Source organism: Alitiscatomonas sp. (assembly GCF_037242085.1).
Classification (GTDB): Bacteria; Bacillota; Clostridia; order Lachnospirales; family Lachnospiraceae; genus Alitiscatomonas; species Alitiscatomonas aceti.
Genome location: NZ_JAXXBR010000068.1, coordinates 1 through 55,515, shown reverse-complemented (window position 1 = coordinate 55,515; position 55,515 = coordinate 1). Strand labels below are relative to the sequence as shown.

The following is a 55,515-nucleotide window of genomic DNA, read 5'->3' as shown; positions in this document are numbered from 1 at the left end:
TCCCAGGCATTGATGGTTCTCTGGAGCGTTAAGCTGGAATCCTTCAGACCACGGTCATATACGGCTCTTACGGATTCTGCGTTGAACGGCTCGCCGTCGTGGAACTTGATGCCCTCGTTTAATACGAAGGTATAGGACTTACCATCCTCGGATACGGACCACTCTTTTGCAAGCAGCGGAACCACGTTGGTATCCTCGTCGAAGGTAAGCAGTGTCTCGTACATTTCGTTGGTGACCTGGTTGGAAACACCATTACTGGAAACGTGCGGATCCAGGTGGGTCGCGTCCGCCTGGAGTGCGATCACAATGTCATTGTCCGGAGACTTGGCTGTGGACGCTTCCTGTTTGGCTGCCTTGGATTCTTTTACTGCGGCTGCATCTGCAGTCGTTGTTTCTCCTGCGGCCTTGGCTGTGGTAGACTCTGCTGCCTTATCGCCGCCTCCACATGCGGCAAGGCTGAGCACCATAGCGCCCGCAAGAGCGATGGATACGATTTTCTTTCTCATCTTTTCTGAGCTCTCCCTTCTCATTGTATAATCCTAATACTGCCGGGCGTGCCATTACACCCGTCGGAATTACAGATTTTATTATAACGTATTTTGTTATTTTATACAAGTATTTTTAAAATTAATCCGTTCCATTCCTTATTTTTAAATGTTTTTACCAAAAATTTTTTATCATTTTTGTCTATTCTGCCTTTTCTTTTTTTTAGAATCTCAGGCCGGTTTTATTTACAAAGACGCAGTACAGTGGTAAAATAAACGCGGTGGTTTGAATATAAAACCTTCAGCCCCTTATTATCAAAAAATTTATACAGGAGAGGTATCAGAATGAAACGAGTCTTAGTTGCAGCCATGCATCATGAATCCAACTCCTTCAACCCCATCGTTGCGGGAGAGAACGAATTCCGTGTACTCCGCGGACAGGAATTTTTTGAGAACTTCCGCGATAACGATTCCCTGACCGGCGTTGTAAAGACCTTAATGGACGCAGGCTATGAAGTGGTCCCGGCTGTTTCCTGCCGTGCTGTCCCCAACGGAGAGGTGGACTACGACTTCTACCAGGGCATAAAAAATGAAATTCTTGAGGTGGCCAGAAAGGAAAACGAGAAAAAACCGTTGGATGCCATCACCCTTTCCCTCCACGGCTCCATGCGGATCAAAAAGATCGGAGACGCTGAGGGCTATTTATTAGAGGATCTGAGAAAGCTGTTCCCGGATATCCCGATCTTCGCATCCCTGGACATGCACACTACCATGACCGAACGGATGCACAAAAACTGCAACGGCTTCGTGGGCTATAAGTGCGCGCCCCATACAGACTGCACTGAGACCGGCATCCATGCAGCAAAAATGACCATCCATGCCTTAAACGACGGCGTTCAGGCAAAATCTGCCTGGGTACGGGTCCCCATCCTCATTGCAGGAGAGCAGTCCTCCACCACTGTGGAGCCCATGATCACGCTGATCAATGAACTCCGTGAGACCGAGAAAAAGGAGGGCATCATGGCCGCCTCCTATCTGATGGGCTTCCCCTGGGCCGACAACCCGGACAGCTCCGTAGCCGTTTATGTGGTTGCGGAAAACCAGGAGCTGGCAGATGCAGAGGCCCTGCGGCTGGCAGACTTTATCTGGTCCAAAAAGGATGAATTCTGCTTCCAGACCGAGGCTCTCCATGAAAAAGAAGCCATCGACGCAGCCTTCGAGTCCATTGGAAGGGGACAGTATCCCGTATTCCTTTCCGACTCCGGAGACAACCCCACAGCCGGCTCCTCTTCGGATGTGACAGAGTTTGTAAAAATGCTCATCGCTGATGAAAGAGTCCTCTCTCTCCCGCACCCGGTGGCTTACGGCGGCTTTTATGATCCCGAGGCCACAAAGGCCTGCGAAGGCAAGGTGGGTCAGGAGATCACCCTGACCTTCGGCGCAAAATTTGATACAAAGACCTCCAGCCCGGTGACTGCAACCGGAACCGTCATGAACTACGTAAAGGATTGGGACGGTTTTGGCCGGTCCAACGGCGACGTGGCCGTGTTCCGTACCCACAATATCGACATCATCCTGGCCGAACAGCACATCGGCTATGCCGGCCCCAGGGTCTTCCTGGATATGGGCCTGGATCTTTCCAAAGCTCCCATTGTGGTCTGCAAGCTCGGATATCTGGGTGAAGAGCATGAGGCCTTTGCCAAGAGAGCGATCCTGGTGCTGACGAAGGGAAGCACCAACGAGGATTTAAAGACCCTCCGCTACGAGACCGTACCGCGTCCCCTGTTCCCGTTGGACAATGGCTTTGAATATGATCCCAGAAAAAATCTCCACTAGGTTCCGGATCGGGATCATCGGTCCCGGCTCCATCTGTGTCACCTATGGAAAAGCCCTGAAGGCTTCTGACACCGTATCCCTGGCCTGCATCTGCGGCCGGGATACGGAAAAGGGAAGGAAGACAGCGGAGAGGTTCCAGGTCCCCTACTATACGGACCAGGAGCAGATGTACCGGAACGAGGCCCTGGACGGGGTCCTCATCTGCACCCCCACCTATACCCATGAGGAGATGGTCCGGCGGGCTCTGGCCCGCCGGGTCCCTGTGATGTGTGAAAAGCCCCTGGCCCTGGATGCAGAGACGGCCCGGAGGCTGGTGGCGGAGGCAGCGGACGCAGACGTTCCCTTTATGGTCATGCAGGTGGTCCGTTTCTGGCCGGAGTACAGGGCCCTGGCCCGGCTGATCCGGAGCGGACAGCTGGGGAGGATAAAAAATGTCTACATGAGCCGTCTCTCCTCTCACCCGGACTGGACTGTCTGGCACCAGGATCCGGAAAAATCCGGCGGAGGGCTTTATGATCTCCATATCCATGAGCTTGATTTTTTATACAGTGTTTTCGGTCCGGCGGAAACGGTTTACGCCATTGGGGATAGGGAGGAGAACGGATGCTTTAACAACGTTTCCACCTGCCTGCGCTTTTCCTCGGGTGTTCCGGCAGTGGCCGAGGGCTTTATGGATATGATCGGGAATTTCCCGTTTTCCGCGTCCTTCCGGGTAAATGGCGAAAGGGCCTCTGTGGTCTATGAGAGCCGGGATGGGGCCATGACGCTTTATAAGGCGGATAAGCCTGGAGAGGAGCTGGAAATTCCCAGATACGATCCGTACCGGGAGGAAACGGAGTATTTTGTGGACTGTGTCCGCAGTAAAAAAGAGACCGCGCTCATCCCGGGGACGGACGTGATCTCTGTTCTGGAACTATTGGATGCGGTAAAGGAATCCTTGGTTTCGGGGAAGGCGGTGAGACTTTCGCGGGATTCTGGAAGATAAGGAAGGAGCCTGCCTGCGGCAAGGTCTCCCTCTGCGGGATGGAGCGCCGGACGCTCCGCTCCGGCGGGATCAGGCGTGGAGGACCACACGGCCTTCGGCCAGGGACCGCTTCACATCAATGACTCTCTGATTGGCACTGCCCTTCCAGTGAAGGGCGGTGTCTTTTTGTTCTTCTATAAAAGGACCGTCCACCAGTACGTCTGCCAGGGGCATAAATGGAAGGTCTTTTACCTCCTCCCAAAGATAGCCGGTATAGATCCAGATGGTCTTGTCCGGGAAGGTTTCATGGATCTCCTTTATGAGGGCTCCGATCTCGTCCCGGTTGGCCATGTGGAGGGGATCGCCGCCGCTCATGGTAACGCCGGAGATGTAGGGCTGACTGAGCTCGGCAAACAGCTCCTCTCTGGCCGCATCGTCGAAGGGGATCCCGCCGCAGATATCCCAGGTGATGGGATTGTGGCAGTTCTTGCAGCCATGGCTACAGCCTGCCACCCACAGGACGGTGCGCAGGCCGTCGCCGTTTAACATGTCGTCTTTGGTAATATTATGGTATCGCATGGGTATTTTCCTTTCTTTCCGTCCGGAGTGTGGGGGCTGCGCCTTATGGCAGAGGCTTCCCGGACACGCCTTGGTAAACAGGATCGCACGGCGGGTAACTCCTTCCGCGGGGTGCAAAGCCGTGACATTCATCATTGGGCGAGGGGAATGGGAATTCCAAAAGTGGCCTTTATGGACGCCCAATGATTCATGTGAGGGCTGCGCCCTATGGCAGAGCCTTCCCGGCCCCTCCTTTGCGAGCAAGCTCGCACGGCGGGTCCTGGAAGGCTCTGCCGCACGGCTTTGCTGGATTACATACTTTTCCTTTCGGCGATCTCGGCCATTTTGGCGTCGTTTAGGCGGGTGTCGCCTTTGACACGGGAGTAGCTTAGGTAGCCGTTCATCCGGTCGATCTTTGTCAGGTTTTTGCTGCCGCAGACCGGGCATACGTCCATGTTCAGCTCTTCGTGGCCGCAGTCGTCGCAGTAGGAAAGGGACAGGTTCACGCCCTCGTAGAAGCCCATCTTCATAGCCCGGCGCACCAGGGATTTGATGGCTTCTTTGTTATAGTCGATGGGATACTTCACATACTGGATCTTTCCTCCGTTGGAGAGCTCCCAGAACCGGTATTCCAGATTCTGCTTCTCAATGGGGGTGATATCCTCGGTCACATGGCAGTGGAAGCCGTTGCTTACGTACTCCCGGTCGGACACGTTCTCCACGATCCCGTATTTTTCCCTGAACTGCTTTACCTGGAGGCCGCACAGGTTCTCCGCCGGTGTGGCATAGATGGCGTACAGGTTTCCGTCGGCCTCCTTGAATTCGTTGACCTTGTCGTTGATGTGCTGGAGCACCTCCAGGGCAAACTGGCCGTCCTCCACCAGGGACTTGCCGTTGTAAAGCTGCTGGAGCTCATTAAAGGCTGTGATCCCGAAGGATGCGGTGGCTGTTTTAAGGAGAGGCTTGATCTTATCGTGGAGGCCCAGGTGGCCGCCGTAAAAGCCGCCCTCGCAGTAAGCCAGCGGATTGGTGGAGGCCCGCATCTCGCCCAGATATGCGTAGGTGCGGATATGGATCTTCCGGATCAGCTCCAGATAGTAGTCCAGGACCTGGTAGAAATCGCGGCTCTCCTGGCGGGCCTTTGCCAGGATCATGGGCAGGTGCAGGCTTACGACGCCGATGTTGAAGCGGCCCACGAATACAGGAGAATCCTGTTCGTCCGCCGGCTCCATTCCACCTCTTTCGTACCAGGGGGACAGGAAGGCGCGGCAGCCCATGGGGCTGATGATCTTTCCATATTTCTTATACATGCTGGCAATATAGCCCTCTCCTGTCAGGGACAGCCAGTCTGGATACATGGTCCGGGAGGAGCACTCGATCCCCGCCTCAAACACATCCTCCAGCTCCTTTCCGGGGCCGTGGAGGTTTTCATCATAAAGGAATACCAGCTTCGGGAAAAGGACCGGCTTTTTATGGTCTTTCTTTCCCTGTCCCTTTCTTCTGACGTTCAGCATGGTAATAGTGGCCATTTTGGCGAACCGGCTGGTCCCGGTCCCTGCGGTCATAGTGATAAAGGGGTAATCCCCGCGGCTGGAGGAAACGGAATTAAACTTGTACTCCCAGCCCTGGAAGCCCTGCTCCATGTCCCTCTGGACGTCGTTCCAGGCCACTTCCTTTGCTTTCTCCTCAGAAATGCCCAGGTCCGTATATTTTTTAATATATTTTTCATAGGACTTTTCCGCATAAGGGGCCAGGATATTTTCCACACTGGGGACTGTAAAGCCGCCGTACTGCTGGCTGGCAGCGCTTAAAACGATATCTCCGATCACGTCAAAGGCCACGTCCAGGGTCTTGGGCTCGTTATACCACAGGTTCCCCATTTCAAAGCCGCCGGTGAGCACAGTCTGCACATCAAAAAGACAGCAGTTCATGGTATCGCGGCGGGCGGACATATCATGGATATACAGATATCCGTCCCGGCAGGCCTGGAGCTCCTCCACGGTCATGAAAAATTTCTGGTACAGGGACTTATTCAGCTCGTTGAAGATCAGGCTCCTCTTGGTGGATACCAGGGCACTGTCCGTATTGCTGTTTTCCTTGTCTCCGATGTACATGATGGACTGGCTCTTTTTGTACACCTCGTCCAGCATCTGCACGAAATCCTGCTTATAGTTCCTGTAATCCCGGTAGCTCTTGGCCACCAGGGGATTGACCCGCTCCAGGGCTCCCTCCACAATGTTGTGCATCTGGGCAATGGGGATCTCGCCCACCTCCATCTGCTCTGCCTTCTCCTCTACGAACTGGCAGATAAAATTGATCTCCGCCCGGGAAAATGTGATCATAGCCCGGTTGGCGGACTTATTGACGGCCACCACCACCTTCTGTACATTAAAATCCTCCCGGGTGCCGTCTTTTTTTATGACTTTGATATCACTGCATCTCATGGTCCTGTTCCTCCTCGTTTTCTGTCGTTCCATCCAGCAGCCCGCCTGGGCCTGCCTTCAGATTCAGCTCCTCCTCTACCTCTGACCGGATCTCTTCTTTCTGTTCCAGATCCATCTCCGGCAGATTCTCCGTGGAGCTCACTCCAAATCTCCGCAGGAATTCCTCTGTGGTCGCAAACAGTGCCGGTTTTCCCGGCGCGTCCAGCCTTCCTGCCTCATAAACCAGATTATATTCAATGAGGCGGTTCACCGCATGATCCGATTTGACGCCTCTTATTTTCTCAATATCCGCCTTGGTCACCGGCTGCTTATAAGCAATAATGGCCAGGGTCTCCAGGACTACGTCCGACAGCACCTGCTTTTTCGGCGCCGCAGCCACCCGGATCAGGTTTTCATAATATCCGGTCCTGGTACACATCTGATAGCTGTTTTCCAGCCGCAGCACCTGCATTCCGCAGACACTCTCCTCATAACGGGCCTTCAGCCTTTCTGCGGCAGCCTCTGCCTCCGGTTCTCCCGTTTCCAGGGCCGCAGCCAGCTGCCGGATCTCCACTGACCGGCCCATGGTAAAGAGCACGGCCTCCACAACGGCCTCCTGCTCCCTTAAATCCTCTACTCTCATCCGATTTCCTCCGCCCGGGTCCCAGTCTGGTCCCTGGTCTCCTCCGGCTCCAGGGCCTCGATCATCATATCGTCAAACAAATGCTCCTGGGTCAGATGGATCCGGCCCATTTTCATCAGCTCCAGAAGGGCCAGGAACGTGACCACGATCTCCGTCTTGTCCCTCTGGCGGCTTAGCATGCCCCGGAAGCTGAACCTCCGGTGCCTCTCAGCGTATTCCAGCACAGCCTCGATCTTTTCCTCCAGGCTCACCGGTTCCTTTTTTATGGTCCCGAAGGTACTGCGCACCGGATCGATCTTGTCTTCCCGGCGCTTCATCACGGATTCAAAGATCTTCTGGAGCTTCGACAGGGTCAGGCCGTCCAGAAGCTGGTCCAGATCCACCGGCTCCTCATACTTTTCCACCTCTCTGGGGATCGTCGGGGCCTTATAAAAGACCTTGTCTGCATCCACTTCCATGTCCTTCAGCTCCAGGGACATGTATTTATACGTCTTATACTCCAGGAGCCGTTCCACCAGTTCGGCCCGGGGATCCTCTTCCTCCCCTTCCTCACTGACCTCCCGGGGCAGCAGCATCCTGGCCTTGATATCCAAAAGTGTCGCTGCCATCACCAGGAATTCGCTGACCACATCCAGGGATTCCTCTTCCATGCAGCTTACGTATTCCAGGTACTGGTCCGTGATCTCTGCAATGGGGATATCGTAAATATTGATCTTATTTTTCTCGATCAGGTGGAGCAGCAGGTCCAGGGGACCCTCAAATTTCTCCAGCTTGTACGACAGTTCCATGTCCTCTCCTCCGCCCGGGGCTGTTGTCGGGATCCGCCTCCGGAAGCCCTCCGGCAGCCGCCGGCTATAAAAAGAGAGTCCCGCGTTCCGGAACTCTCTTCCTGGGCATTGCTAACACAGTATATCAGACTTTTCATCTGCTGTAAATAGGTTTGCCAAAAGATTATGCAACAAAATATTGTTTACGGTTTTAATTTCACCACTAGAACTTGTGGTTTGTCACAGAACCTGATATTGATGGAATGGGTCCCCAGTCCCCGGCCCACCAGCATCCTGCGCCCTTTCTCATCCGTAAATTCACCGGCACAGCGGGGGTAAAAAAACTGATACTGGGGCGTCATGACCCCTCCCAGAACGGGCAGACGGATGGTTCCGCCGTGAAAATGGCCCGAAAGGGTCAGATCCGCCCCCCAGGCCGCATATTCCTCAAAAAACACAGGAGAATGGGCCAGGAGAATGGAAAACCGTTTTTCATCTGACTTTCCCAAGGCCTTTTCCATAAATCCCGGCTCCATGGACGGCGTTCCCGGCCGGTAATACCGTTCCGGCAGGTCCACCCCGTAAAGGACCAGATCCCTGTCCAGGCATACATGGCCGTCTGAAACATGGACGACCCCCATTTTTTCCAGGGCCTCCCTGTATTCCCAGTACTTGTTTCCGTAGATCTCCGTCTTGTTTTTCATACGGAGCTCGTGGTTGCCGTTGCCGCAGTATACAGGAAATTCCCCGGCCAGGGCCTTTATAAGCCTCAGAGACGTTTCCAGTTCGCCCTTCCCCTTTGCCACCATCATGTCGCCGCCGATGAGGACAGCGTCCGGCCCTGCGGCTCTTATGGTCTCCAGCAGCCGCCGGTTGCCGGGACCAAACTCTTTATCATGAAGGTCTGTTAAAAAAACAAGGGTCCGGCCGCCTTCCGTAAGCTTCGGAGAGCAGATCTCATAGGTGTCCGTCACCAGGCAGTCCTTTTCATACTCCGAACGTCCCAGGAACAGAGCCGCGGCCGCTCCGCCAGCCAGAAGGCCGGGAATGATCCCCATGTCTCTTATTCCTTATGGTCAGAGGCGTTCTCCTGGGCCTCTGCCGCCCGGGCCTGGACTGCCTGGGCCTGGCTCTCCAGTACGCTGACGCCCAGATCAACGATTCCTGCCAGGGCCTGTCCATAGGATTTGATCTCCGGATTTTCCTTCATCAGCTGGTCCAGCACTGCCTTGATCTCACCGTGGATCAGAACGGTACAGCCGGTGGCTTTTTCCCCTGTTTTTCTGTTCTCATATTCTGCCTCTGTAACTCTGATCGGATTTTTCATATTTTTCTGTTCCTTTCCAAAATTTAACCTACTGCCGGACCCAGACGCCGTCTGCCCCGACATAATACGTCTGATCGATCCAGGCGTTCCGGACCATGGCTCCTCCGCTCCCCAGATAGAACCACTTATCCCCGTCCTGTCTCCAGTCATTCTTTACCATAGAGCCGTCTGAACGGAAATAGTACCAGTCCTCTCCGTACTTCTGCCAGCCCTTCTGCATTTTTCCAGCATCGTCAAAGCCATATTCCGCTCCGTCGATGACCGCCCGGCACCCCTTAAGGAGCTGTCCGTCAGCCGTGCGGAAATACCAGCCGTCTCCGTTCTGCACCCACTGATGGTACGGGCCGCTGCCGAATGCCTGGAGCTTTTTATAGCCATAATCCAGCATGGCCTTCGTATCCCCGTAATGGGTGCTTCTGGCCTTTAATACCACAGCGATCAGCCGGACCCCATCCTTTTCTGTACACGTTACCAGGGTATTCCCCGCGAGGGAAGTATACCCGGTCTTTCCGCCCACCATCCCTTCGTAATATCTGGAATCACTGGGATAGAGCATTTTGTGGCCCGGCGTGATGGTACGGGCGGCTGCCGCCTTTGTAGCCGGGAACTCATAGCTTAAGGAGGAGCTGATCTTTTGGAGCGTCTCATTTTTAAAGGCGGCCCCGGCGATCTTCGCCATGTCCCTGGCCGTAGTATAGTGGTCCGGGTCATTGAGGCCGCTGGGATTGGTGAAATGGGTCCCCGTACACCCCAGCTCTGCTGCCCTCTGGTTCATCAGGTCTGCAAATCCCTGGATACTTCCTCCCACATGCTCTGCCAGCCCGTTGGCTACCTCATTGGCCGATTTCAGCAGAAGACCGTATAAACAGTCCCGGACTGATACCCGGTCCCCCTCCTGGAGATTTAAGGTCACTGCCCCGGATTCCAGGTTCGTCACTGCGGTTTTAGAAAATACCACCGTATCGTTCAGATCTGCCTTTTCCAGCACCAGAAGAGCCGTCATCAGCTTTGTGATGCTGGCCGGGTACAGCTTTTCATCTGCATTTTTTTCAAACAGCACTGTATTATGGGTGGCATCAAAAAGAATGGCCGCCTCCGCCGACACTGCCGGCATGGAAAGCTCCATGTCCTGGACGGCTCCGGCCGTTCCGTTTACCGGTGCGTTTGTTCTGTATTCCAGGATCCCGGAGGCCGGAGCGGTCACAGTCCCTGTCTGGGAGCCCGTAGGGCCGGACTGGGTGCTCAGATCTCCCGCCTGGGGACCTGTGGAGCCGGACTGGATGCTCTGGTTCCCCGCCTGGGGGCCTGGCTGGTTCTGGGCCTGGGTTCCCGCCCCACTCTGGCTCTCCGGCACGATCTGGACTCCCTGGCCTGCCGGATTGCTGACGTCCAGTGGTGTGATCAGTATTTCTGCCTGGGCCGTCTGGGCCATACAAAGGGCCATGGCCAGTCCCAGGCTCAAGATCCGTGTTCTCTTAAACATTGTCTGTCTCCCTGCATTGTAGATTTTCGTACTCTCAAGTATACCATGCTCCCGCCGTCAGAATCTTAATATTTTCTGACGATTTTCACGCGATCATGTGTCAAGCATGGCCAGCAGGTCCTCTCTGGTGAGTCCGGCGAAGCTTCCGGTCCCTTCAGTGACCACCGAGTCCGCCAGATCCCTTTTTCTTTCCTGCAGCTTCAGGATATTTTCCTCCACTGTGTGGCTGGTGACCAGCCGGAATACGGTCACCTGGTTTTCCTGTCCCATGCGGTGGGCCCGGTCCGTGGCCTGGTCCTCGGCCGCCGCGTTCCACCATGGATCATAGTGGATCACCACATCCGCCGCCGTCAGGTTAAGGCCCGTTCCTCCGGCTTTTAAGGAGATCAGGAACACCATCACATCATCCTTGTGGAAGTCCGATACCATCTGCATCCGCCGGCCCTTTGGCGTGGCCCCGGTCAGCATGTAGAAGCGGATCTTTTCCTTTGAAAGCCTCCCGGCGATCACATCCAGCATGGACGTGAACTGGGAAAATAAAAGGATCTTATGACCAGCCCTGGTCCCGTTTTCCAGAAGCTCCATGCACGTTTCCAGCTTGGCCGATCCGCCCTTATACCGCGGAAAGCACAGGGACGGATCGCAGCAGATCTGTCTGAGGCGCAGAAGCTCCGCCAGGATCTGCATCCTGTCCTCCCCTGTCTCCAGTTCCCCGGCCAGCAGCCGCTCCTTTAATGCGGCTGCACTGGCCGTATAGATCCGCTTCTGCTCTCCCTCCATCCGGGAATAGAGCACTGTTTCCATTTTGGATGGAAGCTCCTTCAGCACATCCCTTTTCAACCTTCTGAGCAGGAACGGGCCGATCATCCGGTGAAGCCGTTCCAGGGCCTCACGGCTCCCGTCCCGCACAATGGGGGTCTCAAAGGTCTTTTTAAACTTCTGATATGTGAACAGAAAGCCGGGCATGAGAAAATCAAAGATGCTCCACAGCTCTCCCAGATGGTTTTCCATGGGAGTTCCCGTCAGGGCAAACCTGGTCCTGGCACTGACGGATTTTACAGCCCTGGACGCCTGGGTCGCCGCATTTTTGATGTATTGGGCCTCGTCGATGATCTGGTAGCGGAAATCCATGGACCGGTAAAAGGCCAGGTCCCGCTTCAGCAGATCGTAGGAGGTAATGACAACGTCCGTTCCCCCATCCTTTTCCGCCGAAAGCCGTTCAAAAAGCTGCTCCCTCTCTCCCTGGCTTCCGGCTGCGGCGGCCACAGAAAGCTCCGGCGCAAACCGGACGATCTCGTTTTCCCAGTTATAGACCAGGGAGGCAGGACATACGATCAGGGTCCTTCCGCCGCCCTGTCTTTTTTCATCCAGGAGCAGGGCGATGATCTGGATCGTCTTTCCCAGCCCCATTTCATCGGCCAGGATCCCGCCGAAGCCATAAGCGTCCAGGCTCTTCAGCCACCGGTACCCCGTTTTCTGGTAGCCCCTCAGTACAGCGGCAAACGGCTCCGGTATCTCAAATTCACTGTCCTCCACGTCCTTCATGCCCCGGACCACTGCCTTAAAAAGCTGGTCCCGGTAAAAGCTCACGCTCCGGTCCTCCTTGAGCATTCCGTCCAGGAACATGGCGCGGTACATGGGAAGGCGGATCGGCGCCGGTCCTGCCAGCTCCTTTTCCACTCCCAGGCTTCTGGCCAGCCTGGATACCGTCAGAAGGCCGTCATCTCCCAGAGCCAGGAAATCTCCGTTTTTCATCCGGTAAAACTTCTTCCCGGCGTCATACTCTGCCAGGATGGCACTTAATTCCTCCCTGGAGATCCCATCGGTCTCCACCTCCAGATCCAGCCACCGGTCCTCTGCCTTTACTCTTACGGATACGTCTGCCGGCGGCAGGACCCGGAATTTCTTAAAGGACTCCGAAAGGAAGATCTCTCCCAGCTCCATGAACTGGCCCATTCCCCCGGAAATAAGGCGGTAGACTGCTTCATCGTCATTCCGGATCACCAGATTCCTGGTTCCATCCTCCGTATATTTAAAATACCGGGTAATGGTCTGGCTCACCCGGAATTCTCCCGGAACATCCCGGCAGATCTCTCTGGGCACATTTTCGTCCTCCAGAGGGTGAAAGGAAAAATCCCCGTAGGACAGCTCCGGTCTCAGAGTCACTTCCCGGGGGCCCGGACTGTCGAAATAAAAGGAGCACTTAAGCTCCTTTGGCCGGAAGCTTTCCAGATCCAGGTCCCGGACCTCCAGAAGCTTCAGCATATCCAGCTTCTTTAAGACGCGTTCATAAAACAGAGGCATATCCCGGTCATTGATGAAGATCTCCCTCTCCGCGTCCTGGCCCATGACCGTATATTCCATCAGGACCGTCAATGCGTCCGTGTATTCCTGGTCGCAGATGCAGACCGATCCCCAGTCCGCCACAAGCAGATGCTTTTCGCCAGAAAACGCCATGATCTCTTCCGGAACTGTGAGCTTTACCCCGTCCTTTCCAGTTTTCTCCACCCGGAAGCAGATCTTCGGATTTTCCTTTTTTACCGTCAGGTTCCGCTTCTGGCGGCGGGGATCCTCACATTCCAGGCTCCTGCCTTCCAGGATCCCAAAAAAACGCTCCCGGGCAGACTTTCCCAGGACCAGTTCCTTAAGGACCGGCTCTGTCTCCAGAGCTCCCCGCTTAAACTGGGCATAGGACTCCCTGTATGCGCCCACCAGCTCCAGGACCAGAAGCACCAGGGGGCGGCACTCCTCCTCAAAGGCTGTCAGACTGTGGTGAAAGGATCTTCCTTTCCCGTACTCCAGGAACCGTTCAAACTCCACAGCCTGGGAAAAGGTCACCAGATCCTTTACCGGAAAGACCTTTTCCCGGAAGATCTGGAAGCGGACCCGGATCTGGTCCCTGGAAAAAGAGACCAGGGGGATCAGCTTCATCCGCCCCTCTTCTCCGTCTCCCATGATCCGGCCCACCTCCCGGTTGGTATACTCCCGTACCATGAAGCGGACCTTCTGGGACGTGGATACCGGTTTCAGGCCCTCCGTCCCTTCCTTTCTTATATACGCTCCATATACAGCCTCTCCATGGGGGCAGAGGACTGTGCTTCCTCCTTCTCCATGGCAGCCCAGCGAGCAATACCCGGTCCGCTTCCCATTTTTATCCACACGAGAACAAGAGTAGTCAAAAATCTGACTACCCTTGCGCAGAATACGGACTCTGTACCGTTCCGTACCGTCGGTCACTTCTCCTCTGATCTCCGTTTCACCTTTCCAGAAGGTATCTGCGGAAAGTCCGGTTACCTCCATGATGCCCCCCTGTCCTGTTTCCAGTCCTCTGGTCCTGCAGGATCCTACATCCGCTCCGGTGCTTCAAAGCCCAGAAGATCGATGCAGGTGGTGAGCACGCTCCTGGTGAGCGTTACCAGGCCGATATATCCCGCCTGCTTCTCTTTATCCTCTTCTGCAATGATCTTCGTTTCATGGTAGAAGTGGTTTAAAGCGTTGGAAAGCTCATAAATATACGCACAGATCTTATGGGGAGCCAGTTCTTCAAAGCCTGCCTCCATTACCTCGCTGAATCTGGATAAGGCCAGCATCAGAGTCTTCTCCGGCTCTGCCTCCGGCGGCAGGATCACCGGATCTTTCGGAGTCCCGCAGACAGCCTCATATTTTTTCAGGATCGAATTGATACGGGCAATGGTATAGAGGATATACGGCCCCGTATTTCCCTCAAAGGACGTGAACCGCTCGATATCGAACACATAATCCTTGGTGGCCTGGTTGGAAAGGTCGCCGTATTTTAATGCGGCCAGTCCCACGATCTTTGCGGTCTCCCGGGCTTCCTCCGGAGAGATGGTCCGGTTTTCCATGATCCGGTTGTAGGCGGCTTCGCTGATATCAGCGATCAGGTTTTCCAGCCGCATGACTCCGCCTTCCCTGGTCTTAAAGGGCTTTCCGTCTTTGCCGTTCATGGTCCCGAAGCCTACGAAATCCATTTTCCGCTCCGGTGCCACGATCCCGGCCTTCTTTGCCACCCGGAACACCTGGGTGAAATGAAGGTCCTGACGCTTGTCCACCACATAAATATAGTGGTCCGGATGGAAATCCTGCTCCCTCTCCACAATGGTGGCCAGGTCGGAGGTGGCATAAAGAGCAGCCCCGTCGGATTTCCTGATGATGCAGGGCGGCAGCTCCTTGGTATCTGTCTCCTCTGCAATATCCACCACCAGGGCTCCCTGGCTCTCATAGGCCAGGCCCTTTTCCACAAGATCATCGATCATCGCGGGGATATAGGGCTGGGCATCGCTTTCACCCTTCCATAAGTCAAACTCCACGTTCAGATTGGAGTAATTTTTCTTTAGATCCTTTAAGGATACGCTCATGATATGGTTCCAGATGGCACGGTAGGGCGCATACCCGCTCTGGAGCTTAAAGGTGGCCTCCTGGGCCCTCTCCTTAAACGCCTCATCCACCTTGGATTTTGCACTGGCTGCCGGATAGATCTCCTCTAACTCAGAAATCGTAAAGGGCGGCTCCTCAGGATACTCTCCTGTATAGCCTTCGTCAAAATAGCAGAGCTCCGGCTGACGCTCCTTTAATTCCTCAATGATCAGACCCATCTGGAGCCCCCAGTCTCCCAGATGAACATCGCCGATCACCTTATGGCCCACAAAACGGCCCATGCGCTTAATGGCTTCACCGATGACAGCGGCACGGAGATGGCCCACGTGCAGGGGCTTTGCCACATTGGCTCCGCCGTAGTCCACGATCACAGTCTCCGGATGCTCCGCCGGCTCCATTCCCAGCTTCTCTCCAGTCCGCATCCCATTCATATAATCGGCCAGAAAGCCGCTTCCGATCTTCAGGTTAATGAAGCCCGGCATAACAGCGGAAACCTCCTCGAAGATCTCGCTGTCCTTTAAATGCTCTACCACACCGTTTGCGATGTCGATGGGTTTCTTTTTATAGGCTTTGGCCGCAGCCATGGCGCCATTACACTGATATTCGCAGAGGTCCGGGCGGTTGGATAAAGTCACCTTACCGTAGGTGGCGTCGTAGCCTGCGGCGGTGAAAGCCCTTTTCATTTCCTCTGTGATCCGGTCAAGAATCTTTTTCATTGCTTTCTCCTTCTGTTCTATATGGCAGATTCATTTATTATAACCCATGGGGAACGGATTTGGCAAGTGTTTCCGCGGAGATTCAGCAGGGAAGGAAAAGACCGGAGTCCCCTGTACGGGACTCCGGCCTTCCACTGGAAACGGCCTTATTCTTCTTCATGCTCCGCCATATAGGCCACCAGACCGTCAATGAACTGGGCGTTCTTCGGCTTGGCATTGAATGGATACGGAACCAGCTCCTTTAAGAACTGCCGGTTTCCATAATTCCATATCATATCTACCATAGTCCTTATGTTCCTTTCCACACAGAAGGGCGTTGTATGATAACGTTCGGCCACTTCATTATACAGCCACTTGCACTGATAAATGGTCTTTCCGCTGTCCATGACGATCTCAATGGCAGTGGCCGTATAATAAAAGCCCAGGTAGCCTCCATTGGCGCCAAGAATACGCAGCAGTTTATGGGCAGCATTTTCTCTGTTTGTCATTACGCCTGTCTCCATTTCTTTTGTAGATTTGCAGCATCTTAGTTCTGTTCCTTTATTGTAGTATGGACGCTGTAAGACGAAAATAGAATCATGACGACAATTTTCGACTTCACTTCAGTTCCGCGATCCTTGTGACTCCCACATAAATATGGGAGATCTTATACCAGGTGGAAAAATCCACCGTTCCCGTCACCGGAAGGCCGAAGACCGACTGGAACGCCTCCACCGCCCTGGCTGTGGCCGGGCCGTAGATCCCATCTGCGGCGATCCTGGGAACCGCCGAATAGACGGTGGCGACCGCATCCAGCTGCTCCTGTATCTGGCGGACCTTGTTTCCGCTGCTGCCTATGACGAGATCCTCCCCCGGCCAGGAGGCCGGGATCCCGGAAATGGCCTCCGCTGTATTGATATACAGATCGCTTCCGTAGAAGTACCGCAGGATCTCAATGGGACTGTACCCGCGTTCACCAAGGTCGCAGGATCCCCACTGTGTCAACCTTTTCGCTTTTGCGTACATAGTTCCTTCTTTAATTATATAGGTGGAAAAATGGTCGGAAATGACCAGAGATATTACATGTATTATCCACGGATCCAGGCTGTCTGTCAAGCCCCTTTCCGTGTCTTAAGCCCCTTGCCAGCGTTCCGGAGACAAAAAAGTAAACCATGTATCTTGCAATCAAGATTGGCATATGCTATAATGCCGATAGGCAAAAAGACAAAATGTTTCCTTGCGAAACAGCAAAACGAAAATCCCCGGATGCGCGTCCGGGGATTTTCTATTCCGTTTAATAGTGGTGGCTTAAACCACAGGCTAGTTACCGGCTACTTATCACTGTCTAACCATTTGCAGATGAGGTGGCAAACCACGCCTGCCACAACAGTGACGATAAAAGACAAAATGTATTCCATTACGAAACACCCCCTCTCCTTACCGGTATAGGGGCGGTAACGCGCCTATTATACTACACACTTCCAGACATTTCTACATTTTTATACGATTGTCAGTGCTCCCCTCGCATCTGCCTGGCACCGGATCTCGCCCTGCAGCATGGCTCCATCGGCCCCAAAGGCAAACACCTCGTCGCCGATCTGCATGAGCCTTCCGGTGACCATTGCACCATCAGAGCCAAGGTAATACCACTTGCCAGCCTTATCCTGCTTCCAGGCGTTGGCGACCATCACTCCGGAACCGTCAAACCAGTACCACCGGCCATCGGGATCCCGGTGCCAGTCGTTGCGTACCGGCTCTCCTGTGTCTCCGTGATAATATCTCCAGATCCCGGCCTCCTGGATCCAGCCGGATTTCTTTTCCGGCTCCGGCGGAGCAGCTTTGGCCCCATCATCCAAAACAACTACCGTGTGCCCCTTTGTCCTCGTTACCAGGATATCCCCACGCAATAAGTAGTCTGGCTTTTTACAGTACTTGTCATCTTTTAAGATATCAAACTTACCGGTCGCCCGCAATGTACTCACCTCATTGGCTGTGTTAAAACTGGCCACTTTAACTCCGGCATACAGGCAGCATACCCGGACGGCTTCGGAGCAATCCGTCTCGCAGGGTGACAAAATCTTGCTGGCATCATATCCATATCCAGCAGCAATAGCAATCAGGCTTGTCCTGTGATCCTGGCAGTAACCGATATTATTGTTGGCGCAAATGGATTCCATGTTGTGGGCAATCAGCTCACGAACCTGCCTATCTTTCGCGCGGATAACGACCCACCCTTTGCTATGCAGATACCAATCCTGCGTGGATACCTCCCTTCCTCCCTTCTGGTCTCCCGGCTTTCCTCCATTGATTCCGCCATTTTCATTCGATCTTGCACTTCCAACTCTTACCATATGTGTTCCTCACTTTCTGCATAAAAAGAACGCCCCTCCGAAGAAGGACGCTCTGGTTACTTATTTCTGTTCCCTTTAAAAACAATTGACTTTTTAACCGGAATGAAATATTCTGGGTGTAGCTAAGGGATGTAGCTATATGTCCACGGACATGATGAAAGCCCCAGAGTGCCAGCTCTGGGGTATTGACATTTTAATCAGAATGGAATATGATGAGTGTAGCTAAGGAATGTGGTGAGTTCCATATGCTTCTAAATGAAAACCCCAGAGGTGCCCGCCTCTGGGGTTTTCTTGTTCGTTACGGTGAACCACTCCGTTTAGGCTGTTGCTGCCTATCTGTTACGGTCCAGCCATCTGCATATGTAGTAGCTAGCTACACTTGCTCCGACCGAAACAAGAAAAGTGGTGAGTATTTCCATCTGCTTCCACCTCCTTTCTGCTGGAGGTTCGACAGCATCTTTATCCTACCATATCTTCCGACAGGTTTCTACCGTTTTCGTATTTTTTCCCTGTTGCGACGTCGCAATAAACATCCGGCTTAACCCCGCCGGCCGGGAGATACCGGATCACCTCCTTAGGACTTGTCCATGGGCCTTTTCTGGTAGCCTGTCCGGTCCCAGATTTCTTTGAGCCGCTCCCATCCGTCCATAGCTACCAGTGCCACGATAAAGGCCCCGATCATACACGCAAAGACCATATACCAGGTGATCTCCCGGTCCATCCACGCCATCAGCGCCACAAAGGTCACCGGGCACAGCACCAGGGACAGCACGATCACCACTACCGACGTGGGGAGCTTATCCAGGCCCGGCCAGGACTTGACTACCTGGGTGACCGTGGACACCACAAAGGCCATCACGCCGATGGCCACCAAAAGATACGATATGTACTGCATGATTACGCTAAAATCCATTCTATTTTTCTCCTTCCACTACTTGATATACTGTACAGCTAACATTGCAATCCCCGTGATCACAGCGCCGGCCAGAAGCCCCACGGCCGTGTCCAGGATCTTGTCCGACATCCGCTGCCATCTCCTCGCCGGTTGCTGCTCCAGGGCTTCCAGACGGCCGTCAAACCGCTCAAGCCGTGATCCCTGGTCCTTAAGCTCTGATAACATCTGCCGCATGTCCTGGGCCAGGGCATGGACGGAGATCGTAAGGTCCTGGATCGCCTTTACAGACTGCTCCAGGTCATCGATCCGGTGATTTTGTCGGTTGTCCTCATCCCGGAGCCTGGCAAGCTCCGCTTTTACAGCCTCATCCATTGGTATCACCTCCATTCTTTCCAGAGAGCTTCTGTCCCGGATATTCCGGGCTCCCAGACATTATTGTCAACAAGGGATTCCCAGGTCTTTCCTCCATGGGCAACGCGGTCGCCTTTGGCATATCCATTGGTGCTTTCCGGCTGCTTCCACTCCGGGATCACCCCGGGATCCGGAATTAAAATCTCCGCAAACAGCGCGGGGGATGCATCCGGTGTCCAGTCATCCTGGGATGTGTGATCCTGTAACACCCGGTAAAGAACACCGGTATACCGGAGCCTTGTGCCGGTCTTATAAGCCATACCGTTCCCATCCCATTCCGGGTACAGACCAGGAACCTGTACCGCCTGGTCATCCGTGAAGGTTTCTGCGATGAAAGAGCACGCCACAGTCATGGGCATCACACTGCCTGTCACCAGATGATTTATGCTCTCTGAAAGCGCATCAATCTTTCCAGATATCTGTTCCACCTCCGTTTTCGGCAGCTCCTCATATCTTGCCTTCGGGATGCTCCCGGAAAAATCAATCCCATATACGCTGCGACCTTCCGGGACATCCGCGACCATCCCCGATAATCCGGTAGGGAGGATGTCCTCGCCATAGGTGACATTCCAGATTCGTCCTGTTGCGTCGTAAATAATTAATGCTTTCATTCCAGTCTCCTTTCTTTTTTTCAATGGATTGCTTTATCGACCATTCTCTATTCCAGCCATATTTTATATATTCTGATACCATTGCCATTGAGAGCGTACTGATCGTATCCCGTCCAGTCAAACCGTATATCCTGGATAGCGACTCCAGATCCTGCCATTTGTATAGCAATCCTCTTATTTCCTACAACGGCCTTGTTCGTATCGTGAAATGAAACTTGCTTAGGATATCTGTCTTCTTCACGTTTGTATGTATAACTAGCATTCAGAAATGGGTAATTGGATTTTGCATATAAAATATATAAATCAAACCACATTTTTGAATATCCGGAATCAATTACTGGGGTTTTAAACTTATATATCGAATCAGATCCGGATCCAGGCATACCAGGATTTTCTACATAAGTTGGATAGAAAGTAGCAATCTCATAACTATCGTACATACCATATGGATTATAGCCATTATCATATAATATCTTTCCCTTTGTTGTAGCCGCTACATTATAGCTGGATCCCCACCCCAAAGCGTCACAGTACGACGTACATGTAAAGTAATAGGTGGTTCCCATATTAAGTCCGCCTATATCCACATAGTTGCTTCCGCCAGCCGAGCTTGGATTATTTCCGGCTCCGGTATATACTCTCGTTCCGCCGCCCGTCCCCGGATTCCCGGATGTACTCATCTGGATAAATACTCCCTGCCAAGGTCCCCTGGCCGGATTCTTCCAGCTGATCCGGACCGAAGTTGCGGAGAGAGCGGCTGCATTAAAAGAAATCGCAGATTGTACAGCGAGAGTACCTGTCAGCTTACTACCATTGACCCACGCAGTCTTCCCAGACAGGATATGCCCCGCTGCCGCATTGGCAGAGGTCTGCGACGCCAGGCTGTTGGCCGTCACCCGGCCGGATCCGTTATGATAGCCCGCCGGAATCGCATAACTCCCTCCAGCGTTTAATGCTGCTGTTTTCGCTCCCTGATTGGCCATAGTCCCGGTGCGCTTCGCACCGTCCTTCCAGTAGGTCCTGCCGGACAGGACATCCCCGTCTGCTGCCGTAGCTCCTCCCGTCTGCGACGCCAGGCTCTTTGCCGTTACCTTTCCACCGCCGTTATGATACCCTTCCGGGATTGTATAGCTCCCGCCTGCTGCCAGCTCCTGGGCCACAGCCCCACGGTTCGGCATAGTTCCGGCCCGCCTCGTTTTCGGGTCCTTATTGTAATAGGTTTTCCCGATCAGAACATGGGAATCCGCCGCATCCCCAGTCAGCTCCAGCGTTCCCTCCACCGGCTCATCGCTGCTGTCGCTTGTAACCGCTGTCTTCCCTTTTAATACATCTCCTCTGGCGGCAGTCAGCTCGTCCGATGACGCTCCGCCGCCTCCTCCTGCATTGGTATATACCGCCATACTACACGCCTCCTTTCAGATTCTGGATCAGGATCTCATCCACGGCCAGGTCCCCTGCAGGGACTTTTTTTGCCACCAGTATCAGCTTTCCAGCTTCCGTCCTCCCCCGTATATTGGCCTTCTGGGCCGCCGGGACCGAATCAAACGCATACCCGATATGCACGATGCTGTCGGCCTGGATCGCCGCATTTTCAATGGTATAGGTCAGATCTTTCCAGCCGGAGGCCGGAATCGTAATACCGGTTATCAGACTTCCGGCTGCCTTTTCTGCGGTCTCCGTTGTCTTCCGGAGCTGTTCCCGGATCTCCAGGATATCCTGTATGGTCACGGTCCCGGCCGGATCCACGGTCACCCGTATCTCCGCTGCCTGTGCAACCGCAAGGCAGAGATTGAAAATAAAGGACGACGGGGCCACTCCGTTGTATGCAGGCACCTGGTCCGGCACCTGCGCCTGGGAAACAGCAAAGAGGATCTCCCTTTCCCCGTCCATGGCATACAGTCCGATATTCTGGATCATATATGGGGACAGGATATTCTCATTGCCAAACATGGCCCTCACATTCACCAGCGTCCCATCCGCCACCCGCGCGTCGGCTGGAAGCACCGTCTGCCGGATCCCCTCCAGCTTCTCTATCTCCTCGAATCTCGTACCATCCGGGTAAACGTACTCGGATGTACTGGCATGGGAAAACCGGATTTCCGTTTCCCCTGCCACGGCCCGGGCCACCAGGGCTCTGCCTGCGTCCGTGATCACTGCTTTCTTATATGCTCCCATGTGTTTTCCTCCTTAAAATCGGCCTATATGGTCTGGACTACGGTTCCCGCCACAAATCCTGCCATACAAAGCTTTCCATCCATGTCATTGGTCACCTGATGGTTTGCCGTCACCTCCATGTGCGCCGGTACAATATCCCATACCAGTCCATACAGAAGATCCACAGCTCCGTACTGGCTGGAGGTCACAATGACGCGGATCGTGCTTCTGACCGGATCCACCTCCAGGGAATAATCATTCCCGAACAGTTCCCTCAGCCGGCTGTGGAAAAAGCCGATGGAAAACGGCGGGATGATATTATACATCTGGAGGATCCGCTGCCGGCGGAATTCCAATGTTTCTCCTGGTTTATAAACCAGTCCGAACAATTCCTCATACATCCGGATCGTGTCTGCGTCTGCAGTCTGGATAAAGCAGTTATCCCAGGTCTGCCGGATCTGCTTTTCTGCCTGGTCCAGGGCCGCTCCATGGGCTTCCATAATAACCTGGAATTCCCGGACCGGGCGGAACCATGCCGGAAGTATATGGATCAGATCAGCCGCCATTGATCATCACCGTCCCTAACTCTGGAATCTGCTGTAAATCTGCAGTTTCCGTCAGAACCAGATCCTTCCCGGATCCATTGATCAGAATATCTGTCACATTGACGATCTCCGGAATTCCCAGAACGGCCACTGCGATCCGTGAGACATATACTGAAACTATGTATTCAATCTTCTGCCCCTTGATGGGATTTCCCCAGGTTGCACAGACAGAATCCAGATAGTCCTGTATTTTTTCCCGGACGCGCTCCCGGTATATCTCCGCCCCTGTGGCCACACCTTCAACGAACTGGATGCTGCATGAGATATTTAACACCAGCGTGTTTGCCGTTGTGATCGTCACTGCCGCCCCGATGGGCGCCATGCCATATCCATTGGAAGACGGCAGTTCTTCCCCCTCCTCCGCCGGGCAGATCAGTTCCTGGACCTTCTTAAGAAGGCCGCTGTCCGCCGGCTTCATCTGGCTGCTCAGGATACTGCAGAGGACGGTTCCTCCTCCCTTCCAGGCCGGATATACCTGGACAGCGCCGACGCCCGAGACTGCCAGGATCGCAGTCCGGTAAGAAATAATATTGCCCCCAAATGCCTGGACATCAAAAGTCTCAAAATACCTGGCCCTCAGAGAGCCATCGTCCTCTTCGTCGCTCCCCGACAGGATGGTTTCCCCGATCACCGCCGACGTGAGCCCGCTGATGGCCGAAACCGGAAGGATACTTCCGGAATAACTGTTTCCGGCAAGTCCGGCCGTCTGGCACACCATTTCGTATGTGTACGACCCATCCGTCTTCTCCAGAAGTTTTCCGGTACACATAAAAAGAACGGAATCCGCCCCGTTTATGGTCTTAAACAGCGCTCCTTCCCGGATCTGTACGTTAAACGTTCCCTTCCTTCTGGCCGCCACGGCCTCCTTCCTCCTGATCCCGCGTTCCGCACAGATATAGTCCAGGGACTGGCCTGCCGCCGTGTTGGCATAGGCGTTCTGCTGGACCTGTCCCAGCAGCATATAAAGTCCCTCCAGATACCAGGCAGCCGGTCCCAGGGCTGTCTGGATCACACTCCCCTCCCTGGTGTCCAGGGTACGCGGAACCCGGTCCAGCATGGCCTTCTGGATCGCCTCCCGTGTATATCCGTTCAGATCGATCACACTCCCACCTCCTCTGAAATCGTCCCGAACACGGTGTGTACGTCAAAGCTGCACACCAGCTTTCCTCCGCTTCCGTCCGAAAACACAAAATTATCTGCTGACAGGATCCGGCTGTCCCTGGAAAAGGCATCCCGGATCCTTCTGGGCAGCTCGCTGACGATAAAATCATAATCCTCTCCGACCAGTTCCTCCAGCTCACTCCCAAAATCTGCCGTATAGATCTGCCACCGGAACCTCTCATTCTGGAGTATAATCTCCACCGCCTGCCGCATGGCCTCCAGACCATCCACAGGCCCCGATATCTGGCAGGAATTCCAGTCGATCAGGAACGTTTTCGTAGGCTGGTCCACATAGGTCAGTACGGAATCCAGTCCTACTCCCTCTGGCAGTGTTGCCATTCCATCCCCTCCATTCTATCTGAGCTTTGACAGGATAATGTACTGCTGTCCCCCTTTAACCCGGAGCATCAGCACCTTGTCTCCCGCCTTCAGCCCCTCTGTCACTGTCACCGTACCACCGGCGCCTCCCTTCACCGTCTCTGTCCGTTCCCGCACACCGTCCGTAAGAAGAAGCGCCGGGCCGGAAACCGGTGGAATGCTGGCATCCACCTGCACAGACAGGGGGGCTTCTGTCAGAACTGTGCCCGTGGCTTTATCCGTCAGCTTGACCGCTTTGATATAGTTTTTTACGATTTCCTGGATCACTCCGATCAGCTCTGTCGTCATACGATCTCTGCACCTCCAAACTGTTCAAATGATTTCACCTCTATGTCCATGGTATGGAATTCCCCGTCCCATTTATGGGTGACCTTTTCTGCCAGCAGGAGACGGGATCCCGCCAGTACCTCCACATCCTTAAACTTCACTGGAAGGATCATCCCCGCACGGATCCCCGGCACGCCGATGGCTTCCAGCTTCAGGGTCTGGAGAACCCGGTTATAGTAGGACAGATAGGCCCCGCACATCTCGTCGATCTGCGCCTCATTGAGGTTCTCATCCACCTCTGCATAATACTGGAGAAGCCCCCATTTCCGGATCGTCTCCGTATCCTCGTGGATATACACGTCCGTCCTGCCGCTCTTTTCATTTTTCCGGACCAGTTTAATGCGGTTATACGTATCGGAGTCAATATCCCTTTTATAGGTATAATCCGATGCCAGACTCCCATCTCCGATGAGGGTCCCGGTCACAAGATTTTTTGCCTCTGTCAGTGTCAGTTCCCCCGCGTCGTCATAAAACAGAAAGATCCTTCCTGTCCGGGTGATCGTTTCTGAAAGAGCGTCAAAAATGATGTCCAGGCATCCCTCGTCCTCCTTGATAAGGCTGGGAAATACGTACCCCGGATCCTCCAGTTTCCCGGTTTTCAGTCCAAAATCTGCCGCGATCTGCCCGATGATCTGGGACAGGGACATATTCTCGAATACATAGCTGGCGCTGGCTTTTAAATACCGCAGTTGGTCATAGGCCGTGTAGGAAGTCTCCCCATCGTGGGCCCGCTCCACGGTAAAAATGTATCCCTTAAACAGCTTTTTCCCGTCCACCACATATTCAACAGAGCTGCCCTCAAAAATTTTCAACGGTCCCTGCTCCACGCAGGAGAATACAAGCTTTCCCGGGGCATCCATGCGGTTTGTGGTCAGTTCGATCTCCCGGACCACATCGATGTAATCATAGGATGTCACCTCCGTTTCACTCTTTACCTGGATAACCAGAGATCTGTTTTCCATTCTGCACCTCCTCTTATCCCATGATCTGAAGCTGACTCTCCAGGACCCATCCATAATGGCCCACATGGACCGGATAAGGGTTTCCGGAAACGATCCTGGTCACAGTCGTGCTCAGGTTGTTTGCCGTTCCGTGGGGTCTGCTTCCGTAGCTGTCGTAGCAGTAGTCCCCGTTGACGACCACAGGAGCGCCTACCCGCAGTACCGGCTTTTCCACTGGACGCTCTGATTCTGCTGATGCCTCCGCGTTCCCCTGCCCGTCGTTCCCCTCTTTGAGGATCGTCAGGGTCTTCGGTGCATACGGCCGGTATTCCTGGAATCCCACACTGTAATAAAGGTCACCAGGCTCCCCTCCTTTGTTCTTTGTCTCAAAATCCGTTATGACACATTGCATATTTGTATCACAGACACCGGATCCCGAAATGACCAGACGGCATACCTGTTTCTCCTCCATGGCCGTTTTGAAACTTTCCAGATATCCGGCCGGTTTTCCAGCTCCAGTGTTTACATACGGCTCCGACCGGTCTCCCGGGAAAAAGGACTCCCAGGAAACCTCTCTTAAAGACGGCCTCCTGGGCACCACGATCTCCCCCAGTCCGATCACATCATATGTCTTGTGGTCTGTCGGACATTTTATTTCAATCTCTTCCGGGTTCACCGGAATCTTTACCTTCCTTCCGCCAAACACCACATAAATGGCACAGCTGCTTTTTACACGCGCCATAAATCCTCCTCCTATCCATGGGAAACTGCGGTCTGCGAGTTCATCTCCTCCACCAGCATCTTCCGGATATGCTCTGTAACGTCCTCCGCAGTCAGATTCCCGCCGGAGGAAGGTGGGATCGTCACACTGATCTGCGGGGCCAGGGTCTTCAGTTCGATCTTATTCATATACCGGCGCTCTGCCAGATCCCGGTAGATCTTAAGGTCCTCGTCCGACAGCCGGATATCGTCCACCTTCTTGACCTTTCCGACCGTCCCCACATTATCAATGGCGCCGGGAGTGAACCCGTCCAGGAGCCCTCCAAGCCCTCCGGTCAGATCCTCCAGGCTCAGATTCAGGTTATCCAGCCTGGTTCCCAGGTTTTCTCCCTTCTGCCCCCAGCTTTGTGAGGTACCATACACATCCAGTTCCGCCATCCGTTTGATCTGGATGGCGTTCTCTCCGAAGGTATCGTCCACCCATCCGGACAGCTTTCCCCGGAAACCCGCCACAGTACCGGCCAGGCTGGTTCCTAAAAGTGCATCAATGGCTCCGGCCGTTGTCTCCACGATCCCCAGGATCGTATCAAAAATGTCAAAAAACAGCCGGGCGGTTGCCCCCAGCGGATCGTTCCAGACATTGGCAAAAAACTCCGCAAAGGCGGCGATCACATTCCACAGGGATGCAAACACGTTATAGCCGATGGCATAAAGCATCCCCAGTACCTGGCCGACCCAGCCGCATACCTCTGTCATACCTACGCCGAACTGCTGGGCCGCGATCATCGCCGAGGCCAGAACCGCGATCAGAAGAAGGACCGGCCAGTGGGCAGCGGCCCAGCCTGCCGCTGACGCCAGGGCGCTTCCCACACTTGCAATTCCGGCAAGGATTGCCTGTCGGTGCAGCACAGCAAGGCCCAGGGCAACGGCAGCAAGGACCGGAAGAATAAAGTCCAGATTATCTGCCACGAACATGGCTCCCTGGCCCAGGGCCGAAAGCGCTGCAACGCCCGTTTCCGCCAGTATGGAAACCAGGGAAATGGCCCCCATCAGAAGCTCCTGTCCCTCTGCTGAGTTAAAGAATGCATTCCACTCCGCCGCCATTCCGGAAACACTGTGCTGGACAATGCTTTCCATCATTGTCATGGCCTGGGATACGGTCATCGGCATGGACTGGAATTTCGCGTTCGTCTCCTCCGCCATGCTCAAAAGAGAGTTCTTCACAACCCCGGCAGAAACCATCCCCTTTTCCGCATACTTTTTAATGGAGCCTTCCGCCCATCCCATGCTCTGTTCAATGGTCCTGGCGATCCCCGGTGCCGCATCCAGAATGGAATTTAATTCCTCGCCCCGGAGTGCTCCGGCGGCCATGGCCTGGGTCAGCTGCACCATGGCGTTCTTCTGCTCCTGGGCTGTTGCCCCTCCAATGGCGAACTGTTTATTAACCTGTTCCATAAACGCGATCAGCTCCGTATTGGAAGAAAACGCATTTCCCGCGTTGACTCCCATTTTTGCGATGGCGTCCGCCGTATCCAGATAAGAGGCCCTGGACCGCAGGGACGACTGGAAGATCATTTCGTTCAGTGCGGATGTTTCCTGGAGGCCGTCATTCATCAGATTCAGCCTGGCCGTGATCTGTGCCTGGGTATCCGAAAAATCCAGGAACGATTTTGCCAGGCGGGCAGCTCCGGCAGCCGCAGCGATGAGGGTCGTGGCCTTCAGAAGCTTTCCGGAAGCCCTGGAGGTCCGCTCCACCTCCTTTGTGTGCTGCTTCTGTTTCCTGGCCGTCTGCTCCACCGCAGACGATGCACCTCCCATCCGGTCTGTAAATTTCAGGATCTCTGTGTTCTGCCTTTCCATGGCCTCAGAGGTCTTTAAGGCTGCCTGGAGCATCCGCTGTTCCTGTATCTGGGCCCTGGCCAGAGCCTCTGCCGCCCTTGTGGTCGCTCCGGCCTCCATTCCCTTTGATGCGGCCAGTTTTGCATGCCTGGCGGCCAGTTCTGCCACCTTCTGCCGCTGGGCATCCAGGCGCTGCCCCTGGGCCGCATAAAGGGACTCCTGGGAGGCCAGAACGCCCTTCAGGGCATCCAGCTGCTGGGCCGCGTACTGGGATGTCCTGGCGTACTGGTCCGTGGATTCCCGGAGGGTCTCGGCGGTACTGGCCGAACGGGATCCCATCTGGATAAACGTCTGGAAGGCGGCGGAAAAATGGTCGGTCAGTTTTAAAGTCTCGTTAATTACTCCCATCAGTTTTTCTTTGCCTCCTTCATTTCCTTCCGCAGGAACTCCCACATAAGCAGCCGTTCTTTCAATGGGATTTTCATGGTTACAGAGGGGAGAATCCCGTGATTACAGAGCATGTACTGGCACAGCCTGGAATCCAGGGTATTCTCCGCCGCTAGTTTTTTGCTGCTTCCTCCAGAGCCTCCAGCTCCTCATCGGACTCCACCAGCTCATTGAGTTTCCGGATCTCACCCACCAGGCGGTTGTACTCACCCGCCGTGAGCATCCGCCCCGGTACCTCCAGAGGATCCGTAGTCTTATAATAGGCACACACCTCGGAATCGCGGAAGTTCGGCTCCACTACGCAGGCGTCCACCAGGAGCTTCCCGTACCGGTCTGCATCCATCTCCTGGACCATCTGGCCGTTCACACGGTTCTTCCTGGTCGCCTGTTTTAACAGCTTAGCATTGGTCTCCTGATCGATCACGCGGATCACAAAGGGAAGCGGCTTTCCGTCCTCCCCTTTAAACCGTCTGGAAATCCAGACCTTTTTTTCCTCACCCATTACCGGTGGCTGTAAAAATGCTGCAATATTTCCCATTCCTAATTTCCTCCTAACTGCTCCGGATCCTTAAACCAGTCCAGAACCTCCACATGTGTGTATGAAAATGATACCTCCATCTCCAGATAATCGGCTTCCGCATCCAGGATGGCCACCGGAAGCTTCTGGAGTTTGACATTATAAAAGACCACCGTCTGTGTCCCCACGCTGGTGGAGGGATCGTCATTGGTGATCTGGATCGTGAAATACGGGAGCTTTCCCGTTTTCAGATATTCCTGTAAGAGTTTCAGAAAATAAGGGGTTCCATAATAGATCGTCATGGAACCGGTCAGGGCAACGCCTGTGGTCTTTTTCTGTACCAGCCGGGTCCCCACCACCTTAAAGTCTGCTTCCTGAAACTCTGCGTCCGACTGGAACTTTTTCAGCCCGAACATCTCATGGTTTTCCCCGTCAATGGTCATAAAGCCGCGGCCCTCTTTTCCGTTGACGGCATCCCGCTCCAGTAAAAAACTCATATCCTGCCTCCTTTACACTTATACCGACTCTGCGTTCACAGACACGGCTACTGTCATATAGATCTTCTCGATACTGTCTACCGGCTGGAGGGCCACATCCACCAGGACCGAATCCACGCTGTTCCCCGCCTGTACTGACACGTCATCCGCGACAAAATTCTGGATCCCGCCATTGGCCTGCATCTCATTGAGATATCCCACGATCCAGCCCTTCAACAGTCCCCGGCCGGTCTCGTTATTATCCACTTTTCCGATATAATACAGGGAAAACTGCCTGTATACGTCGTTACAGAACTGGTTTAACACACGCATGACACGGTTTTTGGAATATTCCTGGCCTTTATCCACTGAAAAGCTGGTCAGCGTGTTGATATCTGTACATACCTTCACGGTCCCAAAATTGTCAATAAAAACGACTTCCCCCTTCTGGATGGCCTCACTGATCTCCGTATCCTTTTTCTTCGGGAATGCTTCAATGGCATCCGGATAGCGGGCGTATGTAAGGGACTCGTTATACCGTGCTCCTGCCTCCGCGCCGCCCAGCCACCAGGTGGCCTGCTGCGGAGACAACTCTGTCCCGTCAGACAGCTTTACTCCGTTGTTTACAGAGATCACCCACTCGCTGTTACTGGTCTCTGCCCCAGCCATCACGGCCTGGCACTTTAAGCCCACATTCTCCGAAACGCGCTTCACGAAGGACGCCATGGCCTGCATGGTGGCGCTGTCTGTCCCGTCATAGACCAGGATGTCGAATGTATACGGCTCCAGGACCGTCAGGAACTGTGCATAGTCCGATGGGGATACCTCCGGGTCTTTTCCTCCCTCCAGGGCCTGTCCGGCCGTCTCTGCAGGCGCTCCGGTGCCGGTGAATTTCACCCACGCATTTTCCTTCAGCTCCTCAATGGTCTTTACTGCCTGCTCGTCTACCACGGATCCATCGATCACTGTGATAACGTCAAACACATCGCCCTTATCCGGATCCGCCTGGACGATCACCGTGATATCATTTCCCCGGATCCCTTCATACCGTGCGGTTGCTGTAAGCCCCTCCACTGTAGCCGCCGCCTTTGCTCCTCCGCTGCCAGCGGGACGGTAAAGAAGGACCTTTATGGGGCCGGGTGTTGAATCGCTCCCTTTCATCATCTCACGCAGAAACAGGGTTCTGGGGCTGGTCACATCATACCCTGTGAATGGTTTTAAATCCTCTCCCGGAATAATCTCCTGGATCACACCGGACGGCCCCCAGGACAGCGGCTCTGCAATCGCCACCACTCCCTTCTCCCCGATGCTCACGCCCAGATTTCCCCGGGATCTGGTGTTAATATAAACACCAGGCTGTACTTTGTTCTGGCTGGTCCATGTTCCACCTGCCATATGATATCCCTCACTTTCTTTGAAAAATTTGTATAAAAAGAACGCCCCTCCGTAGAAGGACGTTCTGATTACCTGTTGTTGTTATGCTGTTTTTATCAGTTCTAAAATCATCTCTGCGGCTCTGTCCGCCTGTTCCTCGTATTCTGCATGACGTTCACTATGGATCGTGTCCCCTTTATCATAATGCAGATAGGAATGGGCCAGCTCATGAGCCAGGTTGTAGTTAATCTTATCCATCGTTAAATCCTGGGCAATTCCCAGGCGGTTTCCTTTCAGTCTTCCCTCTGATGCCTCGAAGGGACAGAAGCGGACAATAAGCCCCTTGGAAACCGCCAGATGAAGCAGTTTTTCAAATATTTTACCACTATCCATGCCTATGCCACCTCTCCGTTTTTCTGGAAAATGTTCTTCTGGATCAGATCCAGAACTGCTTCCATAAAGTCTCGGCAAATTTCTGGTCTGACAGCAGATGCTTCCATAAGCTCCTGACGGAATTTTCGGAATTCTTCCGGCTCCATTTTCCGGCATTCTTCCTGGAGTTCATTTACCATCGGGACGATCTGGGTGCAGAATTCACGATACGTCATTACGCCACCTCCCGGTAAAGAACCTTGCACTTGTTCACATTGCCATTGGCAAGCTGCAATTCGATCAGTGACGGATAGTGGTTTTCCTCCAGCCATTCCCTGACCTTCTCCAGGACACTTCCCTTATACTGGACAGTCACTCCGTCATGGCCGTTCCGGCTGAATGCGGTCCGCACGATCTCATCCTCGAAGATATCCAGATCCTGGATGATCCCGCTCACTGCCTTGTCATGGGGTCTTCCGGATTCGGAGAGGATTCCCAGCTCTTTTGCGATACTGGTACAGTCCCATAAGGTCTGCGTGGTGTTGTCTGTAATCAATGGGATCTGAATATCAATGTCTGCCTGTTCTTTATAAAGGCGTTTTGCCTCTGCCGCAATGAACATTGGATCAACCCCAGCTTCTTTAAAAATACCGCTGACCGTCTTTACAAGCATATTGGCGGCGGAAAGGTTCTTTTTCTTCTTTTCCGGTTTCTGCTTCGGCATTTCGTAGGAACCAGTCTTGCGGAGAGTGGGAAGGACTTCATCCGTCACCCAGTCAGTAAATGCTTCTGCATTAGGCTTGCGGCTCTTAAAGACCAGCTTATACACACCGCTCTCGGTGAGGAAATTCTCTCCGGCGTTGTTCAGTTTTCGGATGTCAATACTCTTGACATCCGAATTTTTCACCTTGACAACCTGTTTTTCATTCATGGTTCCAACTGCCATTCTTACTGCACTATCGGACAGTTCCAAACATGCTCCCACATGGTATGGATTAAAAAGCACAGTTCCATTCAGTTCAAATACTTCTACTTCATGACCTTCAAAAATCATTAAATCTCCCATTATAAAAAGCTCCTTTCAAAATAGTCTTGAAAGAAGTTTCCCAAAATGATATGATAGATTTATCAGATGGGAAACCTCTGTGTCGTATAGAAGTTCGTTAAACTTGGTAGGTGGAGCGAACTTCTATTTTTTTAATTTCTGGTACTGTTCTTCAATCCCATTTCTCACAACTTCTGAACGACTGGCACTTTCAACTTCACATATCTTGTCAAGTTTTTCTACCGTTTCTTTATCCATGCGAACACGAAGCATATAATCTTTAGGATTATCCGTTAACTTTGTACCTTTTTTCATAGCAGACACTATATTCACCTCTTTTCTTTGTTGCTACATTCTCCATTATACTTTGTAGCAACAAATATGTCAAGAGATTTTTCACGCCTACCTCGTGAAATCAAAAAGGCCCAGCTTTTCGCTGAACCTTAACCATATCTTCGGGGAGGCCGGGAACATACCCCGGCAGGACTTCTCCCCTAAATTCAATTTTAGTCATCACACCTCCCCGTTGCGATGTCGCAACGCTAAAAATGGGTACAAAAATACCACCGGACATTTCTGACTGGTGGTATTGATAATCTATATTTGCTTAACCAGATGATTATTTGGCAGGCGTAACACTCTCCTGCATCTCTCAGGGTTTCCCCTTGTCAATACCTTCGGCGTGTGGTCGCTACGAAATCTACCACCTCAAATAATCATCCGGGTAAAGCCATAATAAAAAGGAATCTTCGGCCGGAGCGTCACTCCCGACATCTCTTTTGCCCATTGCACAAGGCATGTGGCGCATGAAGACGCTTTTTTCACCTCGAAGATAAAAAACAAGAAGTTATCCGGCAGGCGTCGCCTCTCCTGCATCTCTTTTGACCGCTAGGGTGCGTGGTTGCAACGAAATTTACCACCTCAGATAACCTCTTGTTTATTGTATCTTTATCATACATCAATTATTCTTTTTTGTAAAGGACTCGTTTGTTTTTCAAATAGTTTTCCAATCTTTTTTCACTAATTTCCCAACACGATATGACTGAATTTTTATAACCAGGCTCATCCTTATGAGTGCATACACGAAGAACTAACTGCAAATTATCGCCTTTCATTTTAAACTTTTTAATAACTAGCCCTGTATTATCGTGCTTATCGTCTGCAATAATATAATCCGGACTTTCAATAGCTGTTCGCATTTCTTTCATAGCTGTCTCATAAGCATCCGGATGCCGATCCAGTATATGCTGAATCTGATTATCTGTTATAATAACCTCATCCGTCACGATGTCATTCGTAATGCATTGATATATTTCCTGATCTATTTTTCCCACTACATGCACGTCGGCAACCTCTTTCGTATCTGATGGTTTCATTATACCAGAGCCAGAAGTCTTTACAACTGTTTTTTTCCGTGACCAGCATTCCCGCGCCCCAATACAGCATCCAGAGCTGCCCTTGCCTCCTCCACGCTGTATTCCGGCTCTGTAAGGATCACCCTGGCGAAATCCGGCTGATATTCCTTCAGGTGGCTGCTCTTTAAAAGCTTTTCTGTTGCATATCGTCTTACCGGCTGCGTGTCCTTTTCCGCAGCCGGTTTATTTCTGCTTTTTGATACCGGCATGATTCTCCTCCATTTCTCTCATATAGTCGCTTTCCCCAGGGACCGCTGCCCGCTGCCGGATATGGAACTGGTAATGCAGTACCTGGTCCTCGGTCTTCCAGTTTCTTTCAAAGGTACGGATCAGAGCCGTATCCCCGCTCCCGTCCGTATAAGGAAAACAGTCCAGTGCCCCGTCCAGATATTCCGCCACAGAAAGCATCCCCCTGTTTCCATCCTGGATATTCCTCTGCTGCACAAATACAATGTCAATGCCCAGGTCCCGCAGATACCGGCCTCCGGTCTCCCCGGAGATCTCTGACGGCATAAGAAAGAGAAAGAAACAGGGAAGCTCCGTCTCCTGTATTCCCGGTTCTATATACACCGGATATTCCGGATACCCCTTCTTTAAAACTCCCGCCAGACTGTCCAGGACCCTCATCAGTGTAAACTTCACCGGAACGCCTCCTTTACCCGTTTTTCCAGTTCTTTCCGGACCACAGAACGGTACTTCCCTACGGCCTTTTCCTTCATGTACTTTCCCTTCACGAAGGTGGTCTTTGTGCCAACTACCAGTCCTCCGGAGCCATCCGGACTCTCCTCCAGCAGATTTCCATTGATGATCAGCCCTGGAACAAAATGTTTATCCATCCGGTGGCCGTCATTGACATAACTGGCATACTGCATATTGTTATTCAGCTCCGTGGTGTACGTCCTGGCCCCGGCTCCCTCCGTGATCACAGGCGTCGTCACACTGTCCGTTGCCCAGTGTTCCGCCATCTGTCCGCTCCTGGTATTCGTCCCGGCCAGGGTCCCGTCATTTGGGGGTGTATTTTCACCAGCCACCCGCACGGCTTCAATGGTCGCTCCTTCTGCCACCGCCTCCAGGATCCCGGGAACATCCTGGCCGGCCTTATAAAGCTCCCCGATCCGCTTCCGGATCTGCGATCCAAAGCTGGACATTCCCTCACCTCCTGATGATGTTGTCTCTCAACAGCCCCACTTCCTGGTGCGCCAGGCCGGTGGAAATGCTTCCCACCGGATCATAGTACCGCGCCGGAGGACCGGCAGTATACCTTACTCCCTGGTTCGCATGTCCCAGGTTCCCGCCACGGATCACATACAGCTCATCCCCGGCCCGGATATCCGCAGACAGATCACAGGCCAGCTTTTCCAAGGCCCTCTCCCGGGCTGCGTTCTCACCAAGTACCGGCCCCTCCTTCTTTGTCTCATACACCCGGCACGGCACTGGATTCTGGTTGATCTTTTTCCGTTCCATGCCATCCAGATTTCCATCACGGACCGGGACCATCCGCCAGATATCCACCGTGTCTGTGTACCAGTTTCCGAAAACGGGATTATCAAATAACATACATTCCCCCCATTCCGACCATACGCGCCATCGTCACCAGCTGGGAACCGTACTGGGTGGCGTTCCAGCTGCCCCATTTCTCGGTTCCGGCTGTTACAGCGCTGTTATCGTAGCTGATGGACGTATCCCCCATGGAGGCCGTCTTCACGGTGCCAGTGTTCTGTGCATTTACGGCCACCTGGGCGGCACTTCCGGATCCGGGAGCATACGTCTTCAGATACAGGGCTGCAAAATGGGCCACATACAGTCCGGCAGCATACCTCCAGAGGGAGCTCCACCGGCCAGGAAGCACACTGTCATTGGCCTGGCTGATAAACAGCTCCAGCATTTTTTCCGGGACCGCATCTTTCATGGTTTCCCCACCGCCCTCTGCATCTGATGGCACCCGGACGGTGAACTGCGGAAAATCCTCCCGGAACATATCTGCCGTATAGGAGCCTCGCTCCCCTGGCTGCGGCACATTGGCCGCGGCTGCTTTTGCGGACTGGAACAAGGCTCCCATCCTGTTGTCTCTGGTGGTCATATGCTGCCCTCCTTTATTTTCTTCCGCGTCTGGCGTTTCCAGCCTTCGGAGCCTCATCCGTTTCCGGCTGTTCCTCTAAAGGTCCGCCTGCTTCCTCCCCCGCATCCGGCCGGATATCGTTCTCTTTCAGCAGTTCCTCCGCTTTCTGGTCCGCTTCTAAAAGCTCCCTGTCCCGGGTCCCGGAGGGGACCGCAATGGATCCGCTCCGGACTGCCCTCTGTACCAGCCTGCTTTCTGCCACCTCTTCCGGGATCTCCCCGATAAAATCCTTCGGGATCCGGTAAAAGGATCCGTCGGAAAGTCTCACCGCATAACTCCGTTTTGATACGATAAACATTGATGCACCTCCTAAATCCCGTCTACATAGACCATGGTCTGATCATAGAACACTTCCACCTCTGACAGGTTTCCGGCATACGCAGTATCATAACAGAACTCTGCTGTATTGGGCCCTGTCATGGCTCTGGTAAGGGGCACCAGTTCATCCATGGCCAGATACTTTTCGCGGTTACAATAGACAACCATACGGTCCTCGCTTTCGTCCCCGGCCCCCTTGCACCAGGAAGTGGCTCCGATAAACAGGTCAGCTCCGTTCTGCTTTGCCACATTATTTTCCAGAAGGAATGTCAGGATGGTCTTTTCCGCCAGATCCGTCACCTTCGTGGTAGCCAGGTAGTTGAACTGCTCATAGGGCATGATAATGTGGTTGGGTACCGCATCCCGGTCGTACTCACACTGGGACCAGGCATAAAGGATCGCGTCGTTGATATCCTTCAGGATCATATCCGGCGTTTTGTCCTTAAACTTCGTGCTGGCGGAGTCTGCGCCGTTGGATGCCGCATCCAGGACCACCACGTCCGGGTTATTTAAGAGCCCTGTGGTTCCGTAGCGCTTAAAGCCGACGTATGTGTTCTCTTCCAGGTGTTTGTCATAAGCCATACGGAGCCCGTCCCGCAGAAGGCTGTCCAGGTTCCTTCCGGTCATGTTCCCGCGCTGCATGTCCACCCACATCACACGGGTCCCGGCGGCGATCATATGGGCCTTATATGTGCCCTTGGAAAAGTCTGCCTGCACCATGGGGATCCCGTTGGAGCCTCCGGCATGGACGATACCGTCCCCAGAACCTCCGGCAATCCCATATCCTACCTGCATGGCGGATACAGTCTCCGCCCATCCGCCTCCAACGCGGACCGGGATATCACGGGCATATGTAAAGCTGGTCAGAGGCGTCCGTACCATCATGTCGCGCTTTTCCAGCTCAGATGTCAGGAATGCCTGTCCGGATGCGATTCCATCCGCATCCAGGCTAAACACAGCTGCATTGCCGCCTCTCGCCGCACCGGATGCGGCTCTTCCCAGATCAAAAGTACCTACGTTCTTAAATGCCATCTCTGATTCCTCCTTACGCATTCTGGATGGTTAGGATCCGCAGCTCCGCCACTCCGTTTGCGTCTGCCGTTCCCTTCCACTGTACATTTGAGAGTTTCACTGAATTTGTGGTGTCCTCTGCGGCCTCAAATCCGCCCACCACCGCATTGGGAAAAGATTCATTTTTCTTTGTCCGGACGTACACGGCCTTTCCCGCAGCCGGTGTCCCATTCTGGCAGATCACGTTCACGCATCCGCGTTTTAACACGGGAAGGGCTTCTCCGGGCCTGTAGGTGCCCGTATTCTGGTTCATGTAGTCTGTGGCCGACTTGATCTCACGGACGGCTACTCCCACAAAATTCCCTGCTGTGGAAGTCTCTGCCCATTCAGCAACTGCCCCGTCTGCGCCTGCTGCTACCGGGAATCCAAACGGGATCTCCGCCTTTCCTCCGTGCGGGTGGGTATCCACCACCATATCCGGCTGCCTGGAATAGCTTCCCGCATATCCGTGCAGCATGGTCTTTCCGATTACCTGTCCTTTCATCTTACTTCGTCTCCTTTCTGCCCCTGTGGGGATTCATAGCGTCATACGCATCCTGGATCGCGTCTGTGTCCACAGTCACCGTGTTCACGGCTGCTTTTTTTCCGTTTGCCTGGGATGCCTTTAAGATGGCGGAAATATCGTCCTGGGAATCCTCTGCCATCACCAGACGGATCAGCGCATCCGAAACGGCCAGACGTTCCTTCTCGTCTTTGATGGCAGCCACCGCCGGACGCATGGCCTTTAAAATTCCCGCTGCCGTGGATCTGTCCATTCCGGTCCCGGTTCTGGTCTCCTTTTCCGTATCGCCAGATGTTTTTTCTGTTTCCCCGGCCTGCCCAGGATCCCCGCCCTCTGTCAGCTTCTCAAGGGCAGCATCCAGGGCATCCTTTGTTTCTTCTTTCTTTTTGCATGCCCCCTTCTCCTCCAGCTTCGCCAGGATTTTTTCAGCAATGGCATCAATGACAGCCTCATCTGAAGCCGTTTCTTTTGCCGGTTCTTCCTTCTGCCCTTCTGCCTGTCCGTCCGCCGGCTTCTCCGCTTCCAGAGCGGCCGCCGCATCCATGGCCATCTGCTCGATCTCCTCCGGACTCTTATCCTTTACTGCCTGTCCGAATAGTTTGAAAAACAGTCCTTTTTTATTCATGTTCCCTTTCCTTTCCGGCTCTTTCGCCTTCTTTTTATCTGAATCTAAAATGGCAGCCCGTTTCCCGGCTCTTCCCCGTTCCACGACTGCCACATGATTCCCTCTGATATTCCTCTGTGTATAGGTCCCGTCCCCATTGGGGACATACTCGCATTCATACCCACAGGAGATCTCCCGTTTCCCGCTCTGGACGGCATCGATCAGTTCCCGGTCATGGATATGAAGATCCGCCAGGGTGTACTCCTCCCACTCTCCATCTCCCCGGCGCACGTTCTGGGCGTGGCCCATCTCATACGTTTTCACATCATCCGGCCCGATCAGTACCGGCGGATGATCATTCGTCACCGGTTTCCCTTCAAAGCTTGCCAGGGCTGCCGTGGAAAACACTTCCTCTGGAGGCCGGTGGACCGTTACAATCTGTCCGCCTCCCGCCCCCGGGATCCCGATCTCCCAGCCCAAGTACTCCTGGTCTCCGGTCCGGCTGATGGGCACGTTCCGGCAAATTAAAAAGCCCTCGCCAGTCTCAATCTGGTTCGGGCTTATGGTATAACCATAATACTGTATCATCTTTTATTCCTTTCATTGCGGCGTCGCAATAAAAATACTACAACTCGCTATACGGACACTTCGCGCAAATCTTCCTGGCTTTTTCAACGTCCTGTATCTCGACAAGTTCCGGCACAGAAGACACTTTAACAGCGCGACTTAACGCCATCAAAGACTCATAACACAAATCACTGTCAATGACCCTGCCAAAAACGGGACAATGATGGTCTGACTCATAATCCAAATCATATGCCATATTTCTTCAACACCTCCAAAATCTGTCCTGTTTCTTCGTCAAAGTCTGCCCGCTTCCACGCAGTTTTATAAATCCAATCTTCGTTCACCTTTGTAATGACTGCGATTCCCGAATTCCCATAAAATACCAGGCGTTTTCCTCCCCATTGAACAAACATTGCTTTCGCTTTAGTCATATAAGAGCGAACATCGTCATCTGTCATATTACGCCCCAGCATCCGGTTCATAATATGATATGGATCTTTCTTTCCCTCGGGTAATATAAATGCCTGTACAAGAACAGATGGTAAAAGAACACCTTTCTTAATCCCCAGTCTCTTTAATTCTTCCCCGGCATCATAAAATTTCCTGTTACTTGTCGGATATTGATCTAAATATCGCTTCAAGCCCTTTAAATACTCCCACTTCCCACTCCCATTATACTTCATCTCCCGGAACTTTGCAAAATCTTTTGGCACTTCTCTTCCCAGAACCGCCCTGTATTCCTTATGCTGCTTCATATCTGCCAGCAGCTTCCTCCTGTTCCGCTCCTTCTCCCGGTAGGCCGCGATCTGCTTCTTACTCCGAGGGTCTTTTGTGACCGGATTCTTCTCCGGATCCGAAAAATCCCGGTCCCTCCGGATCTGTTTTTCGGTCTTTCCGACCGTAGTGTACTTCGTCAGCATATGGAGGCAGTTTGGGTGGATATTCAGCCAGGTGTTTGCCAGGTTGTCCCCTCCCGCCGGATCCACCTTCCCGAAGGCCATCGATAACGGCGGATAATCCGGATTTGTTCCGCTTTTGGAATAGACCCGGCCTTCCAGAGGCGCGCATACCGGACACGTGCTGCCAATCTTTATAATCTGCCAGAGATCGTGATTATCGGCCGTCAAAAGCGCGGCCACCTCCGCCTGTCGGGCCGTGGTGCGCACCGCCATATTTCCGTATGCACGGAGGCTCCACCGGCGGCCGGACTTATCCACGAATGCCGTGATCCCGTCCTGTTCCATCTTTTTTACCAGGTCCCTGCTGCTTCTGATCCATGGACTGCCCGCCGCCTCCTGGCGCAGGACCTGTTCCAGGGTAAGCCTCCGGAACGGATCATTTTCCAGTCTGGCGATGGTAAACACCGCCTCCACGCTTTTCCGGGCCGTTCCCGCCATTTCCATGATCTCACCCAGCAGATTATTGGATAGCTGCTGTACAACGTCCGTCTGGGCCGCTGTGAGCGTCCTGGCATTGGCATAACCGGCTGCATCCTTGTCTGAATGGTAAAAAATAGTCTCAATCATTTCCGGAATATACTCCCAGGATTCGTCCACCATGTCCTGAAGGATTTTCTGGACCCGTTCCAGGGCCGCTGCCTCCGCATAATCCACATATCCGGCAGACCGCTTTCTCTTGATCTCCCGGATCAGTTCCTGCTCCGTCTTAAGGAACAGCCGCCGCAGATAGGCGGTCACATCAGTTTCCTTCGCCGGCCGGATCTTCTTCGTCATCTTCTAATCCCCCGCCCCCTTCTTCCGGGTTTCCCGGAAACTCCAGGCCGGATATCGGGTCCCGCAGCCGGCTGTCCGAATAAAACACACCTCTTCCGGCTTCGATCGCTTCATCGGAGATCTTGCTGTACAGACCGGTTTCATCTGACAGCTGCTTCAGCTCCTGCATGGCCGTCGCCGCATCGATGAGGTCATTCTGATAAACCGCGAGGACCGCATTGCTCTTCCGCTCCGTGATCTCCGCCACTTCCCTGGCATCTGGTGTCTGCATCGGTGGGAAATCAATCTCCATATCGTCCGGAATCGTCCCCCATGCTGATAATGCCATGACCGGAAGCAGCCGTTCAATGATCCCACGAAGTTCCGTCTCCCTTAGTCCGTCAATATAGTCATAATAATTCTTCAGATCGGATTCTCCTGTTGCATTCATCCCTGCGGGAGATCGTCCAAAAAGCTTCGTCACCGGCGTCCGTGCCGCCCCGGCCACATCCATCATGACCCGGTCATAGACATCCGGAAGGCCTGTAAAGGTATACTGCGTGTTGTGGATCGCATCCCCCTTATTGATCATCCTTGTCCCGAAATTACTTTCCATTACCGACTGGGCCGCCATGGTGTTCCAGAAGCGGCGCTGCATTTCCGTATTGGCCGTCCCCAGAAGCTGGTCCAGCCCGTCCGTTTCCTGGTAATTGATGTTCGCTCGGAAAGTAAGGGCCGCGATGTTCCCGGCCACATTATCCCGCCTGGTAAGCTCTTCATAGACCGCTTCGATCTCCGATTCTCCCCAGTACTGCTCCGTCACCTGTTCCATCCAGGGGAGTTCCCGGCCGATAAAGCGGATCACCCGGCTGTGGTGTACGCGAGCCGCTGTCATTCCGGTCTCCTCATTGCGGATCATGTAAAATTCCGGGAGACCGAAATCCGGATCCTCCGGATCGGATACCAGATCTGTTTCCGGATAAATGCCATTCCACCGGTCCAGGATATGAAGCCCCAGGAAGCTTCCAGGCATGACCGCATCCAGTTCCAGCGGGCGGCTCATATCGTTGTGTCCTTTGATCAGGATCACTCCTGCGGCTCCGCCATAAAGCCTCCCCCAGTACATCCCCAGGAGCAGTTTCTTCCGGATCTGCGTCCGCCTCTCCAGACGGGTCATCTGCTTTAAGTACTCCGGATCAGCCCCGGTCCTCAGATCATACCTTTTCCGCATCATATCATTGGGGATCGTGGCGATAATGTTCTGGATGATCCAGTTTTCCCGGTACAGGCTGGTCAGAAGCTGGTAATTCTGCGTCATCCGGGTCATGGGGTACTCGGTCGCCTGCAGAAGGTCCAGCGTCCCGAACCCGATCCTTGCCGCTGGATTGGAAAAGGCGTCCATCGTCACGACAGGCGCCTCTGTTCCCGTATTCTGTTTCTGTGCCATATATTCCCTCCTATGCGCCGATCCGCCATTTCGGCAGGACCGTATAGCAGTAATACCTCAATGCATCCGGCCCATGGTCTTTCTGCTTGACCGGCTTTTCCTCTCCCCGTTCTGCCGCCTTATCATCCCAGACATAGGACCGCATCTCCCCGATCAGTCCTTTGCAGTTGTCCCTGTTGATCCGGATTCCACGCCTTCCAAGCAGGGAGCCGACCACACGGATCCCATCCACCACCTCGTTATTGGCGGGTTTTACGTATACGCCGCGGCTGCGGAGCTCTGCGATGAAGGAAGCCGCTGAAGGATCAACCACAACCATGCACTGGCTTTCTGGGTCTGTTCCCATAAAATCCTCCATGTCATCCGCATACTGCGAATCCGTTTTCTGCGGGTTCCCGCTGCGTCTCGCGTCCTCTGAGCGGCTGTCCCAGCGGTATTCCCGGTCCACCCACAGAGTCTCCCCATCGTCCCATATTTCGAGGAACACGCATGGGTTTGTAGTTCCGTAATCTACTGTGATCGTTTTCACAGCCGTACTTTTTAATGCCACTGGCCGGTCTGCATCTGCATACATGTTCTGGTCCGAAAACATGGTGTAGATCAGCCCCTCTGCCACCGCCCACAGGCCTTTGATATACCGGAGATAAAACACACCAGCATACATTTCCCTGTACTTTTCCTTTACCCGTTCAGAAAGGCTCAGATTGTCGTCCATAGTGAAATGCAGGTATAGGAGCTTTTTCTTTTTTCTCTTATCGATCCATTCCTGCTTGAACCAGTGCATCGGCCCCGCCGGATTACAGTTGAACCACCAGGCAGCTCCCTCGACAGAACAGCGGCCTGTGGCCTGATTCACAAAGGATTCCGGCATCAACGCCACCTCATCAAAAAAAGCCCCAGCGGCCGTAATTCCCTGCACCAGATCCTGGGAGCCTTCGTCCTTACCGCCAAAGACATAAAAGAAATTTGTCCTGCCCTTCCTGGATACTTCCAGCATGTTGGGGAGGTCCCCGGAAATGTGGTATGTCCAACGGTATCCCCGGCTTGTCAGCATCATCTTAAGGTTCTGGAGAACATTCCGTTTAAAGGAACTGATGGTTTTTCCGGCCATGATGAAATTCTGCCCATCATATCTTTCCATGGCCCACATCACAAAGGACAAGGACATGCTGACCGTCTTCCCGGACCGGATCGCCCCATCTGCAATGATGCCGGCTGCATCCTTTACAGGGCTGCTGTCTGCCCACCAGGTAAAAATCTGTCGCTGTTTTTTTGAAAACCGCTGGAATTTAAATATCGGCCGTCGCTTCTTCATCGTTCTCCACCTTCTTTTCCATTGTCCAATCCTCCGCTGCTCCGCTAAGCGCGGCCAGGAAGCCGTCATCCTCGGGCTCCTCCTCATCGTCCAGGCCACCAGCCTTTCTCGCCGCCAGGTCAAGCCGCATCAGCTCGATCTCCAGGCGGGCGTCATCCACGCCGTATCGGTGCAGGGAGTCGATGGCTGCCTGCTTTCGGGCCTGTACACGGGTCAGCGCATCCTCTATGTTCTGGATCTGACCCAGCTTGCCCCGGTACTCCGTGAGATCTGTCTCCTTGTCCTTTTCAAGGCCCTTTTTATGCCCGACCGCAGTCATGCCGGTTTCATCCCCCGACACCGCCCCGGAGTCATCCATGGACATCCGGAGCAGATCGATCCGCTTAAGCATCCGGTGCTCCCTTACAGTCAGCAGCCGGATCTCCTGGAGGAGCAGCTGCTCTTTATCCGGCGGGACAGCTGCAGCCAGCTGCCGCTCTTCCGGTTCCAGGCAATCAAAAAGGAGAGTCTCAAACTCCCCTGTGGTAACTGCGTTTTTATTCCCCTCCGGTGCCCCGTATCCCATGGCATTCTGGTTTCCCGGCTGGCCGCCTTTTTTACGTTTGGAGCGTTCCGTATTCTTTCGGAGCGTTCCGTTCAGTTTCTGTTCCCAACGGTCTTTTGACTTCCAGCCGCGAACGGTACCGGGGGAAATATTTAGTTGACTTGCAATCTCAACTAAGTCGATTTTCCCGTCCGCTCCCTTGTATATCTCATAGGCTTTATCCCGGTTGGGATCCCTGGCTCTCGGCAAGACCACCACCTCTCAATCGTTTGTTTTCTGGATACAGGAAAAGTGCCCGTCTCCAGGTACTCTCCCCTCACTGCTTATTCTGTTCTTCTCCGTTACGGTCCATGAAAAATTCCAGGAAAGACCGCCCGTACTCTGAAAGGTGGTAGCTGTCACTCCCCCAGAGCCTGTCATATTTCAGCTTGGCATTCTTCTTCCCTTTCTGGACATCCTGGAGATATTCCGCCATATGCTTTACATTGTCATCCATCTTCTTCTCATTCTGGCTGTTTAAAAGCCCCAGACGAAGAAGCTTTTCGTGGATCATCCGCCTCTGCCCTGGAACCAGCTGTTCCAGAAAAGCACGGTTGTTTTCATCCCTCGCATGCCTCGGACTGTGGCTTTTCAGAACAGCAAGATCCATTAAACTCATCTGATCCAATGTATCATAGAACATGATCAAAGAATCCGCATTCAGTTCTTCCATTTCTGTGATCCTAACATACCCATTCACAATAAAATGGATCTTCTCCTGCTGTTTCACATCCAGCACATAATCTGTTACAAGGCCAAAATAATGCCCCGTGATCTTCTGGAGCTTATCTGGATCAAGCCGGTTGAGACGCTCGTTCAGCTCCTCCTGGCGGTCCACGATCTGGGATACATAGTCCTCCAGATTCTTCTCTGTTCTCTTCTGCTTATATGCCAAAATCAAATTACCAACTCCCGGTACCATTGCTCCCGCCGTTCCATCAAGCACGATTTCGGATACAATTTCCATCACCGGTCCAACAGCGGGTTCTGCAAGTTCTTTTAATCGGTCAATAGTATTCACAATTTCTCTCCCCTTATCGTTTTCTTTTATTATACACCTGAATACGTGCAAAGAAAAGACACCCTCTTACGAGGATGCCTTCGTATGCCTGGAATATCCTAGGGGAGAGCCCCGGGCCAGTCGCGGGAGATGGATTTGAACCATCGACCTCCGGGTTATGGGCCCGGCGAGCTTCCTGGCTGCTCTATCCCGCAAAGTTCTCCAGGCGGTACGATGGCCGCCCAGGATATACTGTATAGGAGGTTGTGATAACATCGGAACACCAGGGCTCGAACCTGCGGCTCGGTTTTACGGCTCACGCTTCCTCCCGTCCGGGAAGATGTTCCGTCAATGCCCGCCTGGGATGGACGGGCTCACGGGGATAAGTACTTGGATGAGGAAGATGGGGGCCGGCAGCTCTCCGCCTCCGGCTCCCAGTCTATAGACTACCACGTTTTTACCGAACATTGGCGAACATTTTTAAAATTTTTCAAAAAATCTTTTTGCCCGCATCCGGCAGCTGTCCGCAGTGTAAGAAATCCTCTTTTTCGGAAATGCCCGATTCATCTGCCTGGCCACCTGCTCCCAGGTAAGCCCGTCGATGTAATACAGCCGGAACATGATCCGGATCTCTGCCTTCGGGATCGACTCTATGTACTCCTCAGCCTTACAGGTCAGCTCCAGGAGCTCTGCCTCCTTCTCTTCCAGCATCTCCCTGTACCGTTCCCGGATCTTTTCCTTCCGCTGGTACTCCGGTACAGGGACCCCCGTAATCTTGATCGGACCGATGGTCCCGTCCTTCCGGGTTCCCCGAACCGTATCCGAAACGATTGGCGGATCCGATAAAAACCGGTCCAGCTTCCGGATCCTCTCCCTTAAATCCCTAATCTCCTCCATAACCTCGCTGTATTGGACTAAGACACTCTGGTCCAACGGCCTCACCTCACTTCAAATCTCACACCGTATTTCTCATATACTTCCTCGCCGATCGCCCGGATGTCCGCATCATCGTTTTCAAACGTCCGGTTGACCTCTTTCACCACAGCCTCGGAAAACTGTAAAAGCCGAGACCTCCGGTCATTCTCGTCCTCAATCGGTTTCCAATGGAATTTTTCACAGAGAACCTTGGCCGGAACTGCCAGAAGAAGGCACAGGACCTTTAGGATCTGCTCCTCGTCTGTTTCTCCGGTCAGTGCTGCCTCGCGTGCGGCCCACTCCTTCTGGATCCGCTCGTCGATCTCTCTGGATATACTGGCCTTGAGCTCCTCCTTCCGCTCCAGGACCGCCTGCTTCCGGATCTCATTGATCTGGGTCTGGGTCAACGTGTAGACCGGCTCCTTCCTGGCCCCTGCCTTTTCCAGGCGCCTCCTCTCCGCTCTCGTCATCACCACCGCCGTCCTTTCTCATCCACAATCGTCACCTTACCCAGGATCCGGAGATGGAAGATCGTGCACATCGACTTAATCTTCCGCCGGAACATGACCACGTTCTCCGGCGGCCGGTCAGCCTCCCGGATCGCTCTGCCTGCGGTCGGATCCGGGTATCCCTCTTTATTTTTCATCGCTCTTCCTCCTCTCTCCACGGCACGTCCATCAGATCCGGTCGTTCCACCGACTGGTTCAGCGCCCACATAAGATTCCACGCGGCCGCCCTCAGATGGGGCTCATCCGCATCCCCCCGCATATACTTGACCAGGTGCCGCATAGCCGAGTCGCAGAGGCTGTGCTGCGGGATCCCCTTGTCCACGTTGTGCTCGCCATATTTGGCGGCACCCTCTTCGCAGTGCTTTGACAACTCGATCAGCGCCGACAGAGGGAGGAGATCCATCCTCCCCTTGCCCGCATGCATGTCCCGGACAGCTCCGGTCCCAAATTTTGTACGGTCTCCGCTGTCTTTAATCATTTCGCTTCCTCCCCTACTTGCTTGAGATGGTTATGTACGCTTCCTACGCTGATCCGCATCTCATCCGCGATCTTCGCATAGCTCCATCCGGCCTCCCGCAGGGCCTTCATCTTCCCGATGTCCACATCCAGCTTCCCTTTTTGCGGTCTGGCCTGTTTCAATTCCTTCGTGAGATCCGACAGGGACTTTTCTGCTGGCGGCTCTGGCTCCTCTCCGGAAACCGCCGGAAGGATCTCCTTCTCCAGGGCCGGTTCCTGCCGGAAGAACATCACTCCCTCAAGCATGTGCTGGAGGGTGTCTGGGGCCAGGTTCTCCCAGCCGTCTTCCTGGCCGATCGGGGCCAGGACCTTGATCTCCATCCCCTTCGCCGCCAGTTCCAGGGCTTTTGCCATATCAATCTGTTTCACAAACATATTTCTTCCCTCCTGTTACCACCGCATCAGTTTTTTCTGTTTCGTTTTTGGCAGACGCCTGAAATCGTCCGCCGGCATTACGATCACCCCGTTCCGGAACCGGATCGTAATAAACTCCGTCGCCGGCGGCAGGTATCCCTTGTCCCCCGGTCTATAGCCTTCCCGGTACTCCCTGCGTCCGGTCACCGGGTCCCGCACAAGAACCCGGTTATGGATCTCCCTCTGGCGGTTGATCTCCTCCTGCATCTGTTTCTCAATGTCCATCCCGTATCCTCCTGATCCTTGCCTTAAGGCTCTCCATCACCCAGTTCTGCACATCGTCTTTTCTCCTCAGGGCGGCCATGACATCCTCATCCCGGGTCCCTGTACTGACCAGGTGGTGGATGATCACCTTGTTCACCTGCCCCTGCCGGTGCAGACGTTTGTTGGCCTGGGTATACAGCTCGTAATTCCAGGTAAGGCCGAACCAGATCACGTGGTTCCCTCCCTGCTGGAGGTTAAGCCCGTATGCGCTGCTGGCCGGATGGGTCAGCAGGATGTCGATCCGGCCGGCATTCCAGTCGTCCTCATCCTGTGTGGTCTTAAGCTCCCGGATCCCGAGTCCCGACTTTGCCAGGGCCTTCAGGATCCGCTCACGGTCATGCTGGTAATTATAAAATACCAGGACGGGCTTCCCCTGAAGGGATTCGACCAGTTCCAGGAATGCCTCGATCTTGCAGTCATGCACCTCATGTACCTGGCGGTCCTCATCATAAACCGCACCATTGGCCAGCTGGAGAAGCTTGTTGCTTAAGGCCGCTGCGCTGGTCACGCTGATCAGCTCGTCATCCTCCGGAAGTTCCAGGATCATCTTCCGCTCCAGATCCTGGTATGCCTTCCAGGACTTTTTATCCAGCTCCACCGGGATCTCGTGGTAGGTCAGATCCGGAAGTTCCAGATAGTCCTCCGCCTTCATGCTGATGCAGATATCAGAGATCTTTGCCAGGATGCTCTCTTCGGTCCCGGGCTTGGCCTCGTAGCTGTATACCATGCCGTCTGCCCCGCGCTTGTCCGGCTGGAAGTACCGCTCGCGGAACTGGCTGTACCGTTTTCCCAGCCGTTCCCCGCCGTCCAGCAGATAGACCTGGCTCCACAGGTCCGCCAGGCCGTTGGGGGACGGGGTCCCGGTCAGCTCCACCATCCGGCTGATCCGGCTGCTAATCCCCGCCAGGGCCTTGAACCGTTTGGCCGAATGGCTTTTGAAGCTGCTGCTCTCATCGATCACCACCATGTCAAACGGCCATGCGTTGCGGTAATAATCCACCAGCCAGCAGACATTTTCCCGGTTGATGACGTACAGGTCTGCCGGTGTGTTCAGAGCCCGGATCCGCTTTGCCTGGCTCCCCAGCACCGGGGATACCCGCAGCATCTTCGTGTGGTCCCACTTGGCGGCCTCCTTTGTCCAGGTCCCTTCAGCTACCTTCTTTGGCGCGATCACCAGTACCTTACAGACCTGGAAGCGGTTATACTTAAGTTCCTTGACTGCGGTCAGCGTAGTGACTGTCTTGCCGAGGCCCATATCCAGAAAAAGCCCAAGCTTTTTGGTTTCCAGAATTTTATTAATACAATACCGCTGGTAGGAATGCGGTCTAAATTCCATTGTCTTCCCCTTTCGGCAATCTCCGGATCTCGAACCGGTATTTTCTGGCGTTATCTCCTATCCGCTGAAATAATCTTGCATCCGCCAACATTGGCGTGTCCTCACATATTCCGAACTGAAATTTTTTTCTGACTGTATTCCAAACTCCGTATTTTTCTCCATCTCTTCCGTGCATCCATTCCGTGTGTTTCATATTGTGCCTCCCTTACAGTCCATATCTGCAATCCAGCGCTTTGCTGGTTTCTTCATAGCCCTCGTCCTGGAAGAACTGGCTGATGCCGTCAATCCCGTAAGTCACATATACCTTCTGCCCCAGCTCCCCCAGCCGTCTGATCTGGACCGCCTGGAGGGCGCTCAGTTTCCCGGTATCGGTTTTCAGCTCCACAAACACCGGGGTCTTTCCCGGAAAGATCACGATCCGGTCCGGCACGCCGTCATTCCCCGGGCTTACCCACTTATAGGCCCGGCCGCCCAGTTTCCTTACTTCCGCCACCAGGATCTTCTCAATGTCCTTTTCTCTCATCCAGACTCCTCCAGAATTCCCCGCTCAGTCTTTCCCACATACTTCCCGGATCCTGCTCATTCTCCCAGATCCACCAGTACTCTCCGTCTATTTTATCCGACTGGATCCGCAGCTCCTTTCGTGCCTGGGCGATGTCATTTCTGCGGACCCCTTTTCCACGGAGGGCCTCCTTTACGCCCCGGTGTCCCTCGGCTGACGGGATCCGAACTCCCCTGTCAGTGAAAATTTTTGCCAGTACCAGTTCAATGTCCTGTTTTAGTCCCCAGCCCATTCTGCCTCCTTCCCATACATCCTACGCGTCACGTGTTATAGAGACCCCTATTTATATACCCTATATAGCGTTATGTATTATATATTTATTTATTATTTTTACCTCTATATAGAAGTTTGTAGTTATTGTAGTTATATATTGATATTTCCTTTATTTCTGAGGATTTCACACGGCTACTAACCAGTGCTACATCGTGTAGTCGGTTGTTTTTGACTACTACCGCGGCTACACCAGAACTACGAATATTTTTGACTATGTTTTCGCCCTGCAGAACCCTCTCTGCTGCCCGTAGACGCCGAATCTGCGCGGCGTTTTGATCCTCTCCCAGCCCTTAAGCCCGATCAGGATATTGTTGATCTCCATGCTGTCTGTCCGCTTCATATGCTTCGGTTCTCCGCCAAAGCACTCCACCCAGATCTCCACTGCACAGACCTTTTCCCGGGGCACCAGCTCTGTCCCGTCTGCCAGCTTCAGGTTCCCGTTCCAGAACATCTGTCTCTGCTGTCTGGACAGGGAATCCCAGTCTGACGGGATCTCCCGGTCCAGGAAATCCAGGATCAGCCCCTCCTTCCCGGAGGATTCCCGGTGCCGGTCCTGCTGGTCCTTTGCCATCTCCTCGATCTCCTTCGGAAGATACAGGGGCTCCCCCATGGCCCAGTAAAGGTATGCCTCCGCCCAGATCTGGTCCACCTCTGACGGCAGCTGGTTCCAGACCGACTTTTTTGCCGGATGCACGCCCACATCCACTGGCCAGAACCGCCGGTTCCCGGTGACGTCCTTTAAAAATTCCCCGTCATTGCTGGTCCCGAAGAACACGCATCTCCTGGGATATTTGTCTGTTCTCCGGCCGTATGCCGCCCGGTAGATATCATCGGTCTTGCTTAAAAACTGCTTGATGACCTGGGTCTCCTGCTTCGTAAATGCGCTCAGCTCCCCGATCTCATTGATCCAGGTCCCCTGGATCAGCTCGGCAGCCTCCTTGCCCTCAAAGGTCGTTAAGCTGTCGCTGAACCAGTCTTTTCCCAGGATGTGTAAAAAGGTACTCTTGCCGATCCCCTGGGGCCCGGTAAAGATCGGCATGTAATCGTATTTGATCCCCCCGGCCACGGCTCTCCCGACAGCGGCACACAGGGACTTACGCATCACAGCCCTCGTATAGGCCGTATCCTCGGCTCCCAGGTATTCGGACAGCAGGGTATCCAGACGCTTCGTGCCGTCCCATTTAAGCCCCTGCAGGTACTGTTTCACATCGTTGATCCGGTTCTGGGCACTGACGATCATCAGCGCGTTGTCCAGCTTGTCCCGCCCTGTAAGGCCGTAGAACACCTCCACATAGCGGTAGAATCCGGCATCGTCCACGTCCTTCCAGCGCCGTTTTTCCTCCCTCTGGTCCCACGGCATCCGGCCCAGGACCATGCCGCAGTTCGCAAACTCGTCGGTCACGATCCGCCCCTTGAGGAGTGGATCGTTCTCCAGTACGATCACGGCATTGTTGATGGTCTTCTCGTATTTCCCGGTCCCGTCTTTCGTAAGCTGTGACAGCCACGAAAGGTCATAGTCCTGGTGGCTTTCTGATGCCGCTTCCGGGCTCTGGAAGGCCTTCTGCGCCCGTTCCAGATTCTCCTTTGACATAAGATCCGATACCTGTCTGTCCTCCAGCGCCAGGCGGCTCATGGCCACGAAGGATGGCAGCTTGCTGACCGGCGTCCCATCTTTGGCATCCCCGTCCAGGTCCCCGTATTTATGGAGCCGGACCAGGTCGAATGCGTTGACCAGAAGGCCGCTGCATGGATCCGTGGCATGGTGTGAGTAGAGGAACCGGTCCCCGTCATACACGATGGCGCCGCCGGCTGTGGAGCCGCCGGTATAGGTGTACCGGCCCGGGATATCCGTCTCCTCATACATCCCCGGTATAAAGCGTTCCATGGCCTGTGTGACGCTGTATGTGCGGCAGAACGCGCCGATCACCCCACGCTTGGCTGTGGGGTCCTCCTGCCTGGCCAGGCGTCTTCTGGCGGCGGAATCCTCTCCCGGCACCTGCGGCCACTGGCTTATGTCCTTCCAGTCCCCGTAGGCGGCCAGGATCCCGTCCAGGCTGCAGAAAGCCCCGTCGAAGACTGCATGCACGTACTGGCTGTCTGCACAGCAGCTCGGCCAGTACATCAGCCTGGAAGCCTCGAAGGTGGTAGGGTCACAGAATCCGATCCCGATCAGGAAGGCTAACTTCCGCGCCGCCGGCTCGTATTCATCCGCGGTGGCCGTCCGGTCAAGGGGGATGATCACCCGCAGTCTCGGGGCGTATCCCGCATGCTTTCTGGTGCTGTATACGGCTGCGGCGCACCCGAGCCCGCCGACACGTTTAAGGATGTCGTCCGTCTGCCCTGCGGCAATGTTATCCAGGTCCAGGGTGACCAGGTCGCGCCCTTCCACGCAGGACGCTTTTCTCCGGTCCCCGGTAAAGGTCCCGCCGACAAATCCGCCGACGTCCTTTAACTCGTCCTGCCTGGATTTCGGGAGGGCCAGGTACTGGTCCAGGGTCTCCATTCCCCGTACCGGGGTCTTAAGTTTATCTGTAAAATCGGACCACAGGATCTCACTTTTCGGCCAGCGCGTGGCCTTTCGGTTTCCCGCAGTGCTGATCTGCAGCATCCGGTTGTGTTCCATCCTGTTCCCTCCTTAATCTTTCATGTAGTAGCTGCTTTCAAATCCGGCCCCTTTAAGGATCAGCCCCGGGGCCCAGGGGATCGGTTCGGCCATCAGGTCGCAGATCTCCTCCACCGTCGTTTCCATCGGTGCATCGATGATCACCTCATCATGCACATGGAATACGGTCTGGAGCCCCCGGTCGTAAATCCTCTCCAGCGTGACCGCCAGACAGTCCCTGGCGATCGCCTGCACGATATTCTCCGTCATCTTTCCTCCATAGGTGGAGGCCACTTCCCACTTTCTTGTCTGCTGGCCCACCGTGTAGTAGTGGAGGGCCTGCTTCCCGAACTGGTTTTCCTTAAGAAACGGTTTCGGGTAGTATAACTTCCGGCCGCTCGGAAGACGGACCGTGAGGAAGGACTGCCCATACAGGAGATCCCCCTCCAGAGTAAAGATCAGTCCCCGGATGGCCTGCGGCCGTGCGGTCTCCATGGCCGCAAGGGCGGCATTCTCCACCGCGTACCACAGATCCCGGATCCTGGGATTGGCCTGTCTCCACCGGGATACGATGTCCGGGAGCTCATCCTCTGTAAGCCCCATGTTCAGGGCCCCCATGGCGATCAGGGCGGAGGTGCCGCCCTGGTATCCCAGGGCCAGTGTGGCCACCTTCCCCTTCTGCCGGAGGGAGTATTCCGGGTTTCCTTTTGCGATCCGCTCCACCGGGACGCCAAACATCTGCGCCGCTGTCGCCTCGTAGATCTTTCCGTGTGTGGCAAATACCTCGTTGACCCACTGTTCGCCGGCCAGCCAGGCGATCACCCGGGCCTCGATGGCGGAAAAGTCCGATACCACGAATTTATTTCCCTCGGAAGGGATGAATGCGGTCCGGATCAGCTGGGAAAGCGTGTCCGGGACATTCCCGTACAGTAACTTCAGTCCGGCATAATTTTTATCCTTTACCAGATCCCTTGCATAGTCCAGGGTCTTCAGATAGTTCCGGGGGAGGTTCTGCATCTGCACCATCCGGCCGGCCCACCTGCCTGTCCGGTTGGCCCCGTAATACTGGGTAAGACCCCTCACGCGGTCCCCCTCGCCTTTTGCCGTATCCATGGCCACATACTTTTTGATGGAGGTCTTCCCGAGCTGCTGCCGGATCTCCAGCATCCGCCGCACATCCTCCGGATAGTCCTCCCTGTGGTCCAGGGCGTCCGCCACGGTCGCCTTCTGGATATCCTGGAACCGTTCTTTCCCGCACTGTGTGTTCAGCCACGGCACCAGCTGGGCCCCGCTGTTGGGATTTCCCAGGCCGGTGATCCGGACCGCCTCCTCTGTCAGCTCCTGCGTGCTGACTGCATCGATGTACAGGGCCCCTTTGATCAGTTCCGTGTCCACACGGACCCCGAACGCATTCATGAGGACATCCATCTGCCATTGCTTCTGCTCCGCCTCCGGCATCGGAAACTGCTCCAGACGGTTTAAGATCGCCCGTTCTGTCACAACATCCTGCCTGTTATATTCCTTGAAAAGCTCCCACTTCTCTTTTGCATGCCACGGCTGGTTCCAGGTACGGTTCCCGTTGGTCTTTGTTGGCCTGCAGGGGACACAGAAATACCGGATCAGCGCCTTTCCGGCAACCAGCTTCTGCTTGTCCTGGGGAAGGCCGATGGCTTTTCCGGTCGCGTCCAGTCCGGCCGTGTATCCGCAGTACAGACCATGGGCCATGGTACAGCGCCACTGCTCCAGCGGGGTCTGGTACCCGGCCCGGTTCAGGCAGTACCACTCAAATGCCGCGTTATACGCATGTTTCGTGACATCCGGATCAGCAAGCATCCGGACCGCATGTTCCGGGATCTCCTCCCCCTGGGCAAGATCGACGACCTCCACCGGATTCTCGTCTTCCTGGAAGGCAAACAGGAGGATGCGGAAATCGGGGGACTGGGCGTATTTATACAGCCCTGCCTTCCCGATGTCCACGCTGCTTCTTGTTTCGATATCGATGCTGAGATGTTTCATGGTTTCCTCCTGTCAGTATGGGGGATATCCCCATACTGTCCTCTTAATAAGGCATCCCTGTGATGGGATTGATCCCGCTGCCCTGGGATCCCCACGGTAACGGATTTGCATTCTGTGCGGGTGTTGTCTGCGGCTGCGGGACCCCGAAGGCCTGTGCCGCGGTCGGGGCGCTTCCTCCCAGGGGTTCTCCGTCACGCAGCTTCTGTACCGGTCCCAGGCCGCACCCGATCCCCTTTTTACCACCGAATGCATAAGGGAAGAAGGTAACGTTCACGCGGCCATAGATCCCGCTGTAAATCTCGGACTGGTTGATAATCGGATTCCCCATTTTATCCACGATCTCCGGGGGATAGTCCGCCTTGGCGTTGGCCGTGAATACCCAGTGTCCTTTGCACTCCGGGCCGAAAGCCATCCCATCGGAAGGCCGTACCCCGTCTCCGTCATATACCGGAGTCGGGACGAGCGGGGGACACACGCCTCCCCACTTGTCTGCGGTCCCTTTCCTCTTGGCCTCTTCGATGGCTGCCTGGATGCGGCCCATCGTATCCGTATCTGTCTTCGGCACGAGGATCGTGCAGCTGTATCTTTCCTCTGCTCCCTGCATGGCAGCATAGGGCTTAAACAGATGTACATAACTCAGTCTTACTTCTCCGGTTGTCACGTTTGTCAGTTCATTCATGTTATTTTTCCTCCTTGAACGCCTCTCCGGCGGTTATTTTATTTGTAATGGCCGGACGCTCGTCCGACTCTTCCACCAGTGCTGGTTTTCCCGGCTTCTTCACAACATAATCTCTGGCCAGAATCCCGAATTCTTTTTTCCCGATGACCTTTTCTGCCTGGGCAACGGACAGGGGTCTTCTCTCCCAGAGAAGTTCCGCCTCTACTCCTGCGGTCTCCAGTCCCCTGAAGGCTTTATCGAGATCCGTCCATTCCCTGGATCCGCGCCCTTCCACAGCCTTCCAACCGGGCACGTCTTTCCCTGCCAGGCACTGGGCCAGCGCACAGTCCTGGAGATCCGCAATCCATCTGGCCACGTCCTCTCCCTGTTTTAAAAACTTCCCCATCTCCTCGTTGCTGATCAACGGCGGTTTCTTCCCGACCGGGCCAAAGGCCAGCTCCACGTTCTTTTCTGCCCTGGCACGGCAGGTCGCTTTTGCGCGGCAGAACCGGCAGTTATCCTTTGACGGGCGGTAATCCCCTTCCCCCTCGATGGCGAGGGCCGCCCGCTGTTTCACCCGGCGCCCGAATGCCAGGA

Annotated in this window: 62 protein-coding genes, 1 tRNA gene and 1 pseudogene (1 of these 64 only partly in view); 2 read left to right on the top strand and 62 right to left on the bottom strand. The window is 54.0% G+C overall.

The genetic code is table 11. The features are described 5' to 3' along the window. Positions 1–506 carry the 5' end (the start) of an ABC transporter substrate-binding protein gene (locus WIH05_RS06120; RefSeq protein WP_337425128.1) on the bottom strand. 1,156 nt of this gene lie to the left of the window's left edge, so the window shows 506 of its 1,662 coding nt (coding positions 1–506); its start codon is at positions 504–506; the stop codon falls past the left edge of the window. 324 nt (positions 507–830) lie between these two features. Between WIH05_RS06120 and WIH05_RS06115 the strand changes: the two genes are divergently transcribed. Both WIH05_RS06115 and WIH05_RS06110 read left to right on the top strand, forming a co-directional pair. Then, positions 831–2,321, top strand: coding sequence for a M81 family metallopeptidase (locus WIH05_RS06115; protein WP_022273285.1), 1,491 nt, complete (start codon positions 831–833; stop codon positions 2,319–2,321). Beyond that, positions 2,296–3,306 carry a Gfo/Idh/MocA family oxidoreductase gene (locus tag WIH05_RS06110; protein ID WP_337425127.1) on the top strand — a complete coding sequence of 337 codons (1,011 nt, stop codon included), beginning with the start codon at positions 2,296–2,298 and terminating at the stop codon, positions 3,304–3,306. Before WIH05_RS06115 ends, WIH05_RS06110 begins: the two co-directional genes overlap by 26 nt. A gap of 69 nt (positions 3,307–3,375) precedes the next feature. Here the strand turns inward: WIH05_RS06110 and nrdG are convergent, their stop codons facing one another. From nrdG to WIH05_RS05805, 61 genes and pseudogenes are all read right to left on the bottom strand, one after another. Continuing rightward, entirely contained in the window at positions 3,376–3,864 is a 489-nt protein-coding gene (gene nrdG, locus WIH05_RS06105; RefSeq protein ID WP_158356945.1) for an anaerobic ribonucleoside-triphosphate reductase activating protein, read from the bottom strand. 290 nt (positions 3,865–4,154) lie between these two features. Beyond that, the gene (nrdD, locus tag WIH05_RS06100) at positions 4,155–6,287 is read right to left on the bottom strand and encodes an anaerobic ribonucleoside-triphosphate reductase (RefSeq protein WP_022274382.1); all 2,133 of its coding nucleotides are present in this window, start codon (positions 6,285–6,287) and stop codon (positions 4,155–4,157) included. Further along, positions 6,274–6,909, bottom strand: a complete 636-nt coding sequence (gene scpB / locus WIH05_RS06095) for an SMC-Scp complex subunit ScpB (protein WP_158356943.1) — start codon at positions 6,907–6,909, stop codon at positions 6,274–6,276. The genes nrdD and scpB overlap by 14 nt, the downstream gene beginning before the upstream one ends. After that, positions 6,906–7,697 carry a segregation/condensation protein A gene (locus tag WIH05_RS06090; protein ID WP_022274380.1) on the bottom strand — a complete coding sequence of 264 codons (792 nt, stop codon included), beginning with the start codon at positions 7,695–7,697 and terminating at the stop codon, positions 6,906–6,908. The genes scpB and WIH05_RS06090 overlap by 4 nt, the downstream gene beginning before the upstream one ends. Before the next feature lie 182 nt (positions 7,698–7,879). Then, positions 7,880–8,734: a metallophosphoesterase gene (locus WIH05_RS06085; RefSeq protein WP_022274379.1), complete on the bottom strand. Its 855-nt coding sequence runs from the start codon at positions 8,732–8,734 to the stop codon at positions 7,880–7,882. A gap of 5 nt (positions 8,735–8,739) precedes the next feature. Next, positions 8,740–9,003, bottom strand: a complete 264-nt coding sequence (locus WIH05_RS06080; RefSeq protein WP_022274378.1) for a hypothetical protein — start codon at positions 9,001–9,003, stop codon at positions 8,740–8,742. 28 nt (positions 9,004–9,031) lie between these two features. Then, complete coding sequence (locus WIH05_RS06075) at positions 9,032–10,486, bottom strand: serine hydrolase (protein ID WP_337425126.1); 1,455 nt, start codon at positions 10,484–10,486, stop codon at positions 9,032–9,034. A 93-nt stretch (positions 10,487–10,579) separates the two neighbouring features. After that, on the bottom strand, positions 10,580–13,786 hold the full coding sequence (locus WIH05_RS06070) for a DEAD/DEAH box helicase (protein WP_337425125.1): 3,207 nt from the start codon (positions 13,784–13,786) through the stop codon (positions 10,580–10,582). A gap of 44 nt (positions 13,787–13,830) precedes the next feature. Next, the gene (argS, locus tag WIH05_RS06065; RefSeq protein WP_022274374.1) at positions 13,831–15,597 is read right to left on the bottom strand and encodes an arginine--tRNA ligase; all 1,767 of its coding nucleotides are present in this window, start codon (positions 15,595–15,597) and stop codon (positions 13,831–13,833) included. Positions 15,598–15,743: 146 nt separating this feature from the next. Then, positions 15,744–16,085 (bottom strand): sporulation initiation factor Spo0A C-terminal domain-containing protein, encoded by a 342-nt coding sequence (locus tag WIH05_RS06060; RefSeq protein ID WP_022274373.1) that lies wholly within the window; start codon positions 16,083–16,085, stop codon positions 15,744–15,746. A gap of 109 nt (positions 16,086–16,194) precedes the next feature. After that, positions 16,195–16,581, bottom strand: a pseudogene (locus WIH05_RS06055) (peptidoglycan-binding protein); the annotation flags it as partial. Between the two features lie 494 nt (positions 16,582–17,075). Further along, entirely contained in the window at positions 17,076–17,927 is an 852-nt protein-coding gene (locus WIH05_RS06050) for a hypothetical protein (protein ID WP_337425124.1), read from the bottom strand. 574 nt (positions 17,928–18,501) lie between these two features. Further along, the gene (locus tag WIH05_RS06045; protein WP_337425123.1) at positions 18,502–18,840 is read right to left on the bottom strand and encodes a hypothetical protein; all 339 of its coding nucleotides are present in this window, start codon (positions 18,838–18,840) and stop codon (positions 18,502–18,504) included. 18 nt (positions 18,841–18,858) lie between these two features. Further along, positions 18,859–19,194, bottom strand: a complete 336-nt coding sequence (locus WIH05_RS06040; protein WP_337425122.1) for a hypothetical protein — start codon at positions 19,192–19,194, stop codon at positions 18,859–18,861. Positions 19,195–19,199: 5 nt separating this feature from the next. Continuing rightward, entirely contained in the window at positions 19,200–19,844 is a 645-nt protein-coding gene (locus tag WIH05_RS06035) for a carbohydrate-binding protein (protein ID WP_337425121.1), read from the bottom strand. A gap of 47 nt (positions 19,845–19,891) precedes the next feature. Next, positions 19,892–21,022 carry a fibronectin type III domain-containing protein gene (locus WIH05_RS06030; protein ID WP_337425120.1) on the bottom strand — a complete coding sequence of 377 codons (1,131 nt, stop codon included), beginning with the start codon at positions 21,020–21,022 and terminating at the stop codon, positions 19,892–19,894. Between the two features lie 223 nt (positions 21,023–21,245). After that, complete coding sequence (locus WIH05_RS06025; RefSeq protein ID WP_337425119.1) at positions 21,246–22,019, bottom strand: hypothetical protein; 774 nt, start codon at positions 22,017–22,019, stop codon at positions 21,246–21,248. 23 nt (positions 22,020–22,042) lie between these two features. Further along, entirely contained in the window at positions 22,043–22,564 is a 522-nt protein-coding gene (locus WIH05_RS06020) for a putative phage tail protein (protein WP_215654112.1), read from the bottom strand. Next, positions 22,554–23,705: a baseplate J/gp47 family protein gene (locus WIH05_RS06015; RefSeq protein WP_022274363.1), complete on the bottom strand. Its 1,152-nt coding sequence runs from the start codon at positions 23,703–23,705 to the stop codon at positions 22,554–22,556. Before WIH05_RS06015 ends, WIH05_RS06020 begins: the two co-directional genes overlap by 11 nt. Continuing rightward, entirely contained in the window at positions 23,702–24,103 is a 402-nt protein-coding gene (locus tag WIH05_RS06010) for a DUF2634 domain-containing protein (RefSeq protein ID WP_022274362.1), read from the bottom strand. Before WIH05_RS06010 ends, WIH05_RS06015 begins: the two co-directional genes overlap by 4 nt. A gap of 15 nt (positions 24,104–24,118) precedes the next feature. Next, positions 24,119–24,430, bottom strand: a complete 312-nt coding sequence (locus WIH05_RS06005; protein ID WP_022274361.1) for a DUF2577 domain-containing protein — start codon at positions 24,428–24,430, stop codon at positions 24,119–24,121. Next, entirely contained in the window at positions 24,427–25,431 is a 1,005-nt protein-coding gene (locus tag WIH05_RS06000) for a hypothetical protein (RefSeq protein WP_337425118.1), read from the bottom strand. Before WIH05_RS06000 ends, WIH05_RS06005 begins: the two co-directional genes overlap by 4 nt. 13 nt (positions 25,432–25,444) lie before the next feature. Beyond that, on the bottom strand, positions 25,445–26,152 hold the full coding sequence (locus WIH05_RS05995) for a hypothetical protein (protein ID WP_337425117.1): 708 nt from the start codon (positions 26,150–26,152) through the stop codon (positions 25,445–25,447). An 11-nt stretch (positions 26,153–26,163) separates the two neighbouring features. Further along, complete coding sequence (locus tag WIH05_RS05990) at positions 26,164–28,377, bottom strand: tape measure protein (RefSeq protein ID WP_337425116.1); 2,214 nt, start codon at positions 28,375–28,377, stop codon at positions 26,164–26,166. Positions 28,378–28,528: 151 nt separating this feature from the next. Continuing rightward, positions 28,529–28,954: a phage XkdN-like protein gene (locus WIH05_RS05985; protein ID WP_022274356.1), complete on the bottom strand. Its 426-nt coding sequence runs from the start codon at positions 28,952–28,954 to the stop codon at positions 28,529–28,531. Between the two features lie 2 nt (positions 28,955–28,956). After that, on the bottom strand, positions 28,957–29,430 hold the full coding sequence (locus tag WIH05_RS05980; protein ID WP_022274355.1) for a phage tail tube protein: 474 nt from the start codon (positions 29,428–29,430) through the stop codon (positions 28,957–28,959). An 18-nt stretch (positions 29,431–29,448) separates the two neighbouring features. Then, complete coding sequence (locus WIH05_RS05975) at positions 29,449–30,804, bottom strand: phage tail sheath family protein (RefSeq protein ID WP_337425115.1); 1,356 nt, start codon at positions 30,802–30,804, stop codon at positions 29,449–29,451. A gap of 81 nt (positions 30,805–30,885) precedes the next feature. After that, on the bottom strand, positions 30,886–31,176 hold the full coding sequence (locus WIH05_RS05970) for an ImmA/IrrE family metallo-endopeptidase (protein ID WP_215654093.1): 291 nt from the start codon (positions 31,174–31,176) through the stop codon (positions 30,886–30,888). A gap of 2 nt (positions 31,177–31,178) precedes the next feature. After that, on the bottom strand, positions 31,179–31,391 hold the full coding sequence (locus WIH05_RS05965) for a hypothetical protein (protein ID WP_022274352.1): 213 nt from the start codon (positions 31,389–31,391) through the stop codon (positions 31,179–31,181). After that, the gene (locus tag WIH05_RS05960; protein WP_337425114.1) at positions 31,391–32,221 is read right to left on the bottom strand and encodes a BRO family protein; all 831 of its coding nucleotides are present in this window, start codon (positions 32,219–32,221) and stop codon (positions 31,391–31,393) included. Before WIH05_RS05960 ends, WIH05_RS05965 begins: the two co-directional genes overlap by 1 nt. Before the next feature lie 123 nt (positions 32,222–32,344). Further along, positions 32,345–32,515 carry a ribbon-helix-helix protein, CopG family gene (locus WIH05_RS05955; protein WP_215654090.1) on the bottom strand — a complete coding sequence of 57 codons (171 nt, stop codon included), beginning with the start codon at positions 32,513–32,515 and terminating at the stop codon, positions 32,345–32,347. 647 nt (positions 32,516–33,162) lie between these two features. Beyond that, on the bottom strand, positions 33,163–33,543 hold the full coding sequence (locus tag WIH05_RS05950; RefSeq protein ID WP_337425113.1) for a PBECR2 nuclease fold domain-containing protein: 381 nt from the start codon (positions 33,541–33,543) through the stop codon (positions 33,163–33,165). A 53-nt stretch (positions 33,544–33,596) separates the two neighbouring features. After that, positions 33,597–33,824, bottom strand: coding sequence for a hypothetical protein (locus tag WIH05_RS05945; RefSeq protein ID WP_022274349.1), 228 nt, complete (start codon positions 33,822–33,824; stop codon positions 33,597–33,599). Next, complete coding sequence (locus WIH05_RS05940; RefSeq protein WP_022274348.1) at positions 33,799–34,257, bottom strand: DUF6838 family protein; 459 nt, start codon at positions 34,255–34,257, stop codon at positions 33,799–33,801. Before WIH05_RS05940 ends, WIH05_RS05945 begins: the two co-directional genes overlap by 26 nt. Beyond that, a complete protein-coding gene (locus WIH05_RS05935) occupies positions 34,254–34,763 on the bottom strand; it encodes an HK97 gp10 family phage protein (protein ID WP_022274347.1) in 510 nt (169 codons plus the stop codon). The genes WIH05_RS05940 and WIH05_RS05935 overlap by 4 nt, the downstream gene beginning before the upstream one ends. Before the next feature lie 4 nt (positions 34,764–34,767). Next, positions 34,768–35,172, bottom strand: a complete 405-nt coding sequence (locus WIH05_RS05930; protein ID WP_022274346.1) for a hypothetical protein — start codon at positions 35,170–35,172, stop codon at positions 34,768–34,770. Then, entirely contained in the window at positions 35,162–35,695 is a 534-nt protein-coding gene (locus tag WIH05_RS05925) for a DUF4054 domain-containing protein (RefSeq protein WP_022274345.1), read from the bottom strand. Before WIH05_RS05925 ends, WIH05_RS05930 begins: the two co-directional genes overlap by 11 nt. Positions 35,696–35,708: 13 nt before the next feature. After that, a complete protein-coding gene (locus tag WIH05_RS05920; protein ID WP_022274344.1) occupies positions 35,709–36,032 on the bottom strand; it encodes a hypothetical protein in 324 nt (107 codons plus the stop codon). A gap of 11 nt (positions 36,033–36,043) precedes the next feature. Next, a complete protein-coding gene (locus WIH05_RS05915) occupies positions 36,044–37,084 on the bottom strand; it encodes a DUF2184 domain-containing protein (RefSeq protein ID WP_022274343.1) in 1,041 nt (346 codons plus the stop codon). 13 nt (positions 37,085–37,097) lie between these two features. Beyond that, positions 37,098–37,607: a hypothetical protein gene (locus WIH05_RS05910; RefSeq protein ID WP_022274342.1), complete on the bottom strand. Its 510-nt coding sequence runs from the start codon at positions 37,605–37,607 to the stop codon at positions 37,098–37,100. Between the two features lies 1 nt (position 37,608). Next, a complete protein-coding gene (locus tag WIH05_RS05905; RefSeq protein WP_337425112.1) occupies positions 37,609–38,817 on the bottom strand; it encodes a DUF2213 domain-containing protein in 1,209 nt (402 codons plus the stop codon). Positions 38,818–39,041: 224 nt separating this feature from the next. Continuing rightward, positions 39,042–40,529, bottom strand: coding sequence for a phage minor capsid protein (locus tag WIH05_RS05900; RefSeq protein ID WP_022274338.1), 1,488 nt, complete (start codon positions 40,527–40,529; stop codon positions 39,042–39,044). Then, entirely contained in the window at positions 40,495–41,955 is a 1,461-nt protein-coding gene (locus tag WIH05_RS05895) for a DUF1073 domain-containing protein (protein ID WP_022274337.1), read from the bottom strand. The genes WIH05_RS05900 and WIH05_RS05895 overlap by 35 nt, the downstream gene beginning before the upstream one ends. A gap of 10 nt (positions 41,956–41,965) precedes the next feature. After that, positions 41,966–43,270 carry a PBSX family phage terminase large subunit gene (locus WIH05_RS05890; protein WP_022274336.1) on the bottom strand — a complete coding sequence of 435 codons (1,305 nt, stop codon included), beginning with the start codon at positions 43,268–43,270 and terminating at the stop codon, positions 41,966–41,968. Beyond that, entirely contained in the window at positions 43,245–44,063 is an 819-nt protein-coding gene (gene terS / locus WIH05_RS05885) for a phage terminase small subunit (protein WP_022274335.1), read from the bottom strand. The genes WIH05_RS05890 and terS overlap by 26 nt, the downstream gene beginning before the upstream one ends. A 67-nt stretch (positions 44,064–44,130) precedes the next feature. After that, positions 44,131–44,874, bottom strand: coding sequence for a hypothetical protein (locus WIH05_RS05880; protein WP_022274334.1), 744 nt, complete (start codon positions 44,872–44,874; stop codon positions 44,131–44,133). A 120-nt stretch (positions 44,875–44,994) separates the two neighbouring features. Then, positions 44,995–45,068 (bottom strand) — tRNA-Met (locus WIH05_RS05875). 265 nt (positions 45,069–45,333) lie between these two features. After that, positions 45,334–45,750 carry a hypothetical protein gene (locus WIH05_RS05870; protein ID WP_337425111.1) on the bottom strand — a complete coding sequence of 139 codons (417 nt, stop codon included), beginning with the start codon at positions 45,748–45,750 and terminating at the stop codon, positions 45,334–45,336. 41 nt (positions 45,751–45,791) lie between these two features. After that, positions 45,792–46,238 (bottom strand): hypothetical protein, encoded by a 447-nt coding sequence (locus tag WIH05_RS05865; protein ID WP_337425110.1) that lies wholly within the window; start codon positions 46,236–46,238, stop codon positions 45,792–45,794. Next, positions 46,238–46,414 carry a hypothetical protein gene (locus WIH05_RS05860; protein WP_337425109.1) on the bottom strand — a complete coding sequence of 59 codons (177 nt, stop codon included), beginning with the start codon at positions 46,412–46,414 and terminating at the stop codon, positions 46,238–46,240. The genes WIH05_RS05865 and WIH05_RS05860 overlap by 1 nt, the downstream gene beginning before the upstream one ends. Further along, positions 46,411–46,755, bottom strand: a complete 345-nt coding sequence (locus WIH05_RS05855) for a dATP/dGTP diphosphohydrolase domain-containing protein (protein WP_337425108.1) — start codon at positions 46,753–46,755, stop codon at positions 46,411–46,413. The genes WIH05_RS05860 and WIH05_RS05855 overlap by 4 nt, the downstream gene beginning before the upstream one ends. Further along, entirely contained in the window at positions 46,752–47,168 is a 417-nt protein-coding gene (locus WIH05_RS05850) for a hypothetical protein (RefSeq protein WP_022274329.1), read from the bottom strand. The genes WIH05_RS05855 and WIH05_RS05850 overlap by 4 nt, the downstream gene beginning before the upstream one ends. 15 nt (positions 47,169–47,183) lie before the next feature. Next, positions 47,184–47,432 (bottom strand): hypothetical protein, encoded by a 249-nt coding sequence (locus WIH05_RS05845; protein ID WP_022274328.1) that lies wholly within the window; start codon positions 47,430–47,432, stop codon positions 47,184–47,186. Next, a complete protein-coding gene (locus tag WIH05_RS05840; RefSeq protein WP_337425107.1) occupies positions 47,422–48,807 on the bottom strand; it encodes a DEAD/DEAH box helicase in 1,386 nt (461 codons plus the stop codon). Before WIH05_RS05840 ends, WIH05_RS05845 begins: the two co-directional genes overlap by 11 nt. Continuing rightward, complete coding sequence (locus WIH05_RS05835) at positions 48,797–49,000, bottom strand: hypothetical protein (RefSeq protein WP_022274326.1); 204 nt, start codon at positions 48,998–49,000, stop codon at positions 48,797–48,799. Before WIH05_RS05835 ends, WIH05_RS05840 begins: the two co-directional genes overlap by 11 nt. A 12-nt stretch (positions 49,001–49,012) precedes the next feature. Beyond that, entirely contained in the window at positions 49,013–49,330 is a 318-nt protein-coding gene (locus tag WIH05_RS05830) for a VRR-NUC domain-containing protein (RefSeq protein WP_022274325.1), read from the bottom strand. Beyond that, entirely contained in the window at positions 49,311–49,601 is a 291-nt protein-coding gene (locus WIH05_RS05825) for a hypothetical protein (protein WP_022274324.1), read from the bottom strand. The genes WIH05_RS05830 and WIH05_RS05825 overlap by 20 nt, the downstream gene beginning before the upstream one ends. A gap of 252 nt (positions 49,602–49,853) precedes the next feature. Continuing rightward, positions 49,854–52,265: a virulence-associated E family protein gene (locus tag WIH05_RS05820; RefSeq protein WP_337425106.1), complete on the bottom strand. Its 2,412-nt coding sequence runs from the start codon at positions 52,263–52,265 to the stop codon at positions 49,854–49,856. A 12-nt stretch (positions 52,266–52,277) separates the two neighbouring features. After that, complete coding sequence (locus tag WIH05_RS05815) at positions 52,278–54,260, bottom strand: DNA polymerase (RefSeq protein WP_337425105.1); 1,983 nt, start codon at positions 54,258–54,260, stop codon at positions 52,278–52,280. Positions 54,261–54,303: 43 nt separating this feature from the next. Further along, positions 54,304–54,939: a DUF2815 family protein gene (locus WIH05_RS05810; RefSeq protein WP_337425104.1), complete on the bottom strand. Its 636-nt coding sequence runs from the start codon at positions 54,937–54,939 to the stop codon at positions 54,304–54,306. 1 nt (position 54,940) lies between these two features. After that, positions 54,941–55,515: DUF2800 domain-containing protein (locus WIH05_RS05805; protein ID WP_337425103.1), on the bottom strand; the 575-nt coding region annotated here is incomplete at its 5' end.

What these genes read in the sequence shown, in the direction of transcription:
- WIH05_RS06115 (WP_022273285.1), top strand. Translation starts at nt 831, where the DNA reads ATGAAACGAGTCTTAGTTGCAGCCATGCATCATGAATCCAACTCCTTC.
- WIH05_RS06110 (WP_337425127.1), top strand. Translation starts at nt 2,296, where the DNA reads ATGATCCCAGAAAAAATCTCCACTAGGTTCCGGATCGGGATCATCGGT.
- nrdG (WP_158356945.1), bottom strand. Translation starts at nt 3,864, where the DNA reads ATGCGATACCATAATATTACCAAAGACGACATGTTAAACGGCGACGGC.
- nrdD (WP_022274382.1), bottom strand. Translation starts at nt 6,287, where the DNA reads ATGAGATGCAGTGATATCAAAGTCATAAAAAAAGACGGCACCCGGGAG.
- scpB (WP_158356943.1), bottom strand. Translation starts at nt 6,909, where the DNA reads ATGAGAGTAGAGGATTTAAGGGAGCAGGAGGCCGTTGTGGAGGCCGTG.
- WIH05_RS06090 (WP_022274380.1), bottom strand. Translation starts at nt 7,697, where the DNA reads ATGGAACTGTCGTACAAGCTGGAGAAATTTGAGGGTCCCCTGGACCTG.
- WIH05_RS06085 (WP_022274379.1), bottom strand. Translation starts at nt 8,734, where the DNA reads ATGGGGATCATTCCCGGCCTTCTGGCTGGCGGAGCGGCCGCGGCTCTG.
- WIH05_RS06080 (WP_022274378.1), bottom strand. Translation starts at nt 9,003, where the DNA reads ATGAAAAATCCGATCAGAGTTACAGAGGCAGAATATGAGAACAGAAAA.
- WIH05_RS06075 (WP_337425126.1), bottom strand. Translation starts at nt 10,486, where the DNA reads ATGTTTAAGAGAACACGGATCTTGAGCCTGGGACTGGCCATGGCCCTT.
- WIH05_RS06070 (WP_337425125.1), bottom strand. Translation starts at nt 13,786, where the DNA reads ATGGAGGTAACCGGACTTTCCGCAGATACCTTCTGGAAAGGTGAAACG.
- argS (WP_022274374.1), bottom strand. Translation starts at nt 15,597, where the DNA reads ATGAAAAAGATTCTTGACCGGATCACAGAGGAAATGAAAAGGGCTTTC.
- WIH05_RS06060 (WP_022274373.1), bottom strand. Translation starts at nt 16,085, where the DNA reads ATGACAAACAGAGAAAATGCTGCCCATAAACTGCTGCGTATTCTTGGC.
- WIH05_RS06050 (WP_337425124.1), bottom strand. Translation starts at nt 17,927, where the DNA reads ATGGTAAGAGTTGGAAGTGCAAGATCGAATGAAAATGGCGGAATCAAT.
- WIH05_RS06045 (WP_337425123.1), bottom strand. Translation starts at nt 18,840, where the DNA reads ATGGATTTTAGCGTAATCATGCAGTACATATCGTATCTTTTGGTGGCC.
- WIH05_RS06040 (WP_337425122.1), bottom strand. Translation starts at nt 19,194, where the DNA reads ATGGATGAGGCTGTAAAAGCGGAGCTTGCCAGGCTCCGGGATGAGGAC.
- WIH05_RS06035 (WP_337425121.1), bottom strand. Translation starts at nt 19,844, where the DNA reads ATGAAAGCATTAATTATTTACGACGCAACAGGACGAATCTGGAATGTC.
- WIH05_RS06030 (WP_337425120.1), bottom strand. Translation starts at nt 21,022, where the DNA reads ATGCCGAACCGTGGGGCTGTGGCCCAGGAGCTGGCAGCAGGCGGGAGC.
- WIH05_RS06025 (WP_337425119.1), bottom strand. Translation starts at nt 22,019, where the DNA reads ATGGGAGCATATAAGAAAGCAGTGATCACGGACGCAGGCAGAGCCCTG.
- WIH05_RS06020 (WP_215654112.1), bottom strand. Translation starts at nt 22,564, where the DNA reads ATGGCGGCTGATCTGATCCATATACTTCCGGCATGGTTCCGCCCGGTC.
- WIH05_RS06010 (WP_022274362.1), bottom strand. Translation starts at nt 24,103, where the DNA reads ATGGCAACACTGCCAGAGGGAGTAGGACTGGATTCCGTACTGACCTAT.
- WIH05_RS06005 (WP_022274361.1), bottom strand. Translation starts at nt 24,430, where the DNA reads ATGACGACAGAGCTGATCGGAGTGATCCAGGAAATCGTAAAAAACTAT.
- WIH05_RS06000 (WP_337425118.1), bottom strand. Translation starts at nt 25,431, where the DNA reads ATGGAAAACAGATCTCTGGTTATCCAGGTAAAGAGTGAAACGGAGGTG.
- WIH05_RS05995 (WP_337425117.1), bottom strand. Translation starts at nt 26,152, where the DNA reads ATGGCGCGTGTAAAAAGCAGCTGTGCCATTTATGTGGTGTTTGGCGGA.
- WIH05_RS05990 (WP_337425116.1), bottom strand. Translation starts at nt 28,377, where the DNA reads ATGGGAGTAATTAACGAGACTTTAAAACTGACCGACCATTTTTCCGCC.
- WIH05_RS05985 (WP_022274356.1), bottom strand. Translation starts at nt 28,954, where the DNA reads ATGGGAAATATTGCAGCATTTTTACAGCCACCGGTAATGGGTGAGGAA.
- WIH05_RS05980 (WP_022274355.1), bottom strand. Translation starts at nt 29,430, where the DNA reads ATGAGTTTTTTACTGGAGCGGGATGCCGTCAACGGAAAAGAGGGCCGC.
- WIH05_RS05975 (WP_337425115.1), bottom strand. Translation starts at nt 30,804, where the DNA reads ATGGCAGGTGGAACATGGACCAGCCAGAACAAAGTACAGCCTGGTGTT.
- WIH05_RS05970 (WP_215654093.1), bottom strand. Translation starts at nt 31,176, where the DNA reads ATGGATAGTGGTAAAATATTTGAAAAACTGCTTCATCTGGCGGTTTCC.
- WIH05_RS05965 (WP_022274352.1), bottom strand. Translation starts at nt 31,391, where the DNA reads ATGACGTATCGTGAATTCTGCACCCAGATCGTCCCGATGGTAAATGAA.
- WIH05_RS05960 (WP_337425114.1), bottom strand. Translation starts at nt 32,221, where the DNA reads ATGGGAGATTTAATGATTTTTGAAGGTCATGAAGTAGAAGTATTTGAA.
- WIH05_RS05955 (WP_215654090.1), bottom strand. Translation starts at nt 32,515, where the DNA reads ATGAAAAAAGGTACAAAGTTAACGGATAATCCTAAAGATTATATGCTT.
- WIH05_RS05945 (WP_022274349.1), bottom strand. Translation starts at nt 33,824, where the DNA reads ATGCCGGTATCAAAAAGCAGAAATAAACCGGCTGCGGAAAAGGACACG.
- WIH05_RS05935 (WP_022274347.1), bottom strand. Translation starts at nt 34,763, where the DNA reads ATGTCCAGCTTTGGATCGCAGATCCGGAAGCGGATCGGGGAGCTTTAT.
- WIH05_RS05930 (WP_022274346.1), bottom strand. Translation starts at nt 35,172, where the DNA reads ATGTTATTTGATAATCCCGTTTTCGGAAACTGGTACACAGACACGGTG.
- WIH05_RS05925 (WP_022274345.1), bottom strand. Translation starts at nt 35,695, where the DNA reads ATGACCACCAGAGACAACAGGATGGGAGCCTTGTTCCAGTCCGCAAAA.
- WIH05_RS05920 (WP_022274344.1), bottom strand. Translation starts at nt 36,032, where the DNA reads ATGTTTATCGTATCAAAACGGAGTTATGCGGTGAGACTTTCCGACGGA.
- WIH05_RS05915 (WP_022274343.1), bottom strand. Translation starts at nt 37,084, where the DNA reads ATGGCATTTAAGAACGTAGGTACTTTTGATCTGGGAAGAGCCGCATCC.
- WIH05_RS05910 (WP_022274342.1), bottom strand. Translation starts at nt 37,607, where the DNA reads ATGAAAGGACAGGTAATCGGAAAGACCATGCTGCACGGATATGCGGGA.
- WIH05_RS05905 (WP_337425112.1), bottom strand. Translation starts at nt 38,817, where the DNA reads ATGATACAGTATTATGGTTATACCATAAGCCCGAACCAGATTGAGACT.
- WIH05_RS05900 (WP_022274338.1), bottom strand. Translation starts at nt 40,529, where the DNA reads ATGACGAAGAAGATCCGGCCGGCGAAGGAAACTGATGTGACCGCCTAT.
- WIH05_RS05895 (WP_022274337.1), bottom strand. Translation starts at nt 41,955, where the DNA reads ATGGCACAGAAACAGAATACGGGAACAGAGGCGCCTGTCGTGACGATG.
- WIH05_RS05890 (WP_022274336.1), bottom strand. Translation starts at nt 43,270, where the DNA reads ATGAAGAAGCGACGGCCGATATTTAAATTCCAGCGGTTTTCAAAAAAA.
- WIH05_RS05870 (WP_337425111.1), bottom strand. Translation starts at nt 45,750, where the DNA reads ATGGAGGAGATTAGGGATTTAAGGGAGAGGATCCGGAAGCTGGACCGG.
- WIH05_RS05865 (WP_337425110.1), bottom strand. Translation starts at nt 46,238, where the DNA reads ATGACGAGAGCGGAGAGGAGGCGCCTGGAAAAGGCAGGGGCCAGGAAG.
- WIH05_RS05860 (WP_337425109.1), bottom strand. Translation starts at nt 46,414, where the DNA reads ATGAAAAATAAAGAGGGATACCCGGATCCGACCGCAGGCAGAGCGATC.
- WIH05_RS05855 (WP_337425108.1), bottom strand. Translation starts at nt 46,755, where the DNA reads ATGATTAAAGACAGCGGAGACCGTACAAAATTTGGGACCGGAGCTGTC.
- WIH05_RS05850 (WP_022274329.1), bottom strand. Translation starts at nt 47,168, where the DNA reads ATGTTTGTGAAACAGATTGATATGGCAAAAGCCCTGGAACTGGCGGCG.
- WIH05_RS05845 (WP_022274328.1), bottom strand. Translation starts at nt 47,432, where the DNA reads ATGGACATTGAGAAACAGATGCAGGAGGAGATCAACCGCCAGAGGGAG.
- WIH05_RS05840 (WP_337425107.1), bottom strand. Translation starts at nt 48,807, where the DNA reads ATGGAATTTAGACCGCATTCCTACCAGCGGTATTGTATTAATAAAATT.
- WIH05_RS05835 (WP_022274326.1), bottom strand. Translation starts at nt 49,000, where the DNA reads ATGAAACACACGGAATGGATGCACGGAAGAGATGGAGAAAAATACGGA.
- WIH05_RS05830 (WP_022274325.1), bottom strand. Translation starts at nt 49,330, where the DNA reads ATGAGAGAAAAGGACATTGAGAAGATCCTGGTGGCGGAAGTAAGGAAA.
- WIH05_RS05825 (WP_022274324.1), bottom strand. Translation starts at nt 49,601, where the DNA reads ATGGGCTGGGGACTAAAACAGGACATTGAACTGGTACTGGCAAAAATT.
- WIH05_RS05820 (WP_337425106.1), bottom strand. Translation starts at nt 52,265, where the DNA reads ATGGAACACAACCGGATGCTGCAGATCAGCACTGCGGGAAACCGAAAG.
- WIH05_RS05815 (WP_337425105.1), bottom strand. Translation starts at nt 54,260, where the DNA reads ATGAAACATCTCAGCATCGATATCGAAACAAGAAGCAGCGTGGACATC.
- WIH05_RS05810 (WP_337425104.1), bottom strand. Translation starts at nt 54,939, where the DNA reads ATGAATGAACTGACAAACGTGACAACCGGAGAAGTAAGACTGAGTTAT.